The sequence below is a fragment of the Streptomyces sp. SID12488 genome, assembly GCF_010548275.1.
In the GTDB taxonomy this organism is placed as follows: domain Bacteria; phylum Actinomycetota; class Actinomycetes; order Streptomycetales; family Streptomycetaceae; genus Streptomyces.
This window is the reverse complement of sequence record NZ_JAAGLT010000045.1, coordinates 1-49,644: the sequence shown is the minus strand read 5'-3', so window position 1 is coordinate 49,644 and position 49,644 is coordinate 1. Positions and strand designations below refer to the sequence as shown.

Annotated in this window: 48 protein-coding genes and 7 pseudogenes; 31 read left to right on the top strand and 24 right to left on the bottom strand. The window is 67.6% G+C overall.

Annotated features, from left to right (window positions below):
* Positions 1–12: 12 nt before the first annotated feature.
* The gene (locus tag G3I56_RS39820; RefSeq protein ID WP_164417955.1) at positions 13–798 is read right to left on the bottom strand and encodes an IS5 family transposase; all 786 of its coding nucleotides are present in this window, start codon (positions 796–798) and stop codon (positions 13–15) included.
* Between the two features lie 335 nt (positions 799–1,133).
* On the opposite strand from G3I56_RS39820, the gene G3I56_RS39815 reads away from it, so the two are divergent.
* Both G3I56_RS39815 and G3I56_RS45180 read left to right on the top strand, forming a co-directional pair.
* Complete coding sequence (locus tag G3I56_RS39815) at positions 1,134–1,373, top strand: hypothetical protein (RefSeq protein ID WP_164417953.1); 240 nt, start codon at positions 1,134–1,136, stop codon at positions 1,371–1,373.
* Between the two features lie 126 nt (positions 1,374–1,499).
* A pseudogene (locus G3I56_RS45180) lies at positions 1,500–1,679 on the top strand (transposase); the annotation flags it as partial.
* Between the two features lie 178 nt (positions 1,680–1,857).
* Here the strand turns inward: G3I56_RS45180 and G3I56_RS39810 are convergent.
* Positions 1,858–2,037: a hypothetical protein gene (locus G3I56_RS39810; RefSeq protein WP_164417951.1), complete on the bottom strand. Its 180-nt coding sequence runs from the start codon at positions 2,035–2,037 to the stop codon at positions 1,858–1,860.
* Positions 2,038–2,427: 390 nt separating this feature from the next.
* Here G3I56_RS39810 and G3I56_RS39805 point away from each other — a divergent pair, with 390 nt between their 5' ends.
* Positions 2,428–3,561, top strand: coding sequence for a DegT/DnrJ/EryC1/StrS family aminotransferase (locus G3I56_RS39805; RefSeq protein WP_164417949.1), 1,134 nt, complete (start codon positions 2,428–2,430; stop codon positions 3,559–3,561).
* A gap of 290 nt (positions 3,562–3,851) precedes the next feature.
* Here the strand turns inward: G3I56_RS39805 and G3I56_RS39800 are convergent, their stop codons facing one another.
* Together G3I56_RS39800 and G3I56_RS39795 are read right to left on the bottom strand one after the other, a co-directional pair.
* Positions 3,852–4,292 carry a VOC family protein gene (locus G3I56_RS39800; RefSeq protein ID WP_164417947.1) on the bottom strand — a complete coding sequence of 147 codons (441 nt, stop codon included), beginning with the start codon at positions 4,290–4,292 and terminating at the stop codon, positions 3,852–3,854.
* Positions 4,293–5,202: 910 nt separating this feature from the next.
* Positions 5,203–5,676 carry a hemerythrin domain-containing protein gene (locus tag G3I56_RS39795; protein WP_164417971.1) on the bottom strand — a complete coding sequence of 158 codons (474 nt, stop codon included), beginning with the start codon at positions 5,674–5,676 and terminating at the stop codon, positions 5,203–5,205.
* A gap of 508 nt (positions 5,677–6,184) precedes the next feature.
* Between G3I56_RS39795 and G3I56_RS44450 the strand changes: the two genes are divergently transcribed.
* Both G3I56_RS44450 and G3I56_RS39785 read left to right on the top strand, forming a co-directional pair.
* A complete protein-coding gene (locus G3I56_RS44450) occupies positions 6,185–6,415 on the top strand; it encodes a DUF2071 domain-containing protein (protein WP_343240197.1) in 231 nt (76 codons plus the stop codon).
* A 364-nt stretch (positions 6,416–6,779) separates the two neighbouring features.
* On the top strand, positions 6,780–7,418 hold the full coding sequence (locus G3I56_RS39785; RefSeq protein WP_164417969.1) for a hypothetical protein: 639 nt from the start codon (positions 6,780–6,782) through the stop codon (positions 7,416–7,418).
* Positions 7,419–7,790: 372 nt separating this feature from the next.
* On the opposite strand, the pseudogene G3I56_RS39780 reads toward G3I56_RS39785, so the two are convergent.
* A pseudogene (locus G3I56_RS39780) lies at positions 7,791–8,622 on the bottom strand (Rieske 2Fe-2S domain-containing protein).
* Between the two features lie 373 nt (positions 8,623–8,995).
* Here G3I56_RS39780 and G3I56_RS39775 point away from each other — a divergent pair.
* Positions 8,996–9,343: a DUF2243 domain-containing protein gene (locus G3I56_RS39775; RefSeq protein WP_164417967.1), complete on the top strand. Its 348-nt coding sequence runs from the start codon at positions 8,996–8,998 to the stop codon at positions 9,341–9,343.
* Positions 9,344–9,585: 242 nt separating this feature from the next.
* Here the strand turns inward: G3I56_RS39775 and G3I56_RS39770 are convergent, their stop codons facing one another.
* The 5 genes from G3I56_RS39770 to G3I56_RS39750 all read right to left on the bottom strand — a co-directional run bounded on the left by G3I56_RS39770 (position 9,586) and on the right by G3I56_RS39750 (position 14,182).
* Positions 9,586–10,017, bottom strand: a complete 432-nt coding sequence (locus tag G3I56_RS39770; protein WP_164417945.1) for a hypothetical protein — start codon at positions 10,015–10,017, stop codon at positions 9,586–9,588.
* A gap of 52 nt (positions 10,018–10,069) precedes the next feature.
* Entirely contained in the window at positions 10,070–10,900 is an 831-nt protein-coding gene (locus tag G3I56_RS39765; protein ID WP_343240196.1) for a SigB/SigF/SigG family RNA polymerase sigma factor, read from the bottom strand.
* Between the two features lie 545 nt (positions 10,901–11,445).
* The gene (locus tag G3I56_RS39760) at positions 11,446–12,471 is read right to left on the bottom strand and encodes a GNAT family N-acetyltransferase (protein ID WP_164417941.1); all 1,026 of its coding nucleotides are present in this window, start codon (positions 12,469–12,471) and stop codon (positions 11,446–11,448) included.
* A gap of 359 nt (positions 12,472–12,830) precedes the next feature.
* Positions 12,831–13,043, bottom strand: coding sequence for a hypothetical protein (locus tag G3I56_RS39755; protein WP_164417939.1), 213 nt, complete (start codon positions 13,041–13,043; stop codon positions 12,831–12,833).
* A 269-nt stretch (positions 13,044–13,312) separates the two neighbouring features.
* Positions 13,313–14,182, bottom strand: coding sequence for a UbiA family prenyltransferase (locus G3I56_RS39750; RefSeq protein WP_343240195.1), 870 nt, complete (start codon positions 14,180–14,182; stop codon positions 13,313–13,315).
* 147 nt (positions 14,183–14,329) lie between these two features.
* Between G3I56_RS39750 and G3I56_RS39745 the strand changes: the two genes are divergently transcribed.
* Genes G3I56_RS39745 through G3I56_RS39735 form a run of 3 tightly spaced genes read left to right on the top strand, consistent with a single transcriptional unit; the run spans position 14,330 to position 16,985 of the window.
* Entirely contained in the window at positions 14,330–15,397 is a 1,068-nt protein-coding gene (locus G3I56_RS39745) for a 3-oxoacyl-[acyl-carrier-protein] synthase III C-terminal domain-containing protein (RefSeq protein ID WP_164417937.1), read from the top strand.
* Between the two features lie 38 nt (positions 15,398–15,435).
* Positions 15,436–15,975 (top strand): isoprenylcysteine carboxylmethyltransferase family protein, encoded by a 540-nt coding sequence (locus G3I56_RS39740; RefSeq protein ID WP_164417935.1) that lies wholly within the window; start codon positions 15,436–15,438, stop codon positions 15,973–15,975.
* On the top strand, positions 15,972–16,985 hold the full coding sequence (locus tag G3I56_RS39735; protein WP_164417932.1) for an FAD-dependent monooxygenase: 1,014 nt from the start codon (positions 15,972–15,974) through the stop codon (positions 16,983–16,985). The genes G3I56_RS39740 and G3I56_RS39735 overlap by 4 nt, the downstream gene beginning before the upstream one ends.
* A gap of 224 nt (positions 16,986–17,209) precedes the next feature.
* On the opposite strand, the gene G3I56_RS39730 is transcribed toward G3I56_RS39735, so the two are convergent.
* From G3I56_RS39730 to G3I56_RS39715, 4 genes are all read right to left on the bottom strand, one after another.
* Positions 17,210–17,932: an HAD family hydrolase gene (locus G3I56_RS39730; RefSeq protein ID WP_164417930.1), complete on the bottom strand. Its 723-nt coding sequence runs from the start codon at positions 17,930–17,932 to the stop codon at positions 17,210–17,212.
* A gap of 19 nt (positions 17,933–17,951) precedes the next feature.
* Positions 17,952–18,122: a hypothetical protein gene (locus G3I56_RS39725; protein ID WP_164417885.1), complete on the bottom strand. Its 171-nt coding sequence runs from the start codon at positions 18,120–18,122 to the stop codon at positions 17,952–17,954.
* 650 nt (positions 18,123–18,772) lie between these two features.
* The gene (locus tag G3I56_RS39720) at positions 18,773–19,051 is read right to left on the bottom strand and encodes a GlsB/YeaQ/YmgE family stress response membrane protein (RefSeq protein ID WP_164417894.1); all 279 of its coding nucleotides are present in this window, start codon (positions 19,049–19,051) and stop codon (positions 18,773–18,775) included.
* Positions 19,052–19,887: 836 nt separating this feature from the next.
* Positions 19,888–20,841 (bottom strand): hypothetical protein, encoded by a 954-nt coding sequence (locus tag G3I56_RS39715; protein WP_164417928.1) that lies wholly within the window; start codon positions 20,839–20,841, stop codon positions 19,888–19,890.
* Between the two features lie 1,176 nt (positions 20,842–22,017).
* On the opposite strand from G3I56_RS39715, the gene G3I56_RS39710 reads away from it, so the two are divergent.
* Positions 22,018–22,956 (top strand): RIO1 family regulatory kinase/ATPase, encoded by a 939-nt coding sequence (locus G3I56_RS39710; RefSeq protein ID WP_164417926.1) that lies wholly within the window; start codon positions 22,018–22,020, stop codon positions 22,954–22,956.
* 674 nt (positions 22,957–23,630) lie between these two features.
* Here G3I56_RS39710 and G3I56_RS39705 read toward each other — a convergent pair.
* Positions 23,631–23,990, bottom strand: a pseudogene (locus tag G3I56_RS39705) (substrate-binding domain-containing protein); the annotation flags it as partial.
* A gap of 66 nt (positions 23,991–24,056) precedes the next feature.
* Between G3I56_RS39705 and G3I56_RS44445 the strand changes: the two are divergent.
* The 5 genes from G3I56_RS44445 (at position 24,057) to G3I56_RS39680 (ending at position 27,180) form a co-directional block, all read left to right on the top strand.
* The gene (locus G3I56_RS44445; protein WP_343240194.1) at positions 24,057–24,212 is read left to right on the top strand and encodes a hypothetical protein; all 156 of its coding nucleotides are present in this window, start codon (positions 24,057–24,059) and stop codon (positions 24,210–24,212) included.
* 20 nt (positions 24,213–24,232) lie between these two features.
* Positions 24,233–24,445: a hypothetical protein gene (locus G3I56_RS39695; RefSeq protein WP_164417924.1), complete on the top strand. Its 213-nt coding sequence runs from the start codon at positions 24,233–24,235 to the stop codon at positions 24,443–24,445.
* A 366-nt stretch (positions 24,446–24,811) separates the two neighbouring features.
* Positions 24,812–24,979 (top strand): hypothetical protein, encoded by a 168-nt coding sequence (locus tag G3I56_RS39690; protein ID WP_164417922.1) that lies wholly within the window; start codon positions 24,812–24,814, stop codon positions 24,977–24,979.
* A gap of 63 nt (positions 24,980–25,042) precedes the next feature.
* Positions 25,043–25,837, top strand: a complete 795-nt coding sequence (locus G3I56_RS39685; protein ID WP_164417920.1) for a methyltransferase domain-containing protein — start codon at positions 25,043–25,045, stop codon at positions 25,835–25,837.
* Positions 25,838–26,058: 221 nt separating this feature from the next.
* On the top strand, positions 26,059–27,180 hold the full coding sequence (locus G3I56_RS39680; RefSeq protein ID WP_164417918.1) for a peptidoglycan bridge formation glycyltransferase FemA/FemB family protein: 1,122 nt from the start codon (positions 26,059–26,061) through the stop codon (positions 27,178–27,180).
* Between the two features lie 130 nt (positions 27,181–27,310).
* Here G3I56_RS39680 and G3I56_RS39675 read toward each other — a convergent pair.
* The 3 genes and pseudogenes from G3I56_RS39675 to G3I56_RS39670 all read right to left on the bottom strand — a co-directional run.
* Positions 27,311–27,826: pseudogene (locus G3I56_RS39675) on the bottom strand (IS5 family transposase); the annotation flags it as partial.
* A gap of 199 nt (positions 27,827–28,025) precedes the next feature.
* Positions 28,026–28,292 (bottom strand): DUF6192 family protein, encoded by a 267-nt coding sequence (locus G3I56_RS44440; RefSeq protein WP_239135384.1) that lies wholly within the window; start codon positions 28,290–28,292, stop codon positions 28,026–28,028.
* 121 nt (positions 28,293–28,413) lie between these two features.
* Positions 28,414–28,857, bottom strand: coding sequence for a hypothetical protein (locus G3I56_RS39670; protein ID WP_203691748.1), 444 nt, complete (start codon positions 28,855–28,857; stop codon positions 28,414–28,416).
* A gap of 561 nt (positions 28,858–29,418) precedes the next feature.
* Here G3I56_RS39670 and G3I56_RS39665 point away from each other — a divergent pair.
* The 4 genes from G3I56_RS39665 (at position 29,419) to G3I56_RS39650 (ending at position 34,404) form a co-directional block, all read left to right on the top strand.
* On the top strand, positions 29,419–30,681 hold the full coding sequence (locus tag G3I56_RS39665) for an ROK family protein (protein ID WP_164417913.1): 1,263 nt from the start codon (positions 29,419–29,421) through the stop codon (positions 30,679–30,681).
* Between the two features lie 578 nt (positions 30,682–31,259).
* A complete protein-coding gene (locus G3I56_RS39660; RefSeq protein ID WP_164417911.1) occupies positions 31,260–32,516 on the top strand; it encodes a sugar ABC transporter substrate-binding protein in 1,257 nt (418 codons plus the stop codon).
* Positions 32,517–32,536: 20 nt separating this feature from the next.
* The gene (locus G3I56_RS39655) at positions 32,537–33,502 is read left to right on the top strand and encodes a sugar ABC transporter permease (protein ID WP_164417909.1); all 966 of its coding nucleotides are present in this window, start codon (positions 32,537–32,539) and stop codon (positions 33,500–33,502) included.
* 8 nt (positions 33,503–33,510) lie between these two features.
* Positions 33,511–34,404: a carbohydrate ABC transporter permease gene (locus G3I56_RS39650; protein ID WP_164417959.1), complete on the top strand. Its 894-nt coding sequence runs from the start codon at positions 33,511–33,513 to the stop codon at positions 34,402–34,404.
* Between the two features lie 618 nt (positions 34,405–35,022).
* On the opposite strand, the gene G3I56_RS39645 is transcribed toward G3I56_RS39650, so the two are convergent.
* Both G3I56_RS39645 and G3I56_RS39640 read right to left on the bottom strand, forming a co-directional pair.
* Positions 35,023–35,259, bottom strand: a complete 237-nt coding sequence (locus tag G3I56_RS39645) for a hypothetical protein (protein WP_164417907.1) — start codon at positions 35,257–35,259, stop codon at positions 35,023–35,025.
* Between the two features lie 88 nt (positions 35,260–35,347).
* Positions 35,348–35,608: a hypothetical protein gene (locus tag G3I56_RS39640; RefSeq protein ID WP_203691746.1), complete on the bottom strand. Its 261-nt coding sequence runs from the start codon at positions 35,606–35,608 to the stop codon at positions 35,348–35,350.
* A gap of 245 nt (positions 35,609–35,853) precedes the next feature.
* Between G3I56_RS39640 and G3I56_RS39635 the strand changes: the two genes are divergently transcribed.
* The 9 genes and pseudogenes from G3I56_RS39635 to G3I56_RS39595 all read left to right on the top strand — a co-directional run bounded on the left by G3I56_RS39635 (position 35,854) and on the right by G3I56_RS39595 (position 42,266).
* The gene (locus tag G3I56_RS39635; protein ID WP_164417905.1) at positions 35,854–36,192 is read left to right on the top strand and encodes a YciI family protein; all 339 of its coding nucleotides are present in this window, start codon (positions 35,854–35,856) and stop codon (positions 36,190–36,192) included.
* Positions 36,193–36,295: 103 nt separating this feature from the next.
* Positions 36,296–38,017 (top strand): acyltransferase, encoded by a 1,722-nt coding sequence (locus G3I56_RS39630; protein WP_164417903.1) that lies wholly within the window; start codon positions 36,296–36,298, stop codon positions 38,015–38,017.
* Positions 38,018–38,159: 142 nt separating this feature from the next.
* Entirely contained in the window at positions 38,160–39,455 is a 1,296-nt protein-coding gene (locus G3I56_RS39625) for a GNAT family N-acetyltransferase (RefSeq protein WP_239135381.1), read from the top strand.
* 62 nt (positions 39,456–39,517) lie between these two features.
* Positions 39,518–40,108 carry a DinB family protein gene (locus tag G3I56_RS39620; protein ID WP_164417902.1) on the top strand — a complete coding sequence of 197 codons (591 nt, stop codon included), beginning with the start codon at positions 39,518–39,520 and terminating at the stop codon, positions 40,106–40,108.
* A gap of 30 nt (positions 40,109–40,138) precedes the next feature.
* Positions 40,139–40,216 (top strand): annotated as a pseudogene (locus tag G3I56_RS44915) (hypothetical protein); the annotation flags it as partial.
* Between the two features lie 312 nt (positions 40,217–40,528).
* Positions 40,529–40,713, top strand: a pseudogene (locus tag G3I56_RS44430) (IS5/IS1182 family transposase); the annotation flags it as partial.
* Between the two features lie 367 nt (positions 40,714–41,080).
* Positions 41,081–41,482, top strand: coding sequence for a hypothetical protein (locus G3I56_RS39605; protein WP_164417900.1), 402 nt, complete (start codon positions 41,081–41,083; stop codon positions 41,480–41,482).
* Between the two features lie 41 nt (positions 41,483–41,523).
* A complete protein-coding gene (locus tag G3I56_RS39600) occupies positions 41,524–41,961 on the top strand; it encodes a DUF6234 family protein (protein WP_164417898.1) in 438 nt (145 codons plus the stop codon).
* A gap of 80 nt (positions 41,962–42,041) precedes the next feature.
* A complete protein-coding gene (locus G3I56_RS39595; RefSeq protein ID WP_164417896.1) occupies positions 42,042–42,266 on the top strand; it encodes a hypothetical protein in 225 nt (74 codons plus the stop codon).
* Between the two features lie 48 nt (positions 42,267–42,314).
* On the opposite strand, the gene G3I56_RS39590 is transcribed toward G3I56_RS39595, so the two are convergent.
* From G3I56_RS39590 to G3I56_RS39580, 3 genes are all read right to left on the bottom strand, one after another.
* On the bottom strand, positions 42,315–42,683 hold the full coding sequence (locus G3I56_RS39590; protein WP_164417883.1) for a hypothetical protein: 369 nt from the start codon (positions 42,681–42,683) through the stop codon (positions 42,315–42,317).
* Between the two features lie 306 nt (positions 42,684–42,989).
* Positions 42,990–43,268 carry a GlsB/YeaQ/YmgE family stress response membrane protein gene (locus G3I56_RS39585; protein ID WP_164417894.1) on the bottom strand — a complete coding sequence of 93 codons (279 nt, stop codon included), beginning with the start codon at positions 43,266–43,268 and terminating at the stop codon, positions 42,990–42,992.
* 252 nt (positions 43,269–43,520) lie between these two features.
* Positions 43,521–44,762, bottom strand: a complete 1,242-nt coding sequence (locus G3I56_RS39580) for an MFS transporter (RefSeq protein WP_343240198.1) — start codon at positions 44,760–44,762, stop codon at positions 43,521–43,523.
* 903 nt (positions 44,763–45,665) lie between these two features.
* Here G3I56_RS39580 and G3I56_RS39575 point away from each other — a divergent pair.
* A complete protein-coding gene (locus G3I56_RS39575) occupies positions 45,666–46,091 on the top strand; it encodes a DUF6003 family protein (protein ID WP_164417891.1) in 426 nt (141 codons plus the stop codon).
* A 342-nt stretch (positions 46,092–46,433) separates the two neighbouring features.
* On the opposite strand, the gene G3I56_RS39570 is transcribed toward G3I56_RS39575, so the two are convergent.
* Complete coding sequence (locus G3I56_RS39570) at positions 46,434–47,549, bottom strand: endonuclease/exonuclease/phosphatase family protein (protein ID WP_164417889.1); 1,116 nt, start codon at positions 47,547–47,549, stop codon at positions 46,434–46,436.
* A gap of 491 nt (positions 47,550–48,040) precedes the next feature.
* Here G3I56_RS39570 and G3I56_RS39565 point away from each other — a divergent pair, with 491 nt between their 5' ends.
* Both G3I56_RS39565 and G3I56_RS39560 read left to right on the top strand, forming a co-directional pair.
* Positions 48,041–48,736 carry a response regulator transcription factor gene (locus G3I56_RS39565; RefSeq protein ID WP_164417887.1) on the top strand — a complete coding sequence of 232 codons (696 nt, stop codon included), beginning with the start codon at positions 48,041–48,043 and terminating at the stop codon, positions 48,734–48,736.
* 10 nt (positions 48,737–48,746) lie between these two features.
* A pseudogene (locus G3I56_RS39560) lies at positions 48,747–49,517 on the top strand (HAMP domain-containing sensor histidine kinase); the annotation flags it as partial.
* Positions 49,518–49,644: the final 127 nt, after the last annotated feature.

Here is a 49,644-nt window from a genome sequence, read left to right as displayed (position 1 = left end):
GCCGGTTCACGCTCACTGCGGGTGTGGCCGGGCCAGGCGGCGGGTCATGAGCAGGATCATCGACCAGTAGATCATCGCTTCGGCACTGGTGGTGCGGCGCTCGTAGTCGCGCGCCAGGAGGCGGGTGCGCATCAGGTGGGCGAAGAGGCGCTCGACGATCCACCGCTTGGGCAGGACCACGAAGCCGCGCATGTCGTCGCTGCGTTTGACGATCGCCAGGACCAGGGCGAGCACGGTGAGGCAGTGGGCGACGAGGCTGCCGGTGTAGCCGCCGTCGGCCCAGACCAGTTCCAACCGGTGGTGCGCGTCGGCGACTTGCCGCAGCAGGACCTGTGCGGCGGCGCGGTCGCCGGTGTCCGCGGCGGTGACCATCACGCCCAGCAGCAGGCCGAGCGTGTCGACCACGACGTGCCGCTTGCGCCCGTTGACCAGCTTTCCGCCGTCGAAGCCGCGGCTGTCCGCACCGACGACGGCGTCCGCCTTGACGGACTGCGAGTCGATCACCCCGGCCGTCGGCTCCACGTCTCGGCCCACCCTCTCGCGGACCTTGGCGCGCAGCCGGTCGTGGAACTCCTTGACCAGCAGGTGATCGCGCCAGCGGCGGAAGAACGCGTAGACGCGGTCCCACGGCGGGAAGTCGGCGGGCATCGCCCGCCACTTGATGCCGTTGTCGACGAGGTAGCGGATTGCATCGAGTATTGCCCGGTGGCAGTACGCCTCCGGCTGCCCTCCCCGGCCCCGCAGCCAGCCCGGCACCGGCAGCAGCGGTCGGACCACGGCCCACTCCGCGTCTGTCATGTCCGAGGGATACCGCCGAACACGTTCCGGGTGATCGGCCGCGTTTCCGAACCGGTGAGCGACACAATCACACGTCAGTGCAGCCGAGTTGAACTCCACCGGCGTGAGCACGTAGAACTGCGGCAACAGGGTCTCCTGGATCTCGGTTGGCTTCGCAACCCCGAGCTACCAAGAGGCCCTGCCTTCATGCCCGCAGCCGGCGGCAACCACCCGATCGAGACTCCCGTTCGACGCACACCCCTCAAGATCGGAACGACAACAGCTACTTAACCTCCGGTTCGTTGACCTTCTCGATTGGTCCGTTGCGGTGCCGCATGGCGTGGGACCATCTCGGCATGCGCCTGATTGCTGATGGGGCCACGCCGACCTCGCGGCTGGTGCTGGTGCTGGTGGAGGAGCTTGAGACCGACGCTGGCTACGCCTTCGAGCTGACGAGACCGCTCTTCCTGTCCGTCGGTGATCGAGTCAGCTTCGAGGGCGGTCGGCTGGTGGTCGTGCGGGCGAGGGGGGAGCGACTGCTGCCCGCTGGTGCCTGGTCCACCCGCTGCCGGATCAGGGCCAGCCGACGCGGCTGAGCTTGTCCCTTGATCATCAGCGTCCGCCAGGTCGCTCGTTCGGGTGATCGCCTGACGTGGGTACGGCCTTCTCGTGATCCTGAACTCTGCGACGAGATCAGGGTGTTCACGAAGAAGGCCGTGGTGATGAGTGTGCTGGAACGGGTCGGCGAGCGGGACGCATTCGAGGAACTGTCACACTTCCGGACCGACTTCTACGGCTGTTTGTCGGCGCGGGCGGATGCGTACTTCGAGCTCACCGACGCGTTGTTGTGTGCGGACGGGCCAGTGAAGACGCCGGTCGAGCTGTCTCTGACCGCTGAGCACCCGCTTCCCCGGCCTCGACCTCGCCGTGCCCGAGGCGGAACTCTCCCCTCACTCCAGCTTCGTCGGCAACAGCGTGCGGGCGCTTCCGGTACGGCCGGGGACTTCCCGCCGCTGATCCGGGACACCACTCACCCCTGATTTACTACAACGCGGGTGGCATGCCGCATCTCGGCATGCGTCAGTGAACTGTCGCTTCCGTGTCGCCAGCGACCGCCCCGCCTGCAGGCAACGGCTCGTTTTGCTGCTCGAAGGTCCGAATGTACAGGCTGATGATCTCGCCGCAGACGATGTACGTGTTCAATGCGCAGAGGTTGGCGATCTCGATCGTGGCCTGCGCGTGAACTGCCTTGTACGTCATCTTGTCGATGGCAGTGAACCGCTCGTACAGGCCCGCGACGATGGCATCGATGAGCGCCCGATTGGAGTCGCTGCTGACAGTCTGCGCAAGGAACTCGGACAGCGATTGCCATGTTTGGAGTCATCAAAGACCAGTCCATACGCGGACGATTCGTCACGGCCGGCAGCTGCTCCTGACCGGCCCTCTCTTGGACTGCGTGCCGTGGGGCCCTGACGACACCGCCCGACGGCCGATATCACCAGCGCCCGGGCGGAACCACTCGCCGCCTTGATCGTTAAGCCGCAGCCGGGAGCTCCAAAGGTCGCGTGCCGGCACTGCCTACCATGCCCTTCCCCCTGGTGATACCCCGCCCCGTCGGCGCCGGTACTCGGAAACGGATGTCCCCTTCTGATGAGCACTACTGTCCCGCCGGGCGTTCTCACCGTTCCCGCCGAGGTCCACGGCCGGCGTCTGCAGGCCATGCGCGCCGAAATCCTGCGTCTGACCGATGAAGTCCTCTCCAGCGGCGTGTTCCACGGCGGCCCCCGGGTACGGGAGCTGGAACGCGTGACGGGCCGGCTGTGGGGCGGCCATCCTGTGGGCGCGAGCTCGGGCACGATGGCCCTCGAGGCCGCCTGCCGGGCTCTCGGCATCGGCGCGGGGGACGAGGTGATCGTGCCAGCGCTGACGTTCGTCTCCACTAGCTTCGCACCCGCCCACGCAGGCGCTGTCCCGGTCGTCGCCGACATCGACCCGCTCACCCGGACCCTGGACGCCGACGCCGTGCGGGCCGCCATCACCACACGGACCAAAGCCGTCATCGCGGTCCACATGTGCGGCCAGTGCGCCGACATGACCGCCCTGAACGCGATCGCCGGACAACACGGCCTGGCCGTCATCGAGGACTGCGCCCAGGCTGCCGGCGCCACCCATCACGGCCGGGCGGCGGGCACTCTGGGCAACATCGGCTGCTTCTCCATGTGGGCCGGCAAGAACCTCGGCGGCCTCAGCGACGCCGGCCTGCTCATCGCACGCGACCCCGGCATGGTCCCGCTGCTGCGCCAACTCATCGACCTGGGCCGGCACCAGGACCGCCACGTCCACCATGTCCCAGGTCACCGCGGCCGGCTGAGCGAACTCGACGCAGCCGTCATTACCCACCAGCTCAGCCTGCTCCCCCAGTGGATCGGACAACGCCGCGACATCGCCGCCCACTACAACCACGCGTTCGCCGGCCTGCCGCTGCAGACACCGGACGACGCACCCGGCCGCCCGCACACCTACTACAAGTACCCGATCACCCTCCCCACCGCGCACGAAGCCCGCCGCCTGGCCGACCAGCTCACCGCAGCCGGAATCACCACCGAACAGATCTACCCGGTACTGCCCCACCAGCAGCCCGCCTTCACCCGCATCCCCCACCGCGTAGCCTCCGCCGACCACGCCCACGACCTCACCACCCGCACCCTCTGCCTGCCCATCGCACCCGAACTCACCCAGCCAGAAATCGACCACGTCACCCACACCGTGCTCACCTGTCACTGAGGCCCGAACACGCCGCCAATCCGAACAAAGCCCGGCCACGGGTCCACCGACCGGGTGACACCATCCCGCATCCACGACGCACAGTGGAAGGCGTCGCCCATGTCTTCCACCCGGTCCCTGCCGGATCCGACCCATTCCAGGTGAAGGCGATCGATACGCCGCGCGGGGTTCCCTCCTTGGCGACGCAGGCCAGGCGGGTCACGTTACGGGCCAACAGCTCCTGGCTGATCGGGCGCGGCCGTTCAGAACCTCGATGATCTCGTTCGGCTACATGCTTCCGTTGCTCCCTCTTAGCGCAGTTGCTCGGCCAGTCCGACGATGATGCCCTCCGGGCCGCGGACGTAGCAGAGGAGATAGCTGTCCTCGAACCGGGCGATCTCGCCGACGAGTTCGGCACCGTGCGGGAGCAGGCGAGCAACGGTGTCCTTGACGTCGTCGACGGCGAACATGACGCGGTGCGTGCCCACAATGTTGTGCGGCCGGTTGCGCGGCCCGGCGCTGATCAGCGCGGGGCTGCGGTACTTCGCCAGCTCGAGCCGGCTGTTACCGTCCGGCGTCCGGACCATCGCGATGTCACAGCGGACGCCGTCGAGTCCGGTGCACTGATCGGCGACGAGGCCCTCGACCTCCGCCCTGCCCTCCAGCTCCATACCGAGTTCCACGAAGAACGCGATGGCGGCATCCATGTCCTCGACGACGATGCCGACATTGTCCATCCGCTGAATCGCCATGCTGGTTTCTCCTTCTTCCTCGTACGGCCGGTGGTGGCCGCTGATGTCCCTGGGACGGAGCCAGGGACACGTTCTCGACGTCCTCAGACCGCCGAACTCAGGAACATCTGGATCGCGCCCTCAGCATCTCCGCTGCAGACCCGCGAGCCAGGCCACCACCGAAAGTGCGTGCGGCGCAGGTGGCCGCTCCCACGAAGACGATCAACCGCAGTCTGCCGTCTACGCCTTTCCATGCTTCCTCGAAGACTCGCAGCTTGCGCGCTTGAGCATTGCGCCTCCCTGATCAATTCACGATGCCGGGTCACCCCCGGCGGGTGAAGGTCCCCGTGCTGCTCGCCCTCGCCGCACCCGTCCAGGCCCCGCCACGCGGCGCTGGCGCGAGCTGGGGGGCTGCGCTGCCCCCGGCGGGCCCGAGCGTCCGTGGACGGGAACGCAGATCAGCCGAGCCAGCCCAGCAGCAGATAGCCCCCGCCGCGAAGGCCAGCAGCACCGCGCTCAGTCGGCCGTCGCTGAGATCGAGATGCCCTTTCAACGCGGGGATGCGCCGTGTCACGAGAGATTGGTCCATGGCGTCACGGTGGCATGGCCCTGGGGAACCGGGCTTACGGACATCTGACCGCCACCTGGAGCTCAGGCGAGGTCGAGGGTCACGTGATCTGCGTCAAGCTCCTCAAGCGCATGGGATCTGGCCGGGCCAACCTCGACCTCCTGCGCAAACGCACACTTCACAGCCCGTGATCTTGCCGATGTCACAAGGCCGTCGACAGAACCGCATTGCCTGACCTTCGACAGAGTCCGCAGCCCCTCCCCTCATGGGGCGGCGTTGGCGTCTCGGGTGCGGTGAGCCCTGGCTTTGGGGCAGGGTCCCCTGGTGGGCTGCGGCGCTGGTCCGCGGTCCCTTATCCGTGGGCTACTCGTGGGCGCTGGGGACGGCGAGGGGCTCACCCGGAGCCTTCTTCTTCGCCTTTTCCATCTGTTCGCCGAGTTCGGTGAGGCGGTTACGGCCCATGGCCTTGCGGACGTCGGGAAACCACTCCTTCTCCTCTTCCTCGACATGGTGGCGCACGTTCTCCATGAGGACACTCATCTTGGCGTCGAACCGCTCGTCGGTCGGGTCGAGGCCCTTGAGTTCGGAGAGCATCCACAGCACGATGTGGTGCTCTTCGACGCTCTCCAGGACATGGCCTTTGGAATCGGGGGCAGCTTCGCGGGCGGCCGGGTAGAAAATCTTCTCCTCAATCCAGGTGTGGGTGGTGAGTTCGTCGATCACCTGGTCGACGATCTTGCGTTTCTCGGCGTGGGCGTTGTCACCGGCCTTCTCGAACTGCTTGAACAGCTTTTCCACGGTCTTGTGGTCTTCCTTGAGCAGCACGATCCCGTCCACCGGATCCTCCTCAGTGTCGCCGTAGGGGCGGCGCGACCGGCCACCCCTGACGCCGTCTACCCGGTGCGGGACGACATAGTTCCCCTCTGGGCGTGAATTGGCCCGTACCAGCGATGTTCCTGAGCCGTTCGCCGTGAGCAGTTTGTGGGGAATCTTACCCATCTGGACCGCGGCGATGAAGTTCATCCGATTTTCTGCAGGCTCAGCAGTTTGCGGTAGGGCCCAGTTTCGAGTCCCCGATCATCAGGGGGTCGCGGGGCGGGGCGAGGCCAGCTCGCGCAGGGCTGTCATCGCTCCCCCACAAGCGGTCGCGCTGTACCGGAGCCAAGGCGCGGCGCTCGCGAGCAACTCCGACCGAACATTTGGTATTGCGGGCCGGATCACTTCCGGTAGAGCCCCGCGCCCGAATCCTGCGCGTTTCCGTGGTCTCCGGTGGGGAACTCGGCGCCCGTGGTGGCGTATGCGGCGGAGCGGCGGGTGCGGGTGCCCCGCATTGCGGGCGGGGTGGGTGACGCAGACGTTCGTGCATTGGGCCCTCCCCTCGCAGCCGGTGCAGGTGATGCTGCCCGAGGGCCAGGTGGTGGACGGGTACGAGGAGACCGCCCGGGGGCTCACGCCTTTTGTCATGGCGGACGTCCGGTCGCCCGGCGTACCCGCCTGGATGCGTGGTGTCCCGACGTTCGCGGCGACCAACCTGCGGACCTACGTCCGCCACCGGAACGGGCGCGACGGGCTCTGATTCTATTCCATCGAGGTCGCCTACCCGCTGATGGTGGCGGCTCGTGCCGTCGGCGCGCTCTACAAATCAGGCACCCTCAGCGTGTCCGCAGGCGGGGACACCGTCGCCTACGCCGGTTCGCGATAGAGCGGTGGGCCCTCCTACCGCATGCTCGTTCGCCCCGGCGGCCCGCTGGACGACCGCCACCGTCCTGCCGGCGTCGGTCACCGAGCCCGTGGTGCACTTCTCGCAGGTGTCCGACACGGCTGGCCGGGACTCTCCCTGCCCTGTGAGTCGGAGGCTGGACGTGACTCGACATGACGACCGGATGCGAGCGCCGGAGGTTCTCCCGGCCCGTTGGACCAACAACCAGGAGTTGGAGCCGATGAGCCGGATTCTGGGCGCAACACGGCAGCGTTCGCGACTGCGCTTCGACGGCTGGATCGCTGGCCTGGGCACGTCCTCCGGGACGCGTGTGGTGCTTGGACACTGGCCTCGGTCGCCCTTCGGACCGTTCAGCGATGTGATGCTGGAGCGGGCCGATGGGGAACGCGTGCTCATGGCCCCCACGCGGGAGACGGCGGACTTCGTCAGCGGAACTTACGTCTTCGACACCGTGCGTGTCGTTCCGGTCCAGGTGAGCGTCGACGGACACGCCTGGACAGTCACCGCAGGCTCCCTCGCCCTGCGCTTCACCACCGGTCGGCGAGGACTTCTGGGGCTCTTGCTGTGTGCCGTGCCCGGTGCCCTCGCCCGTCGTCCGGCGTGGAGCGCGCTCACAGCCTTTCCCGCCCGTGCACTACTGCCCGGCGTGCGGACCCGTGGCAGTGCTGGCGGGGGCCGCAGGGAGTGGTACGGCGCCCGTGATCTGCGGCCGATCCGTGCCATGTCGGCGGTGTTCGAGGGCAGCGACCTCGGTGCATTGGCACCGGTCGATCCGCCCGTGCGGTTCGGGTTCGGCTCTGTGCCGCGGAAACCCGCCCTCACCCAGGTAACAACGACGGTGGAACTCGTTCCGGAGTGAGGAGCCCGGCCCGGGTACGCGGCCCACCGGTCAAAAGGCCCTTGGACCGGACGAAGATGACAGAGGTTGCGCACATGATCGCGGTCGCGCACGGTGCCTGCAAGGTGATGGACGGACCGCGACGCGGCACCGACGCGGCCCAGGCATTCGCAGTCTCAGTCTCAGCCCACCGATTGCCTGCCTGCTCAGTAGATGCGTCCTACGCCGCCGTCGGATCCCTGCGTCTGCCCACGATCATTCGCTGGTGGTCTTGTCCACCAGCGCCGCGTCCGCCCCGGCCCCGAAGCGGAGTGGTCACCGATGCCTTGCTCAGTAGTCGACTGAGCCGCGAACTGGGTGTCAGTTGCCGTGCCCATGGCCCGTACCCGCTCCCTATCCGCTTGTCTCCCGCTCCGTCTTCCCACCGTTGGTCACGTGCGCTTCCCGTTCCTGTTGGCGCAGGCACACCTCAAGGTGCCCATCGACGATCCGGGTGTCGAAGGCAGGCTGGGGCGCGGTGGCGGGACCGCGCACGTTCCAGCCGTCCGAGAGCCGAAGACGCTGCCGTGCCAGGGGCACTCGACACATCCGTCCGCGATCGTGCCCTCGGACAGCGGTCCAGAGAGATGACGGCACCGCTCGGCCAGCGCGTGAATCGTCCCGCCCGGCTCGCGTACCACCAGGACCGGCACGTCGTCCACGCTGCGCCGTCCCGGCTGACCGGCCGGGAACTCGGCGTGGTTGGCGCCGGACGCCTGGCGGTACGCCATGTGACCGCCCAGCATGCCGCCGAGTCAGACCGCCGTCAGGCCCAGGAAACCGTACGTCCGGCCTGCCGTGGTGTGTCCCTTGAGCCGGCAGGCGAGCGAGGCCGCGTACACTCCGACGGCCACCGTGTTGGAAACGGCATGCACCAGCCCGACACGCCGCTGCGGACGGTGCAGCTCCGCCCAGTCGACCGCGCCGGTCAGTGCCGCAGGTACGGCCGCGGCCAGCCCGACTCCGACCAGCAGGCCCGCCTCGCGGGAGCGGCCGGGGCGCAGGTCCAGTACTGCCGCGGACAACCAGCTGCCGGTGGGCACCTGCACCAACAGCGGATGGACCGGATGCCCCAGCCACCTGCCGTGCAGCACATCCCGGCCCGCCCCAGCGGTAGGGACCGTATTGCCGACAGGAGCGCGTCGATCACCGCATCGGCACGCGGCTCACGTTCCAGGCGGTCCAGTAGCCACAGGGTCCGGTTCTGCCGAGCAGACGGCGACGAGGTTTTGAGCTCATGGGCAGCCGGGTTCCCCTTGCGTGGACGCCAAACGAATCGGCGGGCGTCGCCACGCTTGTTCCCGAACACAACGAACCGACTGCACGCGACAGCTGCCGGCCCCGTCAGCCGACGTCCAGGATCATGTCCGCGCGGCACGCTCCATGACTACCTGCTCGACCTTCTCGCCGAGCATCGTCACGTCGCCTCTCGCCGTACTGGTCGGCAATCCTTGCCGGAATCCGAGCGAGAGTTGCCACGAGTGATTCAGCCCTCTGCACCTTGCTCCCATCCGTGTCCGGAGCCCCGCAGGTCTCTTGCCGTGTGCGCCCTGATCGGCATGGCCGCGGTGGACGAGATCGTCTTCCACCAGCTCCTGGGACGGCACCACTTCTACGACCGTTCCACCAACCGTGTGGGCCTGCTCTCCGACGCCCTGCTGGCTACAAGTGAGGTGCTGGCCCTCGTCGCCGGATTGTTTCTCTACGCTGATCTGCGCCGCCGACGGGCCCTGGCCGACGCCCACGCCTGGGCCGGATTCCTCCTGGGCCTGGGCGTGTTCCAGCCCCTCGACGGGATCGTGGACCACAAGCTTCTGCGCCTGCACCAGATCCGCTGCGGGGTGGACGGCACCCCGTACGACTGGGCATGGAACGTCGGCGGGGTCGTCCTTCTCCGAGTTCGATAACAAGAAGACCAGCCAGGGAAGGCACTGCACCCGAGCGCTACTCTGCCTCGCGAGACAACGAGCCGAGGTGCTCTTCGCGAAGCTCAGTGATGGCACCTCCCACTAATCCCGGGCCGCCCCATCAACTTGGCGAAACCCATAGGGCCCCACGTCGTGGGACATATGCCTGGCCTTGCGCTGGTGTCCGTCGATCCCGTTGGCCGGGCGGCCGTCTTCGGCGTCGAACACTCCGCACAGCGCGCTCAGTCGGGTCTGCCCAAGGACCAACCCGACACGTCAGCGAGTCGGCCCCGCCACAGCGGCATACGGAGCGGCCTACGTGCCCCTGTGAGGCCGATGGCATCACGCAGGTGGATCCACTGGGGCAGCCGTTGCGGAGCCGGGTGCCCCTGCTTGTCCGCGACGGCCTGGTCCACCTGCTCAGGAAATCGTTCCAGCAGTGCAGCGCCAGGGCCATCGGTTGTGCGCAGGCTGCGCGCCCACTCGGCCGTCCATGCTTCGTGGGAGATCAAGTCGCCGTACAGGAACCCGCCTGCCACGACCAGTGTCAGCGGCAGGGCTGCCTCTGCGTCCTGCCCGATCAGTCGGATCAGCATCTGCAGCTGCAGATCCACCACCGGCTCGATCACTATCGGCGCGGAGGGCTGGTGAAGAGGGTCCTGTTCGGCGTTCATGCTCGGCGGTCCTTTCGATACGGTGCGGATGAGTGTGAGATTGGGCGGTCACTCATACGCTCAGCAGCCCGACGCGGAGTTTGGTGAGGGTGCGTGAGAGGAGGCGCGAGACGTGCATCTGCGACACGCCGAGTTCACGGCCGATGTCGGCCTGGGTCATCTCCAGGCCGAAACGCATCTCCAGGAGGTACCGTTCCCGGTCGTCGAGCTGCTGCAGCAGTGGGGCGAGCGCGTGCAGGTCCTCGAACAGGTCCAGGGCGGGGTCGACTTCACCCATGGTCTCTGCGTACCGCGGTCCCTTGGCATCGGACTCGTCGTCGCTGCCGGGAGTATCGATAGAACCGGCGATATAGCCGTTCGAGGCGACGAGGCCCTCGATGACCTCTTCCTCGGTCAGGTTCAGATCGGCCGCGAGCTCTTTCACCGTGGGCTGTCGGTTCAGCACAATTGCGAGAGCTTCTTTGCTCCTGGCGAGCGTGACACGCAGTTCCTGCAGACGCCGGGGGACGTGGACGGCCCAGGTGGTGTCGCGGAAGAATCGTTTGATCTCGCCGACGATGTAGGGGATCGCGAAGGAGGTGAACTCAACCCCACGCGACAGGTCGAACCGGTCGATGGCCTTGATCAGGCCGATCGTGCCGACCTGTATCACGTCCTCCATCTCACCGCTGCCCCGGTTGCGGAACCGGCGCGCGGCGAAGCCGACCAGAGAGAGGTTCATCTCGATCAGCGTATTGCGGGCGTACTGGTACTCACGGGTGCCTTCCTCCAGGACCTGCAGCCGGTCCAGGAACAACCTGGACAATGCCCGCGCGTCCGTCGGAGCAACCTTGCTCCCGTCCTCGATCCACGGCAGATCATCGCCGGCCTCGGCTGCCCGCACGGCAAAGGCAGTTCTTGCGGGGGCGCTCGGGGAGGATGTCACGGTGCCGCCTTAGATGGAGAGCAAGGAAAGCGTCTCCTGTCCGCTGTGACGCCATGCATGTCCGCGCGGGCCACTCCGTTTCATCAAGGTGGCAGAGAACACTCGGCTCCGTCACCCCGCCCGACCGGCGCCAAGGTCCTCGATCTACTGCCGCACCAAGCCATCGCCCACTTCGCGTGCCACGGTCTCAGCGATCCCGCCGACCCAACTCACAGCCGCCTGCTGCTGCGCGACCGCAGCGCCCGCCCGCCCACCCACGGCTCACTCGCGTCGCTGCGGTTTGGACCGCGCCCAGCTCGCCAACCTTTCGGCCTGTGAAGACCGCCTGATCCGCCGACGTGGAGCGGACATTCGCCTGGCTGGGGCGGTGCCACCGCCTGTCATAGGACTACGAATGCCTGCGCGTCTGCTCGAGATCGCCATCTACCTCTCCATGGCCGTGCTCCTCTTGCGCCGCCTCGTAAGACCAGCCCGCACACAGGCATTTCAGACGCCCTCCAGCATCAGCACTCCGACAGCTTCACAGGAAGGGTCCATTCCCGCAGTGCTCCGCTCTGGTCGACCCGGAACCCACACGATTCGTTGACGTGCAGCATTGCCGCGTTCCCGGCGGCGTTCCATGTTGCCACGGTCGTCAGCTCGGGCTCATGGTGAATGGTCCACGAAAGGTTCGCGCGTTTGAGGACTGCGCCCAGGCCCCGGCCGCGGTGGGACGGGAGCACGATGGTGTCCCACTGGCTCGCATGCTGCTTGTGCGAGTCGGCCATGCCAAGCGCCGAGTATCCGACCAGCAGGCCGGTGTCCCGGTGCCGTACGGCGGTCAGATAGGTGCGGTAACCCCACACTTCGAGGGCGGCGTAAAGCGCCTGGACCTTTTCCTCGTCGAAGTTTTCAGGTGTCTGACTGGCGCTGGAACGCGCCGCTTCCTCCGCCGCGAGGCGGGACGACATCTCGGCAAACGCTGCCCGATGCTTCGAGGGGACGCCACCACGCCAATGCAATAGCTCATATCCAATACTGATTTCACCGTCGGTGGTCGGCCTGGGCGACGGGTCTACCAGCAGGGACATCCGCTGATATCGCAACATGCGCACTGCCCCGGTGGCATCAGCGAACGCATCGCCGGGGCCCGCGCCGTCCGCCGGGCCGGACGTGAAGACAGTCAACTTCTGGAGGCCGAGTCCGGCCAGATGGTGAGTGGCCGTAGCCAGGAGCCGACCACCGACACCTCGCCGACGGACATCCGGATGGACGACGAAGTGCAGGACATCCGCAGCTAGTCGCTGGTCGGCTCGTGGCACACCGATCGCGCACACTCCCACCGGCCGACCGCCCACCCACGCGCCCCAGGCCAGCACGGAGTTTCCGGGTCTCGGATGGATCATCTGCCCAAGGAAGGCCTTCCGGCAGGACGAAGGGGCGTCCGGGAAGTCAACACGCTGCGCTTGCTGCTGCAGCCGATGAAACTGGCCCAAAGTGTGCACTTCATCGAGACGCACCGGTTGGTTCGATACGGAATCCTGTGTCATCAACGATCGGGCCTTCCCCCGTGAAGGTGGGCACGCGGTTACTGATCACGCGGCGAGCGTGAGTTTAGCGGTGGGGTGTCGGCGTCGCCGTAGTCGTGGGCACCCTGGAGGGTCTCGCGATTCAGGGAGGCGTGGAAGCTTACGCAGGCCGCGTTGTCCGCGCTGGTACCACCCGCACCCATCGACCGTGTGACCCATGGCTGGTCGCAGAGGCCGCCGAAGGCCCGGGACCCGTATGGGCCCGGTGGTCGGAGTAGAACACAGCACCGTCCAGACGGCCACGGGTCGAGGCCGCCATCCGCAGTACGTCGGCGACCCGGCCGGTGCGCATGTGGTCGGCGATGGACCAACCGACGACCTTACGGCTGAAGCTGTCCAGTAACGGTCGCCAGATAGAGGAACTCCGCGCCTGCGAGCGGGAAATACGTGATGTCGCCCATGTATTTGCGCACCGGCTCGGTGGCGGTGAAGACCCGCTGGAACAGGTCCGGAACCGGCGAAGCTGCCGGGTCCGGGATGGTGGTGCGTACGCGTCTGCGCAGGCGGATGCCAGTGATGGAGAACGTCCGCATGATCCGGGCGCCCCCCCTTCTCATTGATCCTCCGCCCTTTCTCGCGGAGCTCGGCAGTCACGCGCGGGGGGCCGTAAGCGCCGTCGGACTCGCCGTCGACCTCGCGGATCACCTCGGCCGGGACCTCGTCCTCCCGCCGTCAACGAACTGGAAGCGGCTCCTCCCCAGTTCGTCTCCCCGGCGAAATGCTTGGCCGCCTTACGCAGGAGCGTCCGACTGTCCTGAACACCGGCGGCAGATCCGCGACAGCATCACGATCCCCTGCGTGGTCAGGCGATCCCGGTGCCGCTTACCAGCAGCAACGTCACGTCCACCACTGCCACGGCGACCGCTGCCGCGAACGCCAAGCGCTCCCAGCGGCGTCCCAGCACCGTCCCCGCCACTGCGATCAGAGCGGTCACCACGAGCGCCGCCACTCCCCAACTGCCGGGTGGCCCGGCGGGCCCCAGCACCAGGACCGCGGACGCTGCCACCAGCGGCACCGGCAAGAGCAACAGTGCGCGGTCCGGGCCCAGCCGCTGCGGCCATCCCCGCACGCCCATCGCCAGATCCCCACGAATGTCCGGCAGTGCGTCACCCAGATGGGCGCCAACCCCCAACAACGCCCCGGCGGTGACAACCCACCAGGCCGGCCATGGCTGCCCCGGCAAGCCCAGCGCGACGAACGCCGGGAGGCCGGCGAAGCCCACTGCGTAAGGTGCCCAGGACCACGCTGTCGCCTTCAGCCGCAGGTCGTACGCCCATGCCGCCGCCACCCCGGCCAGGTGAACGGCGCCCGCCCACAGACCACAGGCCAACGACAACGGCACGCAGAGCGCCAGCGCTGCATACGCGGCCACCCACACCTCCGTCACACCGACCGTGCCGTCGACGACGGGTTTGCCCCGGCGGCCGGCGACGATGTCCCGGCGCGCGTCGAACGCGTCGTTGCACCAACCGACGGACAACTGCCCGGTCAGCACGGCGGCGGCGGTCAGGACACAACGCGCGGCGCCCTGGCCCGCGGTGACGGCGAGCGCTGCCATCAAGGCGGTGACCGCCACGACGGGCCCGGGGTGGCACGCCCCGGCCAGACCAGCCACCCGGGCGGCCCAACTCGTCTCAGGGGCGCCGGTCGTCGACTGCTCGGGAGTGCCCACCCGGCCGATGGTAGGCGCCCGGACCCCTCCCGGCTGGCACACGTGCCCCGTGACGAACAGCCAGACGGGCGATCCCTGGTGTCGAAGCCCCGGTCCGGGGAACACGTGGGGAGCAACTCCCCCAGTCGGTAACCGGACGGGAACCCTATGACGCGGATCGCCGCAGTTCACGGTGGCCTGGCACCGCACCGTCGCACCCAGTCCGAGATCACCGACATGGTGGCCCGTACCTGCCTGCCCGAGGGAACTGACCGCGGGGTCCTGGACCGGCTGCACCGCAGCGCGAAGGTCGGCTCACGTCACATGACGCTGCCGCTCGAACGCTACGGGGAACTGGACGGATTCGGCGCCTCCAACGATGTCTTCATCACCGCTGCCACCGACCTGGGCGCCGACGCCGTCCAAGGCGCTCTGCACACGGCCGGCCTGACCGCCGCCGACGTGGACCTGCTGATCTTCACCTCCGTCACCGGCATCGCCACCCCCTCGATCGACGCACGGCTGGTCGGCCGCCTCGGACTGCGGCCGGACGTCAAACGGCTGCCCCTGTTCGGCCTGGGCTGTGCCGGTGGCGCCGCCGGCCTGGCCCGTATGCACGACTACCTGCTGGGCCGGCCCGAGCACGTGGCGGTGCTGCTCTCGGTCGAGCTCTGCTCCCTCACCTTTCAGCGCAACGACGCCTCCATGGCCAACCTGGTCGCCACCGGGCTGTTCGGCGACGGCGCCGCCGCGGTCGTCGCCTACGGTGCGAACCGCGCGGGCCACCCGGAACAGACCGCCGGCCCGACCATCGTGGACACCCGCAGCCACCTGTATCCGGACACCGGACGTGTCATGGGCTGGGACATCAAGGACACCGGCTTCCAGGTCGTCCTCGACCCGCAGGTCCCCGATGTGGTGCGCCGATACCTCGCCGATGACGTCGAGGGGTTCCTGGGCGACCACGGGATCAAGCCGCAGGACGTGTCCGCCTGGGTCTGCCACCCCGGCGGTCCCAAGGTCCTGGAAGCCGTCACCGAAGCCCTCGACCTCCCCGACGACGCACTCGATGTGACCTGGCGTCACCTGGCCGACGTCGGCAACCTGTCCTCGGCATCGGTGCTCCACGTACTGCGCGACACCCTGGCCCAACGCCGCCCGCCGCCCGGCACGCCGGGTGTACTGCTGGCGATGGGGCCTGGCTTCGCCTGCGAACTCGTCCTGCTGCGCTGGTAGTTCGGACCGTCGAAGGACAAGAAGGACACGAAGGACATATGATCTGGTACGGACTGCTGGTGGCCGCCGTCGCCGCCGAGCGCGTCGCCGAACTCGTCGTCGCCCGCCGCAACGAACGGTGGAGCACCGCCCGCGGCGCGACCGTGACCGGGCAGGGCCACTACCCGGCCATGGTTGCCCTCCACACCGGCCTGCTGATCGCCTGCCCGGCCGAGGTATGGCTGGCCGACAGCCCCTTCGTACCCGGCCTGGCCTGGCCGATGCTGGCCGTACTCGCGGGTGCCCAGGCGCTGCGGTGGTGGTGCATCCATACCCTGGGACCCCGCTGGAACACCCGGGTGATCGTCGTACCCGGTCTGGCGCTGGTGACGGGCGGCCCCTACCGGTGGCAGTGGCTCCGGCATCCGAACTACGTGGCCGTCGTCGCCGAGGGCGTGGCCCTGCCCATGGTGCACACCGCCTGGGTCACCGCGACCGTGTTCACGGTGCTCAACGCCGTCCTGCTCACCGTACGCATCCGCTGCGAGAACCGGGCGCTGGCCGCCGCGGCCACGCCAACCACACCCACGTCGGCGTGATCGACGTACTGGTGGCCGGCGGCGGACCCGCCGGACTTGCCGCCGCCATCCACGCGGCGCTCGCCGGCCTGGAAGCCGTCGTCGTCGAACCCCGGACCACTCCTGTGGACAAGGCCTGCGGGGAAGGAATCATGCCCAGCGGTGTTGCCGCGCTGCGAGCACTGGGCATCGAGGTCAGTGGCCGCGAACTGCGCGGCATCCGCTACGTGGACGGTGCCGTCCGCGCCGAAGCCTCCTTCAGCGATCACAGGGGGCTGGGGATCCGGCGTACGACGCTGCAGGCCGCACTGCATCAGCGTGCTCTCGGCCTCGGTGTCCGCATGCTGTCGGGCAAGGTCGGCGAGGTGTGCCAGAACGCGGACACGGTCACCGCCGCCGGGATCACGGCCCGTTGGCTGATCGCCGCCGACGGCCTGCACTCCCGGGTGCGCCGCAGCCTGGGGCTGGAACTGCCGGGCCGCCCCCACGGTCGCTACGGGCTGCGTCAGCACTATCACGTCGAACCGTGGACGGACTTCGTAGAAGTCCACTGGTCCCGGCACGGCGAGGCGTATGTGACCCCGGTGGGCGACGACCTGGTGGGCATCGCGGTCCTCAGCCGCAGCCGTCGCGGGTACGACGAGCACCTGGCCGCCTTCCCGACGCTCACCCGGTCACTGGACGGACCGGCAGCGACGGAGGTACGCGGCGCCGGACCGATGCTGCAACGGGTGCGGCGCAGAACCGCCGGCCGTGTGCTGCTCGTGGGCGACGCCGCAGGCTACCTGGACGCTCTCACCGGCGAGGGCATCGCCCTCGCGCTGGCGACGGCCGGGGCTGCCGTCCGCTGCCTGGCCGCCGGACAACCGGACAAGTACGAGCACGCCTGGGCCCGGCTGACCCGACGCCACCGACTGCTGACCGGAGCCCTGCTGGCCGTCGGCCGCCGGCCCGGTACCGCCCGCTTCATCGTCCCTGCGGCATCCCGGATGCCCTCGGTGTTCTCAGCCACCGTCCACGCACTGCAGTAACGGCGTGAAGATCACGGCGTGCGCGGTCGACACGACGATGTCGTGGCCGTCGGCTGAGCCGCTGATCACGAGCCGGTCGTCGAATGCTCAAATACGCAGACCTCTGGTGCTGATGGCTCACCCTGCAGTGTCGAAGGACCTGGTCGACCAGTACTAGATCTTGCGCGTGCTGCACGCTGAGAACGGCAGCCCCGCCGCCCGACAGCGGATCGACGATGACGCCCTCATCGCTGACCTCGTAGACCTCGTAGAGCTCGTACCGCCGCAGGATCAGGTCGCTTCCAGTCGGCGAAGGCGCTGGCGTCGAGGCTGCCGAGGAGGTCGGCAGGGTCCCGGTACACCGCCTGGGCGCCGGCGCCCTCCAGGTCCGCGCGTGGGATTCCGCCGGACAGTACCGCGAGGGGCGTCACCCCGTCCCGTAGGGCGGCCTCCATGTCCCAGACGGTGTCGCCGACGAACACGGCCCCTTCACTGGGCACACCGGCGAGCTCCCTGGCCTGCCGGACAGGGTCGGGGGCGGGCTTGCCCTGGCCGACGTCGTCCGCGCTGGCCGCCCCGAGGATGACCTCGTCCGCGCCGATGGCACGTCGCAACGCGGAGAGTTCCGCGCCGCTCGCCGAGGTCGCCAGGACGACCTTCCAGCCCCGTCCGGCCAGCGTGCGCAGCAGGTCGCCCGCCGCGTCCAGCGCCGGCAGCCGCTCGAAGTACGTGGCGTAGAGGGCGTGGTGGGCCGCGACGACCTGTTCGTCGCCGTCGGTCGCGCGGTCGTCGCCGAGCAGGTGGTCCAGCAGGTCGCCGCCGCTGAGGCCGACGGCGCGGTGGATCTCCCGCATGGGGACATGGTGGCCGGCCTGCCGGAGCGCCTCCCACCAGGTGACGACATGCAGGTGATTGGTGTCGACGAGTGTTCCGTCGACGTCGAAGATCGCAGCGCGGTTCGTGGTCATGACGGTTGTCCTCGTCCTCTCACAGTTCACGCAGGGCGGGCAGCAGCTTCCGCTCGGCCCATTCCAGGTACGGCTCCTGATGCTCGCCGCCGATCTGGAGGAGCGGGTAACCCAGCGGCTCACGACGATGCCGATGATCTCCGTCCCCGGAGGCCGGTGGCTTGCCGTGCAACGTTGGCCGGGTAAGCACGTTGCGTGACTCCGTAGCCTTGCGGCATGACACGCAAGGGTAGGTATCGGTGGCGGGCCCGGCTACGGCGCGGCCTGCCGTGGTTCCTGGTCGCTCGCGGGATCGCCGGGAAAGGCGCTGACGATTGCGGCGCGCACGAGTGGTACAACCACGACGGCGTCATCGCGCGTTGCTACCACTGCGAGGCCGGCGAACGGTCCTGGCCGGTGACAAGCCAGGGCGGCAGCGTGCCTCCTGGAGCTGATTCTTGAGGAACACGACGAGGCCGACCGACATCCGCTCTGCGTTCGTCAGCCCCGGGGGCGGTTGGTCCAAGGGCCTGCTACCCGCGCGCCGCGCGAGCCCCGCTCCTCGTGTGGCTGAGAGCTGCGGAGCGGGTGGAGTGGGGACGTACTCACACTCCGAAGTGGCTTTCGGCCTGCCCGCGATCGGCCGGGCCAACTTGTTCAGGGCGGGCTGGATCTCCGTCAAGTCCTCGTGGTCGACTCCGACACCTGGGCGGGAATCCAGCCCTCGATGCCGTCCGCGCGAACCTTGCCGAGTTCACCCCAAGCCGGTATGGCCTGTTGCTTCCTGACAGGCTGACGGCTCCCGTCCTGTGAACAGGAGGGAGCCGTCCAGCGAGTCGCACGCGTATTGCCGTCAGCAGGTCAGGCGTGACGGCTCGAATGCCGGTTGCCGGTGACGACGCGGTAGAGGGCGAGCAGGATGAAGGAGCCGACGATCGCGGCGATCCAGGTCGAGATGTCGAAGAACCCGTCGATGGAGTCGACGCCGAAGATCACCTTGCCGAGCCAGCCACCAAGCAGACCACCGGCGATACCGATGAGCATGGTGATGATGATGCCGCCCGGGTCCTTGCCCGGCATCAGAGCCTTGGCGATGACGCCGGCGAGCAGGCCGATGACGATCCACGCGATGATGCCCATGGTTTCCTCCGCTTCCTCACATAAGGACTGTGTCAGCTCATCGTCTGTACCGATTCCGCGCGAACAAACGTCTTCTCCGTATCCCAGCCCCGACAGCCCTCTCTTGGCGGTGGTCCCGCGCTGTTGGATGGTGGGGCGGACAGAGGCCATGGACATGGTCACCGCACAGGCACGCACCTGTTGGCATGGGACGGGCTTTTGCGGGTAGACGGCGCACGTTGACGAGGAGGCGGCGCGATGCCTGGGGAGGTCCAACGCCGCCTCCTCGTCTCTGCAGTGAGGGATCACCTGCACAGACGGGAGCGACACCTTCCCGGAGGCGGGGGCGCGGTGGCGCAGTTCGTCGCTCAACCTGCCGTCGAAACGCTGGCCATAACGTCATCGTCGGTGTCGTCGGACTGCTGCTCGCGCTGGCCGCCGCTGCGGCGACCCAGGAGACCGGCCGGAGCAGGGAGGCCCGTTCCGCCCGGATGCCCCGCTGACGTGCGTTTGCAGTCCTGACTCAGGTCAGCCCCAACACCAAGGCCAGGGCCGGTTCGACCAGTCGCCGCCGTAGCGGTGAACAAGAGCCGGGCGCGGCTGTATCAGTGGGCCACCGGGCTTGCAGAAGGTCATGGTCACGCACGGCGATCTCACATAAGAGGCTTTCTGATGGGGCTGGTTGGCCATCTCATCGAGCGGATGCCCGACGCCCCTTCCGACGCAGTAAAGGATTCCTGCTGGTTCACGGCCGGTGTGCCCGCTGCAGGGGCGAGCAGTGGAAGGGTGACAGGCGGCGCATCCAGGAGGTGGATACCGAGCTTGGGGAAGCCTTCGGGAGACCGTGTCCGCTGGGCTCAGCCGACGAGGCGAGGACGGCCGACCGGGGTGGGAGCCACGCCGAGGTGCTCGAGCAACAGCCCTTCCCGCGTGGACCAGGGGCAGATCTCGACGCTCTTGGCCCCACACACTTCCATGAGGGACTCGGCGATCAAGGATCCGGCCAGGGACTGCTCGGCACGGTGCCGGGAGATGCCCGGCAGCTTGGCGCGGTGGGACGGTGCCGCGTCGGCCAGCAGGTGGACCGACGTGCGCAGTTGGGACAGCGTCAGCCGCCGTCTTGTGCTCGGTGTCCTGCCCTGGGCGGCGGCGAGCCGGGCAAGCTGTTCGAAGGTCTTGGAGCAGGCCAACACCCGCCCACCCCGCTCGGCCTGCGGCAGGCCGGGGACGGCTTCCAGGGACTGGCGGAGGTGGTGCCGGATCTCTGCGAGGCGACGTCGGGACGGCACTGTGCCGCCGGAAAGCCAGTCCCGGGTGATCCTGCGAGCACCCAGCGGCAGGGAGTGGACGACGCGGGGTTGGTCTCTGGTGCCGGAGGCGATCTCCACGGTGCCCCCTCCGATGTCCAGGACCAGCAACTGCCCAGCTGTCGGGCCGGCCCACTGGCGGGCGGCCACGTAGGCCAACCGTGCCTCCTCCTCGCCGGTCAGCACACGCAGGCGGGTGCCGGTAGCGCGCGCCACTCGCGCGATGACCTCGTCACGGTTGGGCGCGTCCCGGATGACGGAGGTCGCGAACGCGAACACTTCCGGTCCACGCAGACGCGGATCGGCGGCGACGGCCTCGGCCACAGCCCGCTCGACACTCCTCACACCGACCTTGTCCAGACGCCCCTTGCGGTCGAGGGTCTCGTGCAGTCTCAGCCGAACCTTGCGGGAGAACACCGGCTCCAGCACCGCACCCGGACGCCGCCGCACCACCGTCAGCAGAGCACTGTGACACCCGACATCGAGTACACCTGCCTGCCGCATCCCATCGCCTCCCCCTGACACCCGAACTCGACCCAACCGGTTCCCTCTCCCTCCGACACCCCTTACCGAAAGCACGACGTGGCTTCCGGGCCGACAGGTAAGCATACCGTCACCACCCGCGCACCCTCCGCCCCGGCCCACGGTGCCGCCGCCTGCAGCAGCACCGCCAAGCCATGGTGCTCCTCCGTCGGAGCACGACCACCTGCTTGATCGAACGGTCCTGGATCTTGAAATCCGTCGCATCCCCTGAGCTGGGGTGTTGCGACGATCACTCGAACTCAAGCACTCCCGGGAGGCCGACGGGACGACGGAAGGTCCGACCCGGCTCGGGGTCCTCGATCGGCACATGCTGCGAGTCAGCAGGCTCGGCCATTCCTGGCGACTTTGCCGCCTACGCCCGTCGCTTCAGCCGGTCATCCCCCATTGCCTGAATGGCACTTGTCACAAATCACGCGAAAACCAAGCCATCCGAGCGGACGTGCACAGCTGTTCAGGCAGGCGGCTGCCCTGGCAGCGACCGTGGTCCTGCTCGGCGCCTGCGGTGAAGCCGTCGAAGCAGCACCTCCACATCCCACGGGCAGCCCCTCGGTCCCCTCGTGCGTGACGCCGTCAGGGGATCTGCTGGCGGACATCGACGGCGACGGCCGCGCAGACCGCGTCTCCGACCCCTCCCACATTGGGGCTCGACTGACCGTCGCGTTCGGCAAGGAATCGGGCCACGGCACCCCGGTCGGACCGATGGCGATGCCCCGAGCACGATGCCCCCCTTCGGGCCTGCGCACGTTCTACCCGGAGTGCGGAAAGGCGGCCGGTAACCGGGGCTGAACTTCATCGGTGCGTGTGTAAGGAGTACGGGATTCCCATCCCGCTCGCGCCGAATGCCGGGGCCCACTCGGCCACCTCAGGTCAAGGCCGGCAACAACCCGGCCAACGTCAGCCCGAGCAGGGCCGATCCGGGCCCGGTACGGAGGATCACACCGGAATCCTCCGGCGACGATGGGGCCGCTGGACGTGGGCCGGCTTTATTCGGTTGCCGCTGCCCGTGTCCGCCCCTCACCATGGGCGGCACACCGGGAGCCGTCCGGTGCTCCACGAGAGGAGGCACGACCGTGACGACGACTGTCCTCGGCTTGCCCGCAGACCACCTTCCTCTCGCCTCATGGAGCACCTTCAGCGATGTCTCACGACAATCTCTCGCCATACCCTCAGCACCCCGTATCTCCTGACGACTTCAGCGCCGACGCCTACCGCCGCGTCACGCCGCGGGACGACTTGGGCGACATCGACGACCGGTTCGTCTTCGACTTCCGTTCCTACGACGACCTCGAGGACGGCCAACGCTGGTCGACCTGGCTGAGCGTCGAACCCCTCTGCCGAGGCCCCGAGCCGCTCCCGGCCTGGGTGGTGACCTCGCAGGGCGCGATCGACACCGAGCTCGGCGTGCTCAAGACCGGCAAGGAGGCCGACGTCCACCTCGTCGAGCGCGCCGACCCGCTCGACGCCGCCGCCGGCGTGGTCATGGCGGCCAAACGGTACCGCTCTGCCGAACACCGGACCTTCCACCGCGCCGCGTCCTACACCGAGGGCCGCTCGATGAAGCGCTCACGTGACGAGCGGGCCGTCAAGCGCAAGAGCACCTTCGGCCGGCAGGTCGCGGCCGGCGAGTGGGCGGTGTCCGAGTGGGGCGCGCTGGTGCGGCTGTGGAACCTCGGGCTGCCGGTTCCCTACCCGGTCCAGATCGACGGCACCGAGATCCTGATGGAGTGGATCACCATCGTCGACGAGGACGGCGCCGTCCAGACCGCGCCCCGGCTCGCCCAGGTCCGGCCCTCACCCGAGCTGCTGGCGGCGTACTTCGAGCAGCTCACCGACGCGCTCGCGACGATGGTGCAGAACGGCGTCGTGCACGGCGACCTCTCGGCGTACAACATCCTGGCGGCGGGCGAGCGGCTGGTCATCATCGACCTGCCACAGATCGTCGACCTGGTCGGCAACCTCAACGCGATGGGCTTCCTCCAGCGCGACTGCACCAACATCTGCGGCTGGTTCCGCTCGCGGGGCCTCGATGTCGACGAGCACGCGCTGTTCGCGGAACTGATGGCGCACGCCTTCTGAACCGGGCGGCCGGCGCCAGGCCGCGCTCGTGAGGCGCAACCGCAGGCGCGGCGGGCGTGGACGGGACGGGCGGGTGTCCAGGTCGGGTCGCTGGTGGGCCTCGACCGTCGGGGCGAGGCCCACCAGCGACCCGATTGAGCGGGTGGTGGCTCCGCGAACTGAACCTGCGTGAGCGGGGCGGGGTGCCGGCTGGGCTGCGCATGGCCGGCGTGACGTTCCTCGGGTGCACGTTCACGCCGGACACCGACTCCTCCGCCACCACGGATGCCGAGCAGGTTGTCCGGGGCGGCGAGCATCCCGTTGCGCAGGTGTTCGACCAGCAGCGAGGGGGCCCGGCCCCGGCCTTGCCCCCTCGTCGGTTTCCTCCATCGCCCTCACCCTGGCCTTGCGTACCCGGCGGGCGCGGGCCGCGACGGCCTTGTGCAGCAGCTGGTGCGCGGTACGGCCCGTCACCACCACGCCGAACAGTCGGCGGTCGATCAAAGTCGGCGCGGTGAACGTCCCCTCCCTCCACCGGGGCCGGCCCCACAGTCACTCCACGATCGCCGTGAACGAACGAGCGTGATCGCGGAGACCGCCAGACCGAGCAGCGCGGTGAACAGCTTCCATCTGCTTCCGGTCGGCGGCGTACGGCAACTCGTCGTCGGGAAAATCCACAGCACCCGGCACCGACGCTACGTCGGTGACCGCACCGACTTCCGGATCACCAACTGCGTACTGAGCACCACGTGGCCGTCGGCCAGGCGGCTCTCCCGCTCCAGGGCCAAGCGGACCGCGGTGCGTCCCAGGTCCTCGTAGGGCACGCGAACCGTGGTGAGCGCGGGCGCCAGGTCGGCGGCGAAAGGTACGTGGGCGAAGCCGACCAGGGACACGTCACCGGGCACGTCCAGACCGGCCTCGCGCAGCGCGGCCAGAGCGCCGACGGCCACCATGTCGGCGCCCGCGAAGACCGCCGTGAAGTCCAGCCCTTCCTTCAGCGCGGTCCGGGCCCGCTGGTAGCCGGAGACCCTGGTGTACTGCCCGGCCACGTCCAGGCCGGCCGGTCCCCGAGTCTCGTCGCCCGCCGGGTCACCGCCGCGCGCTGCTCGTTCCAGACCCTGGTGACCTTCGACCCACGCACACCGGACCACCTCGCGGGCCTCACCGCCTACTACAACACCCGCAACTGGCACTACCTGTACGCCGGGGAGTTCATCGCCGACAACGGTGGGGTGGACAATTTCCGGGAGTGTCAAACGTTCGACTCTGGCCCGTAGTCGGTGGTGACGCTGCGCAGGTGGGGCATGTCGACGGCGCGGGCGGCTGTGATCCGCTCGGCGAGCTTCGCGCCGTTGCCCTCGGCCGGTTTGAGCGGGGCGGCGAAGCCGCGGGCGGGATCGGCGAGTGCGGTCAGCTCCGGGCAGACCGCGGTGATCTTCTCCAGCAGCCTTGTTTCCTTCGGGCGCAGGTTTTCAGGGGCGGTGAGCAGGAGATGGCCGGTCTGACGTGAGGTAGTGACGGGTAGGTCGCCTTATGCGCGGCCCTGAGAGGACGGTTCGTGAAGTGACGTCCGGTTCCCGGTAAGTGGGTGTCTTTGACCTCGGGGCGGGTTCCGCCTGCACCGCGGGCCGAATACATCGTCAGGGATAATGTGCCTGTGTCCAGACGCCAGCGGCCGGAGCCACCTACGGATGTCCGACTCGACCCTTATCGCCACGCTGCTGCTCGCCTTATGGACGGGGACGAACAGGTCGGCGTGTTCCTGACCCGAGTCACCACTTGGTGGTGCCGGGAAGGCCCGGTCTGGCGAAGGCGGTGGGTGAAGCCGCGAGAGCTTCCTGAGTGGGCAGTGTTTCGTGTCCGTGCAACACAGCAAATGCCCGTGTTCGAGGACGGGGTCGTTGGTGCTGACAAGCTCGATGAGGAGCTTGAGGACTGGTCCTCGGGGTCCTTCCGGCTGCGGGGCCGACGGTTCACACTCGAGTGGCTCGGCGAAGACGAGACCGAGGCGGTGCATAGGGAGCACGGCTGGATGAGCGGCTGACCTTCCCCACTACTGGCTGTGCCGCAACACCGGCCAAGGACGCCAGGCCGCTATCGTCGCCAGATGGCTGAAGATCTTGAGAAGTTCAACACCTCGATGACCACCTGGCAGGAGTGGCAGGACGCCCCCTGGGGCCGACTGCGCTATTCGATCGCTGAGGCAAACCTGCTCCGTCATCTTGGCGACGTGGGCGGCGAATCGCTTCGGATACTCGACCTCGCCGGCGGCGACGGCGGAGACGCGATCCGCCTCGCGGCCCGCGGGCACCATGTCACCATCGTTGACTACGCACCCGCCATGCTCGCAGCGGCCACTGAGCGAGCCGTGGCAGGCGCCGTGACGGAGCTGATCAACTGCGTCGAGGCCGACGCGACCGATCTGCCCCGCGACCTCGCCAACGGGGAATTCGATGTCGTGCTCTGCCATAACCTCCTGCAATACATGGACGACGTCCCAAGCGCTCTCGCCTCGGCACTCTCCCCGCTGAAGGCCGGGGGCCTGGTCTCCGTCATGGCGATCAACCGGCATTCGACGCCCTTGAACATCGCCGTCCGGGAGATGGACCCCGCGGCGGCGCTCGCCGCACTCGACACCGATCAGGCGCGGACGCAGATGTTCAACTCGGTGTTGACGCTCCACACAGCTGAAGAGATCATCCGCACTCTGCGGGAGGTCGGCTGCCGGGACATCGCCCACTACGGCATCCGCAGCTTCTGCGACTACATCACCGACGACGCACGCAAGCACGACCCGGACTTCTACGCAGCCCTCGAACGCCTCGAACTCGCCACCACCGCCCGGCCGCCCTACATGCACACTGCCCGGCTCTTCCAGCTCACCGCCTGGAAACCGAGCTAGGGATCGTCCTCCCGCGGGGTCGGTTCTCATCGACATTTCGAGGCTCTGTGATCGACAAGTGCTGCCCGCTCTTCGGTTACGAAGCCACGCTTCCAGGCCACCGAGACCGAACGACACAACACGGCGCGGTGCAGCGTCTGCTCCGACGAACCGGAGTGGACGGGGCTGATGCACGGCAGTGACCTCAGTAGGCTGATGCGCCGAGCAAAGGAGCACTGCCCATGAGTTTCCGCCTCAAGGCGATCACCCGCGAGGAGCACCTGGCCTTCGTCGCGACCCGGCCCTCGGCGAGTCACATGCAGGTCCCCTCCTGGGGTGATGTGAAGCCGGACTGGCGGGCAGAGAGTCTGGGGTGGTACGACGGCAACGACCGCCTCGTCGGCGTGGGGCTGGTGCTGTTCCGGCCATTGCCGAAGCTCAAGCGGTACCTTGCCTATCTGCCTGAAGGGCCCGTCATCGAATGGGACGCGCCGGATCTTCAGCGATGGCTGGAGCCGATGCTCGCCTACCTCAAGGCTCAGGGCGCGTTCTCGGTGAAGATGGGCCCGCCCATCGTCGCCCGCCGCTGGAGTGCGGAGGCGGTCAAGGCCGCGATCGCCGACCCGCAGGCCAGACAATTGCGTGATGCAGAGGCCACCGTGCACGAGCCGCGGGCCTTCGACATCGCTGACCGGCTGCGCCGGATGGGCTGGCAGCAGACCGAGCCCGGCAACGAGGACGGCTTCGCCGCCGGCCAGCCGCGCTATGTGTTCCAAGTCCCGTTCGCAGACCGGTCGCTGGAGGACGTCCAGCGAGGCCTCAACCAGCAGTGGCGCCGCAACATCAAGAAGGCCGAGAAGTCCGACGTCAAGGTCGTCCGCGGCGGCTACGACGACCTGCCCTCCTTCTACGACATCTACGTCGAGACCGCCGAACGTGACCGGTTCATCCCGCGACCACTGGCGTACTTCCAGCGTATGTGGACCGCACTGACGGCCGAGGACCCCAACCGCATGCGCCTCTACCTCGCCCACCACGAGGGCGAAGTACTCGCGGCAGCAACGATGCTGACCGTCGGTGAGCACGTCTGGTACTCCTACGGAGCCTCCACCAGCCGCAAGCGCGAGGTCCAGCCGAACAACGCCATCCAGTGGCGGATGATGACCGACGCCCACGAACTCGGCGCGAGCATCTACGACTTCCGCGGCATCACCGACACTCTGGAGGAGAGCAACCACCTTCTCGGCCTGCTCCGGTTCAAGGTCGGCACCGGCGGCCAGGCCGTGGAATACCTCGGCGAGTGGGACTTCCCGCTCAACAAGCTCCTCCACAAGGCCCTCGACCTCTACATGTCCCGCCGCTGAGCTCGACGGCAGCGCGTCTTCACAGCACCGGAACGGAGCCGGGTCCTCCAGCGCCATCTGGTCAGCAAGCCGGACTGCTCTGTCTTAAATCACGCGGCTTGAACCGTTCCTGACCGTCGGGGAGCTGCATGAGACGCAGGCGGAGGAGGACTTCCCTGGCCGCGACGGCGTCGTGGGTGTCGGCCGGCGTGACCATGACGAACAGCAGCAGCCCTTTCATGTCGACGACGATGTGTCTCTTCCGGCCTGGGATTTTCCTGCCCGGGTCGAATCCGGAGGTGGATCTGGGGACGGTGGCGGCGACCTTGACGGACTGCGAATCGATCACTACGGCCACGGGGTGCGGGGAGGTTCCCAAGACGCGGCGGACCAGGCGCCTGAGCTGGTCGCGGATGAGGTTGAAGATGCCGGCCGCGCGCCACCGACTGAAGAACCCGAAGACCGTCTGGAAGGGCGGGAAGTCCGCTGGCAGGACCCACCACTTGCAGCCCGTATCCACCACGTACCGGATGGCGTCGACGATTTCACGGCGAGGCCACTTCTCCGGGTGGCCGCCCGAGGCCAACTGGCAGGCGGGTGTGGGCAGCAGCCGCTCCAGCAGGGCCCATTCCTCGATGCTGGTGTCCGAGGGATAGCGGCGTCGGCGCGTCCCGTGCTCCCTTGGTGTCCCGTCCCCGCGGTGGCGGTGAACTGGTAGCCGTCGGCGCGTGTGTAGATGAGGGGCTGCCAGCCCTTCTTGGCGATGACGTCGCGCAGCATCGCGAGCCCGGAGCGTACCTGACTTCGAGTCAGTTCGATGGCCCGCATCAGCTGCGGCATGTGCAGACCGGCGGGGCGGGCCGACATCAGCACCCGTCAGAGGGCCTCGGCGTACTCGCGGGCGCTATCGCCCTCGCGCCGTGATCGGCGCGGCACGGCTTTTCGCCTCGTAGCAGTTTGGTCAGCTCCTCGTCCATGTCCAGATGACCGCTGTCGACGGCAGTCACAATCCACTCGCAAGTCGCCCGGACACGGTCGACGTTCCTGTGGATCACCTCCCGCTCGTCCTCGGACAACCGGCGTCCCGGCCTCTGCCCGCAGCATCCTGCCGCACGAGACCCATGGCAACCCATGGCCAACGCTGCAGGGTGCACCAGGTCGAACGACGGGTTCTCGCCCTGACCGGCGACTCCTACGGCACCCGCCAACGACGCGAACTGCTGAGCAAGGACAACGCCGCCGGACGCCGGTGACTCACAGGGCCAACCAGCAATACAGCCGCAGCCCGGAGGCCAGAGCACGCTGAGTCAAGCCGGCCAACTCCTCCAGGACCTCGACCGTGACTTCGACGCTGATACCCAGCTGCCGGAGTTCGTCGGTCATCGACCACAGTTCGGCAGCACGAACGAGATCGTCCCGCGATGCTGCGGCAAGAGCATCGACCAAGCTGTCAGACACGCTGACGACCAAGGACTCACCCTCCGGCGAGGACAGCAGTTCCCCCGACCGCGGGAGTTCACGGGCCTCCTCATAGCTGCACCCGGTCATGACGGATTCGAGCAGGGCAATCGCGACGACCGGGTCAATGTTCTCCAGCAAGACCACGTCGAGCCCTGCCTTCTCCGGCCCTCCCAGCGTCTGGAGGACCGAGATGGCGGCCTGGTCATCAGCGGCAGAAAAGTAGTCAGACAGCGGCATGCCACCGATTCTGACACCCAAGGCTGACAACCATGCTGATCCCGCGGAGATCGTCCACGGCGTAGAGAGACAGGTTCTGATTGAGCGGACGACGAGGTGCGCGATGCCGGTGTAGCCCAGCTCCCGGATCTCCTCTGCGAAGTGGGTGACAGCAACTACCGGTTCGGCCGCGCGGCGAGCGCGCGGATGGTCGCGGTAGGGGTCGACGCCCGCCTCCGCTGCCGGGAGGCAAGCCGGCCCTGGCGACGCTCATACCTCAACGGGCCGACTTCAGCGACGAATTCAGCAACCACATCGGCCGTCAGGCCCGCGATCCGCCGGTTACCGATGGCCACCGCACGAGTCACGTTCCCACCACACACCCGTGACCAACCATCAAGGACTCGACGCCTCGCCGTCAACCATGTACGAGCTCGTAAGGCGGGCAGCCGTTCCCAACCGTCAGATCGCTTTTTCCCTGACCCTTTTTCTAACCCATTGTCGAAAGCCATTGCTAGCTATACCCTTACGCCCCACCGGTGCAGTGAGGCCCGGCCCGGTCAGGGAGGATCGAGGAGATTCGTGTCGTCGGTGAAGCGCACGTCACGTGACATCCGAACCGCGAACCGATACGAAGTACTGCGCCAGATCATCGCCACGTCACCCGTTTCCCGCCAGAAACTGGCCGCCACTTCCGGGCTCAGCACGGCCACGGTCGCCACACTTGTCGGTGAACTGCTGGAGATCGGCATTCTGACCGAAGTCGGGTTCGAGGACTCGGCGGGTGGCCGGCCCCGGGGCCTGGTGGCCATCAACGCTTCGGGAGGCGCGTTGATCGGCGTGGACATCGCAGAAACGTACGTGCGGGTCGAGTTGTTCGACCTCGCTCTGAACGTCCTGGCGCGTGCCGAAGAGGATGTCGGGCCCGGGGAAAGCCTCCCAGAGCAGGTGGTCAGCCATGTCACTGCGGCCATCGGGTCGGTTGTCACACAAGCTGGAGTCTCGGGTGCACGCGTGCTCGGTGTCGGCGTGAGCATGCCGGGCCAGGTGGACCGTGTCACCGGCTTCGTGGAGTACGCGCCCAACTGGGACTGGCACGACGTACCACTCCTCGACCTACTGGCCGAGTACATCGCTTATCCCCTTCACCTGGACAATCCACTGCGCGCCTGCGCGGTGGCCGAACTGTGGTTCGGGGCCGCGCGCGGGCGCGTGGACGCCGTGGTGGTCAATCTCGGGACCGGGGTGGGCGTCGGACTCGTGCTGGGCGGCGGGCTGCACCGAGGTGGGAGCAACAGCGCAGGCGAATGGGGCCACACCACGATCGTCCTGGACGGCAGGCTGTGCCGCTGCGGCAAGCACGGCTGCGTGGAGGCGTACGTCGGTGCGTCCGGGATCATGTTGAACCTGCAGGAGCTGAGTCCTCAGAGCACTCTGCTGTACCCGGAGGACCAGACGGCCACCATCGCCGCACTGGCCCGGGGGCTGCAAGAACACGACCCGGTGGCCCTCAAGGTGGTCCGCGACACCGTCCGCTACCTCGGTGCCGGCATCGCCGATCTGGTCAACCTGTTCAACCCCGAAGTGGTCGTGCTCAGCAGCTGGGTCGCGGCTGCCCTGGGTGAGCCCCTGGTCACAGAGGTACGCAAGGCCGTCGCCCGGCACGCGCTGCCACGGCCCATGACCGCCACCGATATCGTCCTCTCCCCCATCCCCACCGACCCGGTGTGTCTGGGCGCGGCCACGTTCGCACTCGAAGGTGCCCTGCAGTCCGTAGGCGGACGGAGGGCATTGAAGCGCGCCGCCCCCGCAAGGAGCCAGAGCCGTATCGCACCGCTTTCATGACGACGGAAGGGACACACATGGTCTGTCCCCACGCCAACGGACCGGTCTTGCGGACTGCAGCAATCCAGTAATCCAGTAGTCGCATTCGTACCCACCGGACCCCGCTGACGCTCTGTCCGACCGGCTCGGCCACCACCCTCACGGTGGCCGAGGTCTCCCCCACACCGCACAGACCATCGACGTTGGTGTGTCGGACACCTGGTGGGTGAACGAACCGACCAGCAGTACTTCGAGCGCCAGGTCCAAGCCCCGTTGATCAAAGGCCCGTTGAGGAGGGCAAGCAGCCGTCCGGCGGGAGTTCAGGCCTTGTTACGGCCGTGGACCACACAGGTGACGCGGTCCAACGCTGGTTGCTGAAGACCAACGGACGGATCCTCAGCGAAGCGCCCAGCGGACTTAACCCCTTTGCCACACCCTCGCGTTCGTCATTCCGAACGGACGCAACGTTTCGCACAGCCTTCGTCCAACCCCTTGCCGAAGGCTTTTTCGAAAGTTACCGTCCCGCCCTGCAACCCATTTGGTCATCCGGCCGCAGAGGCACAGCCGCACTTCGAGACAAGGACGTCAACATGTCGGCAATGAGCAGCAGTAACTGGGACCGCCGATCCATCCTCCGGGCCGCGGCGGGCCTGTCCGCCGCGGGCGCGCTGACCGCCTGCGGCGGCAACAACGGGCGCTCCGGTGGGGCCGGTTCGGGCACGAACCTCACGCAGTACTTCCACGCGTACGGCGAGGCGGGCACCGAGCAGGCCATCAAGAAGTACGCCAAGGCCTACGACAAGGCCAACGTGACCACGCAGTGGATCACCAGCGCCGACTTCGAGAGCAAGCTCTTCGCGACACTGCTCACCAAGAACGCGCCCGACCTCTTCGAGTTCCACCCGCAGATCCAGATGATCAAGAGCGGTCAGGTGGCGGATCTGACCGACATCATCGATCCGGTCAAGGACGACTTCAACCCGGCCGACATCAAGTCGCACACGGTCGACGGCAAGATATACGGCGTCCGCATGATCGACGACCCGCAGTTCTTCTTCTACCGGAAGTCGATGCTGGAGAAGGCCAAGGTCGAGGTGCCGACCACGCTCGACGAGCTGATGGAGGCCGCGGCCAAGCTGACCACCGGCAAGGTCAAGGGCCTGTACATGGGCGACGACCTGCACAGTGTCGTCAGCCCGATGATCTGGTCGGCCGGCGCCGACACCCTCAACGAGAAGAACGAGATCGCCTACCACACGGACGGCGTGATCGAGGGCATCAAGAAGATGCGCAAGCTGTTCACCAGCGGCGACCTTCTCCTCGGCGCACCGACCGCGTCCTGGGACCCCTCCTCCCTCAACCAGGGCCTGTGCGCCATCCAGTTCTGCGGTATGTGGGCGATGCCGGGGATCCAGGCCGCGCTCGGCGACGACTGGGGGATCTTCCCCTTCCCCAAGACGATCGACTCCGGCAAGCAGTCGGTCTACAACGGCGGCTGGTCGATGTTCGTCAACGCCAAGAGCGAGAACGTCGAGGCCGCCAAGGAGTACGTCAAGTGGCTGTGGATCGACCAGAAGCAGTACCAGGAGGACTGGGCCACCTCCTACGGCTTCCACATCCCGCCGCGCACCTCGCTCGCACAGTCGGCCACCAAGCTCAAGTCGGGCAACGCGGCTGAGGGCGTCAAGCTCTTCAACGAGTTCGGGCACTTCGACAACATCGGCTGGACCCAGGCCATGATCACCTCCCTCGAGGACGTCTTCGCCAACGCCGTCCGTAAGGACATGGACCCGGAAAAGGCCCTCGACAAGGCCGACGAGGCCGTCAACCGCGAGCTCAAGAAGCTCTTCGGATAGACCGCGGAACGGACCACGACATGTCGACGACCAAGACGCGCGACCTCGCGCGCCCCGCCACGGCGAAGGCCTCACCGGCCAAGCCGCGGCGGGGTCTGTGGGGCAGCCCCACCTTCACATTCTGGCTCTTCACCGGGCCGTTCCTCATCGGCCTGGCGGTCTTCGTCTACGCGCCGATCCTCTGGAGCCTCTGGCTCAGCTTCTTCGAAGCCCGCTTCACCGTCACACCCGACAAGTTCGTCGGCTTCGAGAACTACACGTACATGCTGACGAACGACGACTTCGTCGGCTCGCTCGGCACCTTCACCGCCTTCGCCGCGTTCATCGTGCCCACCACCTGGGCGCTCTCACTCGGGCTGGCCCTGCTGGTGAACCGGCTGCGCTTCATGCGGGCGTTCTTCCGGTCGGTCTTCTTCCTGCCGACCGCGTGCAGCTATGTGGCCGCCTCGCTGATCTGGAAGATGTCCATCTTCAGCGGGGTCCGGTTCGGCCTGATGAACACGATCCTCGGCTGGTTCGGGATCGAGAACATCGCCTGGCTGGTCGACCCCAATCCGCCCTGGTACTGGGTGGTCATCGTCAGTGCGCGTCTGTGGCTGCAGTCCGGCTTCTACATGATCCTGTTCATCGCCGCGCTGCAGAACATCCCGGGCGAGCTGTACGAGGCCGCCGCCATCGACGGCGCCAAGCCCGGCTGGCAGACCTTCCGGTACATCACACTGCCCCAGCTGCGCGCCACGTCCACCGCCGTGGTCCTACTGCTGCTGGTCGCCGCCTACCAGGCGTTCGACGAGTTCTACAACCTTCTGTCGAAGACGACCTGGGGTCGTCCACCCCTGGTCGAGCTGTACTACAAGGCCCTGGGCGAGAGCCAGGACTACGGTGCCGGCAGCGCGGGCGCGGTCATCCTGACCGTGCTGATCTGTGCCGTGACCCTGCTCCAGGGCAAGTTCATGGGCTTCGGAAGGGGAGAGGAGTCCAAGTGACCACCACGATGCCCGAGGTACCCGAGGTACGGGATTCCGCGCCTCCGCCGGACAAGCCCAGCCGCGTCCAGCGCGGTGGCGGCGTGATGAGCTCCACCGGGCTCTACATCGCCACCGGGATCGCCGGCTTCCTCTTCCTGGTCCCGTTCTACCTGCTGGTCCGCAACGCCCTCTCCACGGACACCGACATCACGGGCGAGAACTGGAAGTTCTTCCCCACGGACATCCAGTGGGGCAACATCAGCGAGCTGTTCAACGACGGGACGGTGCCCTTCGCCCAGTCCCTGTGGAACTCGGCGGTCGTGGCCACCCTCCACACCATCGGTGTCCTGCTGGTGTGCTCCCTCGCCGGCTACGGTCTGGCCCGCATACCGTACAAACACGCCAACAAGGTCTTCTACGCCGTCCTGGGGACCCTGATGGTCCCCACGGCGGTCACCTTCGTCCCGAGCTTCGTGCTGGTCTCGTCGCTCGGCTGGGTGGACACCTACCAGGGGCTCATCGTCCCGGGCCTGTTCAGTGGTTTCACCTGCTTCCTGTTCCGGCAGTACTTCCTGGGATTCCCCAAGGAGTTGGAGGAGGCGGCGCGCGTGGACGGACTGGGCTACTGGGGTGCGTACTGGCGCATCGTGGTGCCCAACTCGCTGAACTTCTTCGCGGCGATGGCGACCATCACTTTCATCCAGGGCTGGAACTCCTTCCTGTGGCCGCTGGTCATCGGTCAGAGTCCGGACGCGTGGACCGTTCAGGTTGCGCTCTCCAACTACATGTCCAACCAGACCGTCATATTCCATATGATCTTCATGGCCACCGCCTTTTCCATCCTGCCCCTGGTATTCGTGTTCCTCTTCCTCCAGCGCTGGCTGGTACAGGGGATCGCCCAGACCGGCATCAAGGGCTGACACCCTCTTTTCGAACACCCGGAGGCCGATGCCTTTCGTACTACCGCCTTCGACTGCGTCGAGGACATCTCACCGGGCAGCGGGGCCCTGACGCCCCGCGCCTGGTACCTGTTGTCGCCGCGCGCTCGGCGGCAACACGGTCTCTGGTGTCCGCGCCCCGAGAGCGGGTCTGCCGTGACGCCGAATCGGCCCGCGTACCGAACCTGCCAGGGCTCGACCGGGGACGGTATGAGGGACGGTCCGGGCAGGCTCGTCCAGGCCGACACAGCCAACAGTGCGATCAAGTCGGCGAGCAGCGCCTCGCCGGCCTCTGTCAGTGGCACGGCCAGGCCGTCTGCCACCCGTCAGGTTCCCGTATCTCGGGGCCACCGCTGCGCCTGTCGTGTTCGGCGTGGTGTGTCGAAGCAGAAGTCGGCCCGGCCCCGTCGGGCGGGCGACGAGACGATCTGCAGGAGCCGGCCCGCTCGCTCCCTGTCTCAGGAGCAATGGCGCAGAGTGCGATGCGCCGCTGTCGAGCCTCGTTTCCGACGACGGCCAGGACATGAAGAACCTCGTCGACCTGGCCGTCGACAGCAACTCGTCCTTCGCGGAGCGCAGAGGGCGACCGGGAGCTGCCCGCTACGCCGGCGGCCCTACCCGTCGGCCGTCCGTCCTCACCAGTCGGCGGATCGTCTCCAGGTTCAGCGCCGGGTTCGCAGCCGCAGCGTGGGCCGGCTCCTCGTCGTCGAGGAGTTCTTCCAGCCGGGACTGCGGAAGGTTCGGGTGGTGCGTCGCCGCAGCCTTCACGGCGTGTTCCGGGTCCTGGGTGGGCCGCTCCACGGCTGCCGACTCGGTTTCGGGGTCTCGTGCGGCCAAGGCCCGGACCTCAGGGTCCTCGTGGTCGGCGAAGGCGACCAGGCCGTTGGTCGGGAAGTTCGGCCGGGTCGTGAGGTGGCTGCGCTCGTCAGGCGAACTCGCTGGGCCGGATCGGCGTGGGGGTACGCGCGAAGAAGCTGCGGGTGTAGGTGTCGGGGTGCTCGATCACCGCGTCGACGACGGCGTCGGGCAGGATACGGTCCCGGCACAGCACCATCCGTACGGCAAGCGGAGCGTCAGAGAGCAGTCGCAGGAGGATGCTCTCCGGCACGGACGGGTTGAGGGCCAGCCCGACAAGCCTACGGGTGGGGAGATCGGCGTCTGCCCAGATCTGCTCAGGCGTAGGCATACTTCGTCTCCCAAGGTGTCAACCGGCCCTATGAAGACCTGGTCCACGACCCTGTCCGCGTTGCACAGCGACGGGCCGAACCCTGGGTGGCGCGTGAGCCTGGTCGGTGGTGGACCACGGCTATCGAGGTTGAAGATCAACCCATGGCCTGTTTCGGAAGCCGCGGGGAGCGTCGGGTTCTGAAGGGAGGCGTTCGTCGTAGGGTGAGGGCGACCCAAGGTGGCCAACGGCCGAGGGAGCCATGTATGACGCGGTATCTGATCTCGTTCGATGACGGCGCGATGACCTTCCCGGAGGAGGAGCTGCCCGAGGTGGCCAAGGCTTCGCACGAGGTGGTGCGTCAGGCTAAGGACGCCGCTGTGTGGGTCTTCGGCGGTGGACTGGAAAGCCAGCGGGCGAGCGTCGTGGCCACCGACGGGACCGTCACCAACGGCCCGTACCCGGAGACCAAGGCGGTGCTCGGCGGGTTCTCGATCATCGATGTGCCCTCACGTGAGGACGCGCTGGAGTGGGCTGGCAAGATCGCTGCCGCGTGCCGATGCGCGCAAGAGGTCCGGGAGATCATGCCCGACCCGACCGTCTGATCGCAGACGACTCGCCACGCCTGCTGAAGGCTGCGACAGGGGTAGCCGGTCCGGCGGCCAAGCCCTCTTCCTCGCGCGCCACGCATCTGCCTAGCGTGCTCTCATGGATCACCGACAGCAGCCGTCCGTGCCCGCGTCCGACCGCTTCGACCACTGCCCCTGGCTGTTCGAGAAGGAGGCCACGGAGGAGCGACGAGCCGCGCAGCGGGAGCGGCAACGGTCCCTCGGCGGGGACAGCGAGGTGGGCGAGCGTTGCTACGTGGCCGAGTCGGCGGCGGTCTTCCCCGACCTCCTGCGACTGGGCGACGACTCGTACATCGCCGCCCACTCCTACGTCACCGGCACCCTGACCACGGGCACGGACTGCACGCTGAACCCGTTCACCGTGGCCCGCGGCACCATCTCCCTGGGTACCGGCGTACGAATCGGCGCCCACACCTCGCTCCTGGGCTTCAACCACTCGATGGCCCCCGACCAGCCGGTCTTCCGGCAACCGCAGACCAGCCGGGGCATCACCGTCGGCGACGACGTCTGGATCGGCTCCCAGGTGGTTGTCGTTGACGGCGTCACCATCGGCGACCACTGCGTGATCGGCGCCGGGGCGGTGGTGACGAAGGACCTACCGGCGTGGACGGTGGCGGCGGGGAATCCGGCGCGGCGGATCCGGGACCGGCGCGAGACGGGGGGCCGCCGACGGCCGAGCGCTCCAGGAGGCGGTGACGGCGACGGCGACGCTCTGGCCCGGTTCGCCGACACCGCCCGTGCCCAGGCCGCCGGCATCCTGGCCCGCTGCTGGAACGGCGACCACTACACCGACCGCCCCGACGCCGCACCCACCGTGCGGGCACACTGCGACGCCGTGGAGATCGCCGACGTGCTGCTGTCATCCGCCCCCGAGCAACTGGACAGGACGGAACACATCGATCGCCTGGCGTCCCTCCAGGACCAGGTAACCGGCCTGATACCCGAACTCGGTGAGCGGCCACCCGTCATGGACGCCGACGGCTTCATCGGCGAGGGCCCGGCCCTGTACCACGTCCTGTCGGTGGGCTACGCGCTGGATCTCCTGGGCGCTTCTCTCCCTCAACCGATCCGTGGAGTAGGCGACATGACGGCCAGTCAACTTATGGTGCGTCTACAGGGGTTGCCCTGGCATGACAGTGCATGGGGCGCGGGCGCCTGGATCGACTCCTGGGCCACAGCCGCCCATTGGAACCTACGGCACCCCGCCGGCGCCCGCCTTGCACCGGGCACGCTCGAAGCCCTCTTCGGCTGGCTCCTCACCCGGGCCGACCCCTGGACCGGCATGTGGGGCAGCCCCTCGACCACCGCCGGCCGCCTCCAGGTGGTGAACGGCTACTACCGGCTCACACGGGGTTCCTTCGCGCAGTTCGGGATGCCCGTGCCGCATCCGGAGCGGGTCGTGGACGCGGTACTGGACCACAGTCGCGACGCCCGCTACTTCGGCGCGGGCCGCGAGAACGCCTGCAACGTACTGGACGTCGCGCACCCGTTGTGGCTGTGCACAAGGCAGTTGGGCGGCGGAGGCGGAGGCGACAACACCTATCGGGCGGCCGAGATCCGGGCCTGGGCCGAACGTCGCCTCACCGCTGCTCTGTCGAGCTGGCAGGACGGGACAGGCTTCGGATTCGGACCGGGTACGGCGGGGCCGGGCCCGGAACCGGGCCTGCAGGGAACGGAGATGTGGCTGGCCATCATCTGGCTGCTGGCAGATCTGGTGGGACGGTCGGACCGCCTCGGGTATCGGCCACGCGGGGTGCATCGCCCCGAACCGGGCGACGGGACAGGCCAGCCTCACCCGTAGCCGGGGGTGCTGGTTGAGCCGGCCTGATCGCGCCTGCAGCCAGGAGTGGTAGCGGTACAGCCGTGGTGAGTGGTCGGTTTGGCAACTCGGCGAGCAAGTATTCGGTTGTGTGCAGGCGATGGCGGTGGATCCAATGTCCGGCATGGCTATTCAGGTCCGTCCGCCACGGCGCGATGAGATGAACGCGTACTACCTGGCTCTGCCGTACGCGAACGGATTGCCGAGCTGGGAGCCGGCCGACGCCGCGTGGCACGGTGGTCCGGAGCCGTGGCCTCCGCAGCGCACTCCGGCAACCGCCGAGCAGCTTGAGAAGTGGGCAGAAGCTGACGCCAAGGACGAGTCCTTCCACCCGATCGGGACATTCGCCGACGGTGCATGCGTCGGCGCATCGGCAACGATCTCCTTCGATGTGACAGTCCCCGGCGGAGGTACGGTCAGGATGGCCGGCGTCACCGCTACCGCGGTGATCGCTACACACCGCCGACGCGGTCACCTGCGGCGGATGATGCAGGCCATGTTCGAGGCGGCCCTGGATCGGGGCGAGACGTTGGCGATGCTCAGCGCGAGTGAGGGCAGCATCTACGGCCGATTCGGTTTCTCGCCGGCGACCTACCGGGTGCGGTGGGAGCTGGACCGTCACGAGGCGGCCCTCCTTCCGGCAGCGCCCGATCCAGGTTCGCTGGAGCTGGTCGACGCCACGCGGGCGAAGAAGTTGTGGCCCATGGTGCACGCGGAGGTGCGTGCATCCCGTGTCGGTGAGCTCACCCCCCTGCCCGGGCGCTGGGACGGACTGTCCGACGGCGCGGACGGCACGAACGGACCTCTGCGGTACCTCGTCCACCGTGACCAGCACGGCGATGTGGACGGCATAGCCAACTTTCGACTGCCATGGTCCTCGACAGTGGGCAACGCGGGAACACTCGTCGTTGAGGCGTTGGAAGCGACGAACCCGGTGGCCTATCGCGCCCTGTGGAGTGTGCTGGTCGACTTCGACCTCACCAGGACCATCGTGTCGCCCGGCCGTCCGCGCGACGAACCACTGCGGTGGATGCTCGCGAGCCCACGGGCGATGCGCATCACCCGCCAGTCGGACAACCTGTGGGCACGCCTGCTCGACGTCCCCCGCGCCCTGACACAACGTACGTACGACACGGCCGACGAGTTGGCGTTCAGTATCGATGACGACCAAATGTGCCCGGCGAACAACCGGACATGGCTTCTCCGCGCAGGCGGGCCCGCAGCGACCTGCGTAGCCACCGACCAGGAGCCGGACCTGACCATCACGGTGCCGGCGCTCAGTTCGCTCTACTTCGGAGGCATGTCGGCGCACGACCTTACCTACGCGGGCCACATCACTCCGCACTCCGACGGCGCGATCGGGCAGCTGGCCCGGATGTTCCGCACCGACCCCGAACCGCACAACTCCTTCGGCTTTTAGGACAGGCGGCGAGTGGTAGGCAGAGGCGGCGGAAAGGATCCCGTGAGAGGCAGACTGGCCCCATGACATCGGACCCCAAGGCTGACCTCCGCTTCTACCTGCAGTCCGCCCGCGATGCTCTGCTGTGGAAGCTCGAAGGGCTCTCGGAATACGACATCCGCCGCCCGCTGACACCGACCGGCACCAACCTCCTCGGCCTGGTGAAACATGTGGCCAGCATGGAGTTCGGCTACCTTGGTGACACCTTCGGACGGCCGTCCGGCGAGCCGTTGCCCTGGCTCGAAGACGGTGCCGAGCTCAACGCGGACATGTGGGCCACCGCCGATGAGTCACGTGAGTACATCGTGGAGCTTTACCGTCGAGCGTGGGCACACTCGGACTCGACGATCGATGCGCTGGCGCTGCACTCAACAGGCAAGGTGCCGTGGTGGCCGAGCGACGCGAACGAGCTGACGTTGCATCACGCCGTGGTGCGCATAATTGCCGAGACGCACCAGCACACCGGACACGCCGATATTGTCCGGGAGCTCATAGACGGGTCCGTGGGGTTGAACAAGGCCAACGCGAGCATGGCGCCCGGCGACTCGGCGTGGTGGGAAAACTATCGAAGCCGGGTGGAACGTGCAGCTCAGGAAGCCGACCGAGACGCGTAACCTCGCACCGGATCGGCCCGGCCGCATGGCGGAGTGGAGACCCCGCACGTCGTAAAGTACGTGCGCATTACCGATCCGAAAACCGGTGAGGCCTTCGTGCGCCCGTCGACGGAAGTGCGCACCTCCTTCCTCCTGGGAGATCCCGTGAGCAGAAGCAGACCGGCATGGTCCGAGCGTGAGCTGCCGGCGTTCTTCAAGCGATGGCGCACCGAGTGGAAGGGCGAGGAGCTCGGCCCGGACAACTTCCTCGACTTCGAGGGCGGCCTGCGTTTCGTCCTGGCCGCGGCCTGGCTGTTCTGCCCCGAGACCGTCGAATACCAAGGGTGCGTGTTCCTCGAGGACCGCTTCCATCAGGACACTGTCGACGACTGGTTCACCAACCTGGGCGAGGATCGGCGGGGGCCCGGAAGGAGGGCGCTGGGGCCCGCCCTTGGGCGCTACCGGGGCAGCCCGATCAGTAAATCCCACCTCGCCTGCGACGCCTTGGGCCGCTCACTCCCCTTCTGCGTCACAGCTGGCAACTCCAACGAATGCACCCAGTTCACCGCCGTGATGGAGACGATACGGGTGCCCCGCAGCGGCCCGGGCCGCCCCGGGTGCGGCCGGTCCACGTTCTCGGCGACACGTGCTACGGCTCCATTGCCATCCGGCCGCGCGCCGCACATCTCGCCAGCTGGGAGGGCTGAGTCGTCCCACAAGGGGTAGTCGAACCGAGGAAGGTACTGGCCGGAACCGAGGGATGGAGCCGCATGTCACGCATGTTGGAACGCATCAAGCAGTTCGCGAGGAGCCCCCAAGGGCGTCGTACGGCCGAGCAAGCGCGGCGGGCCGCAGCCGACCCGCGTCGCCGGAGCCAGGCCAAGAGCCTGCTGAGCAAATTCCGCGGCCGCCGCTGACCGCATCCGCCCCACACAATGCGTCTGGCAGAAGGACACGAACGGGCAGCCTGAGCTGCCTTGGTGGAATGTATGGATGAGCGGCCACCGGCTGGCCTTCGAGATGTCGAGTAGCGAAGGGGATCAGTACGGTTGGCCGCACCTGGCAGTGCGGCCCCCGCATGCCCTAGCCGATGGCGTTCTCGCTGCGGTGAGTCCGGCATCTGCCGCGCTCGATGGTCAAGACGTTCGGCGACATGCTCCTGTCCACGAAGGCCGGCGCCTGTGCAACGCCGAGCACGGGCAGGAAAGCGATGAAGGCATCACCCACCGCATCGGCTACCGCTCAAGCAAGTGGGATGCCCACGTCCGCACCGTCGAACTGGCCATCCTCGAGCCTTCCGGCTCCTCATTGTGGTGCAGCCCGGTGTTCGCAGGGCAGACCACAGGAGGCCTGCGGGGTGCTCCGCTCGGCCACGACTCAGTCTCGGGCTGGTGAACCGTGATGCAGCGCACGGCGTAACGTACGAGCGTGTGTCCATGCGCTTCGAGCCGAGTTCGCGTAAACCGCGCTTGCCGGGCAACGATTACCGGCCTGCAAAGCATTCAGACTCGCGAGGCGACGGGTTCGCGGGTGGCTGCATAAGCCTGATCGTGCTGCTCATCGAAATCCCGGTCGCCCTTCTGCTGGGGCTGACGTCGATCATCCGTGGTTGGGGCCGTGCGGACGAGCAGCCCGTGGCACCGGCGATGGACTGGGTTCCGATTCTCTGGCTCGGCGGGTTCACGCTGGGCGCGCTGGTGATCGCCGTGATCTTCCTGTACTCGGCGCATCCGTTCGCAGGAGCGGTCCAACTGCTCGTGGCAGCCATTGCACTCCTTTTCACGATCACGGCTTGGCACGAACAGTACGAACGCGCCCACCCATCTCCCCCGCCGACGGTGGCCGAGATGCCGCGTGTTCTCCGAACCACGTGACCGATCAGGATGTGCGCCCGGCTCGGGCCCCGAGCGTCCGATTCACCCCTGCCTCTATTGACTTGCACATGCCGCCGTAGGTGTCTTCAGCGACCGTTCAGCGGCTCGCTCAGGGCAGCCTGCGGGCTCCGACCAAAGTAGACGCCTACTACCCCCGGTACACCGACGGATGCCCCGGCGGCGGACGCCACCGCGTCACGAACAACTCGACCAACAGTTGCATGTCCGACCCGGAATTCCCCCTGCACCCGCCGTCACGCGACTTCGCGGTGCTGAACCAGCTCTACCCGAAACCCGGCAACTGACCTCAGCGCTGGTGACCGGGGCAGACGGTCTCTCACCGAGACAGGTCATCAGGAACCGCTCCAGCTACCGTCCGAACAAGCGCCCCGCCCCGCCCACACCGGCGCCTGCGACTTCGGCTCCGCCGCAACCGGCACCGGCACCGGGGAGGTCCTTCCGGTCCGCTCCTCGGCAACCTGCGCAGTCCGGTCGGTCCGGGCGTGGTCCTGCTCGCTCTCGTCCGCCGGGGTCGGCGCCTCGTCGACCCGCAAGCGGGCGATGGCCCGCTCGTTCCATTCCCGCTCGGCCACAGCCAGCTCGGCCTGGACGCGGTAGGGCTCATCCCGCAGCTCGTCCAGACGACGGCGAGCACCCAGCTCATTCTGTTTCAACAGCCAGACCAGAGACGGCATCCACGATCTCTCGAACAGCGACAGCACGACGGGCCGCTATTCCCACCGGACCGCCGACCCTCTCCCCGACCAGCGGAATCGCAGTCTTCAACTCCGGAACGACACCAGCTTCTTCGTTGAGCAACGTCTCAAATGCGCCGACTCCAGCAGTCCGTAACCAAACCGCACAGTCATCTGCTTGACGAGCAACTGGATTTGCAGACTCCTCGCGAGACAACACACGACATAGCCGAGCCCGTATGGCTTGTTACTCCCTCCGGCAGGCTGACGGCTCCCGTCCTGTGAACAGGAGGGAGCCGTCCAGCGCGTCGCACGCGTATTGCCGTCAGCAGGTCAGGCGTGACGGCTCGAATGCCGGTTGCCGGTGACGACGCGGTAGAGGGCGAGCAGGATGAAGGAGCCGACGATCGCGGCGATCCAGGTCGAGATGTCGAAGAACCCGTCGATGGAGTCGACGCCGAATATCACCTTGCCGAGCCAGCCACCAAGCAGACCACCGGCGATACCGATGAGCATGGTGATGATGATGCCGCCCGGGTCCTTGCCCGGCATCAGAGCCTTGGCGATGACGCCTGCGAGCAGGCCGATGACGATCCACGCGATGATGCCCATGGTTTTCTCCGCTTCCAGATAAAGGCTGTGTCAGTTCATCGTCTGTACCGATTCCGCGCGAACAAACGTCGTTTCCGTATCGCAGCCCCGCCAGACCTTGATCCAAATGAGCGGCCCGGCAACACACTGGTGCAACGACCCACCACGCCGCGCAAGCTCAACCAGCTGGCCGACTGACACCGCTGTCCCGCCCACCCCGCCGATCAGACACGTCGCCAGGAAGGAGGCGCATGTCATGAGCACCCATTGGGGTCAGACTTCAGACTGCGGCCTCCTCGGTACCGCGTTCCCGACCGGCGACGACTGCTGATCCGGTAGTCGTCGAGCGATGCCGGTCGCGATGAGCGCTAAACCGGCAAGGGTGATGGCCACCGGACGGGGGCCCGTGAGAGCGAGCAATTGACCGCCGAGTGCGGAGCCTGCTGCGGATCCCAGGTTGTAGCCCGAGCCGAGCCAGGCGTTGGCTTCCGCGTGCCGTGAGGGGTCGATCCGTTCGTCGACGAGGAGGTAGGCGATCACGAAGATCGGGGTCATGGGAAGACCGATACAGAAGACGGCCAGAATGGTCAGTGGTGTTTGTGAGAGTGCGGCCAGCAGCAGCGCACCCGCCACGAGTCCGCCCGTGGCTGCCGTGCAGTGCGTTCGCAGGGATGCCTTCCACTTCCCGCGCCCGTAGGCCAGTCCGCCGACGAGGCCGCCGAGTGAGAACGCGGCAAATGAGTAGCCGGATGAGATGACGTTTCCGTGGCCGGCGGCGGCAGCCGGGATGATGACGGTCAGGCCGCCTCCGCAGAGCCCGAGGACGATGACGGGCATCGTGATGCCCTGGCCGTCACGGGTCCGAATGATCGACCGGTGCCGCGCTCCCGCCTCGGAGCTGGACGCCGCAGCCACCTCGACGTCAGGCAGTGCACGCAGCACGCCGGTGAGGCCCAGGGCTGCGGGCACAAGGAGGAACGCACTGGAAACGAGCACCCAGCGGGCGTCGGTCAGCGCCATGGCAGCGGTTCCCAGCAGTGGGGCGACGACGAACGTCAGCTCCTCGACGGTCGAGTCCAGCGCATGGATGCTCTGAAGGTGCTGTTTATCGGGCATCAACCGGGACCAGGCTGCCCGCAGACTGGGAGTCAGGGGCGGGAACAACGCGCCTGCCGCGGCAGTGAGCGCGAGCGGAACCTGCCAACGACTCAGGCTGATCGCCGCCACCGCGGCGGCGAACATCACCAAACTGGACAGCGCCATGAGCAGGACCATGGCGGGGCCACGGCTGGAGCACCATCGTGCACGGGCGGGGCCGGGGAGGGCGATGGCGAGCATCAGGGCGGCGGAAGCCAGGCCGGCGATCCCGATGCCGTAGTGCTGAGTGAAGGAGACCAGCACGGAGAACGGGATCAGGCCGGAGGGCAGTCGGCTCAGGACGCCGAGAGCGAGAACCTGTTTCGCCTGGGGAACCGCGAGACTCCCTCGGTAGGTGGCGGCGGTCGGATTCCTCATGCTGCTACTCCAACAGACTTCGGGAGATGGAGAGTTGAGATGCTGCGTGCGTCCGCCCACTGCCAGGCGACGGCAAGAGCCTGGTTCGGGTGGGCAGGGCCCTGGCCTACCTTGGCCGTCGATGAGCTGGTGTCCTTCCACCGCGACCGTGACATTGCTGACGCGGACCGAGATGCGCCCGGCCGCGCGGCCGAAACCGCGGAGGCGCCTCGTCTCACGAGGGCGCGTGCCCCAGGTCACATGATGCCCGGACTCAACTGCGGAACAAGCAGGGGTAGTTACCTGTTCATCTGTATGTGGCTGCGGAGGGGACAGTGTCCCCGGGCCTCACCCATAGCCCATGGGGAAGATCGTTCGGCTGAAGCCCCATGGAGCCCTCCGCCGCGAGGCGACCGCCCTCCGCACGCCACCACCACACCGCCCCGGCTGGTCTCCCCCGTCCAGTCGGGGCTTTCACGTTCCCTGAGGGGGCGCCACAGTCGTGAACCATGAGCGGCGATCCGTACGGGGCCGGGAGGCCGGTGGCGGCCCGAACACACCTCGCAGCACTGCCCGTTCAGAACCGAGCACGTCCGCTTGGAGGAAATCCGTCCGGTAGCCGGCCCTCGTGCACGTCCGCGTCCAGATAGGCCCGCCACCTCTCAGACGACGGCGGCCGCCGTCGTCGACCTTCAGGATCCGCAGCGGACAGTGACTTGCTCGCAGGCGCGGCCGGTGGCGCGGGTCGCGCGGTGTCGCCCGTGACGACGTCAACGTCGTCAACGTCGTCAGCCTGCTCAACGAGTTGATGGGCTTGGCCATCAACACCGGCGAGTTGGCGATTCACTTGGGGTCGGACTCCCTTCCGAGGGTATTGGCATCACGTTCGTGTTCACGTTTCTGCGAGAGAGTGGTGCCACAACCATGGCCGACGATGCCTTGTTGTTCGTTCTTCCCGAGCGTCATCCGCGTCTGGGCGCGGCCCTGGCCACTGTCGGCGAGTTGGAGTGTGCCGAGACTCCTGCAGTGCTGGGATGGCTGCACGCGCACGGCGTCCCCGCCTCCTCCGAATGCGTCAGGATCGTGCCGTCCGGGGCCGAGGTGCTCATTCCTGACGATGCGGAGCGCCTGCCAGTCCCCCTGAGCGAGGAGGAGACGGTGCGGGTGGAACAGGCCTGCGCGCCCAGCTCCGTGACGGACATGGAGTCCGAGCTGCTCAGCTTCCGGGACACCACCCAGGACTGGCGGTCCCTGGTCCACCGGGCGCTCACCTCCGGAATTCCCGCGCAGCGCATCGCGCAACTCACCGGCCTGGACCCGGAGGACATCACCCAGGTTGTCGACGGCTGACCCCTGCCGGCTTACGCCGCGTCGGCTCTGTTGCGGCCTACTCGCCGCCCGCAATCGCCGTACGCCGACCGCCCGGCGCTCGCCACGGACCTGTTGGCCGACCCCCGGCGCCGCGTACACCGCCCAGCCCTCGTCGCCGCACTGCCGGAGCACGCGAATGTCGGTGGCCGGGCACCGGCCGGTCCTGGGCGTGACGTCGGCCCGTCCGGACAGCACCGTGCAGTGCGCGCCCAGCGCCAGGGCGCCGGAGGTGTCGAGCCGTCGGCGATCGGGTGCCGGTCTGCGTATTCGATCACGTCGGTCGCGCTGGGCCAGTCCGCTGCGAATCTCCTGACCGTAGGTTCACCAGCTGATTCCGGCCGCCACCGGCAGGTGGTCACTGCCCGTGGCCGGCAGCGACCACGAACTCTCCGGCTTCACGCCGCGGACCAGGATCTGATCGATCCGCACCACCGGGAACTTCGCCGGCCAGCTGAAGCCGAAGCCGTTCCCGGACGCATCCTGAGTCGAGCGCAGCCGTGAGGTGATGCCGTCGAACGCGCGGTCGTCCATGCTGCCGTTCAGGTCGCCGAGCAGCACCAACCGCTCATTCGGCTCGGCGGCGATGGCCTTGCCGAGCGCCTGCGCGCCTCCGTCCCGCGAGGCTGTCCAGAAGCCCGCCCTGGGATTCACCCGTGCGGATCCCAGGTGGGCCACGTACACCGCCAGCGGACCCTGGTCCGTGGCCACCGTGGTGCGCAGCGCCCGCGTGTAGGCCATCCTGACGGCGAGCGGCTTGGTGTCCGCCAGCGGCCCGACGTCCATCCTGGTGTCGACCGGCCGGGTGTCCGACAGCGGCAGCTTGCTCCACAGCCCGACCGTGCCCTGCACCGTGTGGTACGGGTACGCCTTCGCCAGTTCCCTCTCGTACAGCGGCTTCGCCTGCGGGGTGATCTCCTCCAGTGCCAGCACGTCCGCGCCGGCGGCGGCCAGGTCGCGGGCGGTGCCGACCGGGTCGGGGTTGTTGGCGTTGACGTTGTGGCTGGCCACGACGAGATCACTGCCCGCGTGGGACTTGTCGCTGAGCAGCCCGCCGAAGAGGTGCAGCCACACCAGGACCGGCAGCAGCAGCGCGGCCACCGCGGAGGCGGAGCGGCGCCAGAGCGCCCCGGCCAGCAGCACCGGGATGAGGAGGCCGAACCACGGCAGGATGGTCTCCACCAGGCTGCCGAGATTCCCGATCCGGTTCGGGATCCTCGCGTGCAGCAGCATGAACAGGCCCAGCAGCAGCGCCGTTGCCGCGAGTACCGGGCCGCGTTTCCAGGGCCCGCGGTGGGAGCCGATGAGGATCGCCCGTCGGATGCCCGCGCGCCAGGTACCTGGGCCGCTGTCCCGGTGGTCGGCGTCGCCCTGCCCGGTCTCCGCCGTGTCCGCCGTGTCCGCCGTGTCCGCCGTGTCCGCCGTGTCCGCCTGCGTCATCGTCTGTCCTCGTTCACTGCCGGCCGCGTCCTCGGGGCCTGGGTGGGGGCGGCGTACATGCGCGGGCAACCGTGATCGATCGCATCGCTGACGTGAGGCGACGTCGCTGCGGTGGCCACTCCTTTGGCGGCCTGGTGTGCGGACCCGTACTGGGAATGGAGGACAGTCACGTCGTCGGGACGGGCAATGACCGCCTCGTCAGGCACACCGGAGTGCTCACTGCGATGAACATTCTGTGGTGTGGCCGAGGACTTCGGCGCTGGTGCAGCAGAGGACTCCGAGGAATTCTGCGACCGGCAGCCGGGGGCCGCCGTGCTCGCTGCGATGACGGCTTTCACGCCCACGGCGAGAAGCCAGTGAATCCGGCGGGTCGGTGTCGGTGGTGAGGATGGGGTTCGAGCCATGCTGCCAGTCAAGGCAGTGCGGTGTTGCCGGCGCGTATGCGGTTTTCGATACGCCGACGATATGCGTCGGCTCGTAGCATCAACTGCATGCGTGTGTTGATCGTCGAGGACGAGCCCTATCTGGCAGAAGCCATCCGCGATGGCCTACGCCTGGAAGCGATCGCCGCCGACATCGCGGGTGACGGCGACACCGCTCTGGAACTGCTGAGCATCAGCACCTACGACATCGCCGTCCTTGACCGAGACATTCCTGGACCGTCCGGTGACGAGATCACCGAACGCATCGTCGCCTCGGGCAGCGGCATGCCGATCCTCATGCTCACCGCAGCCGACCGCCTCGACGACAAGGCCTCCGGGTTCGAAATCGGCGCCGACGACTACCTCACGAAACCCTTCGAACTCCGAGAGCTCGCGCTCAGGCTCAGAGCTCTCGACCGCAGACGTGCCCACAACAGACCGCCCGTACGGGAGATCGCAGGTCTTCGGTTGGACCCGTTCCGCAGAGAGGTCTACCGGGACGGTCGCTACGTGGCACTGACCAGGAAGCAGTTCGCCGTGCTCGAAGTCCTGGTCGCTGCCGAAGGCGGTGTCGTGAGTGCGGAGGAAATGCTGGAACGCGCGTGGGACGAGAACGCCGACCCCTTCACCAACGCCGTCCGCATCACCGTCTCAGCACTGCGCAAGCGGCTCGGCGAACCCTGGATCATCGCCACCGTGCCGGGCGTCGGCTACCGCATCGACACGCAACCGGGGGCCGGACACGAAGGGGACGAGCGTGGATAGGGCATCCGGGTTGAGCGTTCGCCTCAAACTCGCCCTCAGCTACGCCGGATTCCTGATGCTTGCCGGCGTCCTGCTGCTCTCGGCGGTGTGGGTGTTCCTCCTGCGTTACGTCCCCGACCGTGCGAAACTCATCGTCCCCGATGGCCTGTCCAACAATGGTGTTTTTCCCGTCCGGTCCAACCTCCTGCACCTTTTCGCTCCGAGGGCAGCCGCAGTGTTGGCATTCCTGCTGGTGTTCGGCCTCGTCGGAGGATGGATCCTCGCCGGTCGTATGCTCGCCCCCCTGACCCGGATCGCCGACGCCACACGTATGGCCACGAACCGATCGCTCTCCCACCGGATCCGGCTGCCGGGCCGCAGGGACGAGTTCCGCGAACTGGCCGACGCCTTCGACGCGATGCTCGCACGGCTGGAAGCACACGTCGCCGAACAGCAGAGATTCGCAGCCAATGCCTCTCACGAGTTGCGTACCCCGCTGGCGATCTCGAAGGCGCTTCTCGACGTGGCCCGGACCGATCCGAATTTCGACGCCGGGGAAGTCATCGATCGCCTCCACGCCGTCAACACCCGCGCGATCAACCTCACCGAAGCACTGCTCCTGCTCAGCCACGCCAACCAGAAGTCCTTCTCCCGAGAACGTGTCGACCTTTCCCTGTTCGTGGAGGAGGCCACCGAGACACTCCTTCCTCTCGCGGAAAAGCAAGGTGTCACCATCGAAGCCTCCGGTGACATCACCCCCACGATCGGATCAAAAGCACTCCTGCTGCAGCTGACCACGAATCCAGGGGGCGTTGCGTGATTGGGGTTCGTCCGGATCGCCGGGCTGGTTGGGAGTCGCGTCGGACGTCCCGGTTCGGGCAGGGGCGGACGCAGTACAGGCACGGTCCCGGTGATCATGTGAGTGTCGA

Coding starts and splice junctions, on each gene's coding strand:
- G3I56_RS39820 (WP_164417955.1), bottom strand. CDS start 798: ATGACAGACGCGGAGTGGGCCGTGGTCCGACCGCTGCTGCCGGTGCCG.
- G3I56_RS39815 (WP_164417953.1), top strand. CDS start 1,134: ATGCGCCTGATTGCTGATGGGGCCACGCCGACCTCGCGGCTGGTGCTG.
- G3I56_RS39810 (WP_164417951.1), bottom strand. CDS start 2,037: ATGACGTACAAGGCAGTTCACGCGCAGGCCACGATCGAGATCGCCAAC.
- G3I56_RS39805 (WP_164417949.1), top strand. CDS start 2,428: ATGAGCACTACTGTCCCGCCGGGCGTTCTCACCGTTCCCGCCGAGGTC.
- G3I56_RS39800 (WP_164417947.1), bottom strand. CDS start 4,292: ATGGCGATTCAGCGGATGGACAATGTCGGCATCGTCGTCGAGGACATG.
- G3I56_RS39785 (WP_164417969.1), top strand. CDS start 6,780: ATGAGCCGGATTCTGGGCGCAACACGGCAGCGTTCGCGACTGCGCTTC.
- G3I56_RS39775 (WP_164417967.1), top strand. CDS start 8,996: ATGGCCGCGGTGGACGAGATCGTCTTCCACCAGCTCCTGGGACGGCAC.
- G3I56_RS39770 (WP_164417945.1), bottom strand. CDS start 10,017: ATGAACGCCGAACAGGACCCTCTTCACCAGCCCTCCGCGCCGATAGTG.
- G3I56_RS39760 (WP_164417941.1), bottom strand. CDS start 12,471: ATGACACAGGATTCCGTATCGAACCAACCGGTGCGTCTCGATGAAGTG.
- G3I56_RS39755 (WP_164417939.1), bottom strand. CDS start 13,043: ATGCGGACGTTCTCCATCACTGGCATCCGCCTGCGCAGACGCGTACGC.
- G3I56_RS39745 (WP_164417937.1), top strand. CDS start 14,330: ATGACGCGGATCGCCGCAGTTCACGGTGGCCTGGCACCGCACCGTCGC.
- G3I56_RS39740 (WP_164417935.1), top strand. CDS start 15,436: ATGATCTGGTACGGACTGCTGGTGGCCGCCGTCGCCGCCGAGCGCGTC.
- G3I56_RS39730 (WP_164417930.1), bottom strand. CDS start 17,932: ATGACCACGAACCGCGCTGCGATCTTCGACGTCGACGGAACACTCGTC.
- G3I56_RS39720 (WP_164417894.1), bottom strand. CDS start 19,051: ATGGGCATCATCGCGTGGATCGTCATCGGCCTGCTCGCCGGCGTCATC.
- G3I56_RS39715 (WP_164417928.1), bottom strand. CDS start 20,841: ATGCGGCAGGCAGGTGTACTCGATGTCGGGTGTCACAGTGCTCTGCTG.
- G3I56_RS39710 (WP_164417926.1), top strand. CDS start 22,018: ATGTCTCACGACAATCTCTCGCCATACCCTCAGCACCCCGTATCTCCT.
- G3I56_RS39690 (WP_164417922.1), top strand. CDS start 24,812: ATGCCCGTGTTCGAGGACGGGGTCGTTGGTGCTGACAAGCTCGATGAG.
- G3I56_RS39685 (WP_164417920.1), top strand. CDS start 25,043: ATGGCTGAAGATCTTGAGAAGTTCAACACCTCGATGACCACCTGGCAG.
- G3I56_RS39680 (WP_164417918.1), top strand. CDS start 26,059: ATGAGTTTCCGCCTCAAGGCGATCACCCGCGAGGAGCACCTGGCCTTC.
- G3I56_RS44440 (WP_239135384.1), bottom strand. CDS start 28,292: ATGGGTTGCCATGGGTCTCGTGCGGCAGGATGCTGCGGGCAGAGGCCG.
- G3I56_RS39670 (WP_203691748.1), bottom strand. CDS start 28,857: ATGCCGCTGTCTGACTACTTTTCTGCCGCTGATGACCAGGCCGCCATC.
- G3I56_RS39660 (WP_164417911.1), top strand. CDS start 31,260: ATGAGCAGCAGTAACTGGGACCGCCGATCCATCCTCCGGGCCGCGGCG.
- G3I56_RS39655 (WP_164417909.1), top strand. CDS start 32,537: ATGTCGACGACCAAGACGCGCGACCTCGCGCGCCCCGCCACGGCGAAG.
- G3I56_RS39650 (WP_164417959.1), top strand. CDS start 33,511: ATGCCCGAGGTACCCGAGGTACGGGATTCCGCGCCTCCGCCGGACAAG.
- G3I56_RS39640 (WP_203691746.1), bottom strand. CDS start 35,608: ATGCCTACGCCTGAGCAGATCTGGGCAGACGCCGATCTCCCCACCCGT.
- G3I56_RS39635 (WP_164417905.1), top strand. CDS start 35,854: ATGACGCGGTATCTGATCTCGTTCGATGACGGCGCGATGACCTTCCCG.
- G3I56_RS39630 (WP_164417903.1), top strand. CDS start 36,296: ATGGATCACCGACAGCAGCCGTCCGTGCCCGCGTCCGACCGCTTCGAC.
- G3I56_RS39625 (WP_239135381.1), top strand. CDS start 38,160: ATGGCTATTCAGGTCCGTCCGCCACGGCGCGATGAGATGAACGCGTAC.
- G3I56_RS39620 (WP_164417902.1), top strand. CDS start 39,518: ATGACATCGGACCCCAAGGCTGACCTCCGCTTCTACCTGCAGTCCGCC.
- G3I56_RS39605 (WP_164417900.1), top strand. CDS start 41,081: ATGAGCGGCCACCGGCTGGCCTTCGAGATGTCGAGTAGCGAAGGGGAT.
- G3I56_RS39600 (WP_164417898.1), top strand. CDS start 41,524: ATGCGCTTCGAGCCGAGTTCGCGTAAACCGCGCTTGCCGGGCAACGAT.
- G3I56_RS39585 (WP_164417894.1), bottom strand. CDS start 43,268: ATGGGCATCATCGCGTGGATCGTCATCGGCCTGCTCGCAGGCGTCATC.
- G3I56_RS39580 (WP_343240198.1), bottom strand. CDS start 44,762: ATGAGGAATCCGACCGCCGCCACCTACCGAGGGAGTCTCGCGGTTCCC.
- G3I56_RS39575 (WP_164417891.1), top strand. CDS start 45,666: ATGGCCGACGATGCCTTGTTGTTCGTTCTTCCCGAGCGTCATCCGCGT.
- G3I56_RS39570 (WP_164417889.1), bottom strand. CDS start 47,549: ATGACGCAGGCGGACACGGCGGACACGGCGGACACGGCGGACACGGCG.
- G3I56_RS39565 (WP_164417887.1), top strand. CDS start 48,041: ATGCGTGTGTTGATCGTCGAGGACGAGCCCTATCTGGCAGAAGCCATC.